55 protein-coding genes and 1 other annotated feature (1 of these 56 running past the window's edge) are annotated in these 57,671 nt (G+C 47.8%); of the genes, 41 read left to right on the forward strand and 14 right to left on the reverse strand.

Features of this window, described 5'->3' with window-relative positions:
* The first annotated feature begins 73 nt into the window (after positions 1-73).
* From G9F48_RS08175 to G9F48_RS08185, 3 genes are all read left to right on the forward strand, one after another.
* Positions 74-358: a DUF1433 domain-containing protein gene (locus G9F48_RS08175; protein WP_165409432.1), complete on the forward strand. Its 285-nt coding sequence runs from the start codon at positions 74-76 to the stop codon at positions 356-358.
* Between the two features lie 247 nt (positions 359-605).
* Positions 606-764, forward strand: coding sequence for a DUF3237 family protein (locus G9F48_RS08180; protein ID WP_079898226.1), 159 nt, complete (start codon positions 606-608; stop codon positions 762-764).
* A 21-nt stretch (positions 765-785) separates the two neighbouring features.
* Complete coding sequence (locus tag G9F48_RS08185) at positions 786-1,274, forward strand: phenolic acid decarboxylase (RefSeq protein WP_014305882.1); 489 nt, start codon at positions 786-788, stop codon at positions 1,272-1,274.
* Between the two features lie 40 nt (positions 1,275-1,314).
* Here the strand turns inward: G9F48_RS08185 and G9F48_RS08190 are convergent, their stop codons facing one another.
* Entirely contained in the window at positions 1,315-1,833 is a 519-nt protein-coding gene (locus G9F48_RS08190; RefSeq protein ID WP_109567230.1) for a GNAT family N-acetyltransferase, read from the reverse strand.
* A 132-nt stretch (positions 1,834-1,965) separates the two neighbouring features.
* On the opposite strand from G9F48_RS08190, the gene G9F48_RS08195 reads away from it, so the two are divergent.
* Both G9F48_RS08195 and G9F48_RS08200 read left to right on the forward strand, forming a co-directional pair.
* On the forward strand, positions 1,966-2,595 hold the full coding sequence (locus G9F48_RS08195; protein WP_025853513.1) for a YczE/YyaS/YitT family protein: 630 nt from the start codon (positions 1,966-1,968) through the stop codon (positions 2,593-2,595).
* 79 nt (positions 2,596-2,674) lie between these two features.
* Positions 2,675-3,205 (forward strand): dihydrofolate reductase family protein, encoded by a 531-nt coding sequence (locus G9F48_RS08200; protein ID WP_109567228.1) that lies wholly within the window; start codon positions 2,675-2,677, stop codon positions 3,203-3,205.
* Between the two features lie 31 nt (positions 3,206-3,236).
* Here G9F48_RS08200 and G9F48_RS08205 read toward each other — a convergent pair whose 3' ends face one another.
* The 3 genes from G9F48_RS08205 to slrR form a co-directional block, all read right to left on the reverse strand.
* Positions 3,237-3,437, reverse strand: a complete 201-nt coding sequence (locus G9F48_RS08205) for a hypothetical protein (RefSeq protein WP_109567227.1) — start codon at positions 3,435-3,437, stop codon at positions 3,237-3,239.
* 151 nt (positions 3,438-3,588) lie between these two features.
* Positions 3,589-5,037 carry a carboxylesterase/lipase family protein gene (locus G9F48_RS08210; protein ID WP_165409330.1) on the reverse strand — a complete coding sequence of 483 codons (1,449 nt, stop codon included), beginning with the start codon at positions 5,035-5,037 and terminating at the stop codon, positions 3,589-3,591.
* An 80-nt stretch (positions 5,038-5,117) separates the two neighbouring features.
* Positions 5,118-5,573, reverse strand: coding sequence for an HTH-type transcriptional regulator SlrR (gene slrR / locus G9F48_RS08215; protein ID WP_017418863.1), 456 nt, complete (start codon positions 5,571-5,573; stop codon positions 5,118-5,120).
* A gap of 244 nt (positions 5,574-5,817) precedes the next feature.
* On the opposite strand from slrR, the gene G9F48_RS08220 reads away from it, so the two are divergent.
* The 15 genes from G9F48_RS08220 (at position 5,818) to G9F48_RS08290 (ending at position 21,531) form a co-directional block, all read left to right on the forward strand.
* Positions 5,818-6,525, forward strand: a complete 708-nt coding sequence (locus G9F48_RS08220) for a YveK family protein (RefSeq protein ID WP_165409331.1) — start codon at positions 5,818-5,820, stop codon at positions 6,523-6,525.
* Positions 6,526-6,530: 5 nt separating this feature from the next.
* Positions 6,531-7,211 (forward strand): CpsD/CapB family tyrosine-protein kinase, encoded by a 681-nt coding sequence (locus G9F48_RS08225; protein ID WP_003151543.1) that lies wholly within the window; start codon positions 6,531-6,533, stop codon positions 7,209-7,211.
* A gap of 220 nt (positions 7,212-7,431) precedes the next feature.
* Positions 7,432-9,249, forward strand: a complete 1,818-nt coding sequence (locus G9F48_RS08230) for a polysaccharide biosynthesis protein (RefSeq protein ID WP_172614994.1) — start codon at positions 7,432-7,434, stop codon at positions 9,247-9,249.
* Positions 9,250-9,264: 15 nt separating this feature from the next.
* Positions 9,265-10,404: a glycosyltransferase family 4 protein gene (locus tag G9F48_RS08235; RefSeq protein ID WP_014305877.1), complete on the forward strand. Its 1,140-nt coding sequence runs from the start codon at positions 9,265-9,267 to the stop codon at positions 10,402-10,404.
* Positions 10,401-11,243 carry a glycosyltransferase family 2 protein gene (locus G9F48_RS08240; protein WP_015387673.1) on the forward strand — a complete coding sequence of 281 codons (843 nt, stop codon included), beginning with the start codon at positions 10,401-10,403 and terminating at the stop codon, positions 11,241-11,243. The genes G9F48_RS08235 and G9F48_RS08240 overlap by 4 nt, the downstream gene beginning before the upstream one ends.
* Positions 11,236-12,372 carry a glycosyltransferase family 1 protein gene (locus tag G9F48_RS08245; protein ID WP_165409332.1) on the forward strand — a complete coding sequence of 379 codons (1,137 nt, stop codon included), beginning with the start codon at positions 11,236-11,238 and terminating at the stop codon, positions 12,370-12,372. The genes G9F48_RS08240 and G9F48_RS08245 overlap by 8 nt, the downstream gene beginning before the upstream one ends.
* Before the next feature lie 3 nt (positions 12,373-12,375).
* Positions 12,376-13,479 carry an EpsG family protein gene (locus G9F48_RS08250; protein ID WP_014305874.1) on the forward strand — a complete coding sequence of 368 codons (1,104 nt, stop codon included), beginning with the start codon at positions 12,376-12,378 and terminating at the stop codon, positions 13,477-13,479.
* Between the two features lie 18 nt (positions 13,480-13,497).
* Positions 13,498-14,535 (forward strand): glycosyltransferase family 2 protein, encoded by a 1,038-nt coding sequence (locus G9F48_RS08255; RefSeq protein WP_109567221.1) that lies wholly within the window; start codon positions 13,498-13,500, stop codon positions 14,533-14,535.
* Between the two features lie 4 nt (positions 14,536-14,539).
* Positions 14,540-15,616 (forward strand): polysaccharide pyruvyl transferase family protein, encoded by a 1,077-nt coding sequence (locus G9F48_RS08260; protein WP_156735822.1) that lies wholly within the window; start codon positions 14,540-14,542, stop codon positions 15,614-15,616.
* Positions 15,613-16,647: a glycosyltransferase gene (locus G9F48_RS08265; protein WP_165409333.1), complete on the forward strand. Its 1,035-nt coding sequence runs from the start codon at positions 15,613-15,615 to the stop codon at positions 16,645-16,647. Before G9F48_RS08260 ends, G9F48_RS08265 begins: the two co-directional genes overlap by 4 nt.
* Positions 16,644-18,161 (forward strand): MATE family efflux transporter, encoded by a 1,518-nt coding sequence (locus G9F48_RS08270; protein ID WP_007613919.1) that lies wholly within the window; start codon positions 16,644-16,646, stop codon positions 18,159-18,161. Before G9F48_RS08265 ends, G9F48_RS08270 begins: the two co-directional genes overlap by 4 nt.
* Positions 18,158-18,766, forward strand: coding sequence for a sugar transferase (locus G9F48_RS08275; RefSeq protein WP_109567217.1), 609 nt, complete (start codon positions 18,158-18,160; stop codon positions 18,764-18,766). Before G9F48_RS08270 ends, G9F48_RS08275 begins: the two co-directional genes overlap by 4 nt.
* The gene (locus G9F48_RS08280; RefSeq protein ID WP_165409334.1) at positions 18,763-19,410 is read left to right on the forward strand and encodes an acetyltransferase; all 648 of its coding nucleotides are present in this window, start codon (positions 18,763-18,765) and stop codon (positions 19,408-19,410) included. The genes G9F48_RS08275 and G9F48_RS08280 overlap by 4 nt, the downstream gene beginning before the upstream one ends.
* A gap of 4 nt (positions 19,411-19,414) precedes the next feature.
* Positions 19,415-20,587, forward strand: coding sequence for a DegT/DnrJ/EryC1/StrS family aminotransferase (locus G9F48_RS08285; protein WP_156735819.1), 1,173 nt, complete (start codon positions 19,415-19,417; stop codon positions 20,585-20,587).
* Positions 20,566-21,531, forward strand: coding sequence for a polysaccharide pyruvyl transferase family protein (locus tag G9F48_RS08290; RefSeq protein ID WP_156735818.1), 966 nt, complete (start codon positions 20,566-20,568; stop codon positions 21,529-21,531). The genes G9F48_RS08285 and G9F48_RS08290 overlap by 22 nt, the downstream gene beginning before the upstream one ends.
* 13 nt (positions 21,532-21,544) lie before the next feature.
* Here G9F48_RS08290 and yvfG read toward each other — a convergent pair whose 3' ends face one another.
* On the reverse strand, positions 21,545-21,763 hold the full coding sequence (gene yvfG, locus G9F48_RS08295) for a protein YvfG (protein WP_003151570.1): 219 nt from the start codon (positions 21,761-21,763) through the stop codon (positions 21,545-21,547).
* Between the two features lie 77 nt (positions 21,764-21,840).
* On the opposite strand from yvfG, the gene rpoN reads away from it, so the two are divergent.
* Positions 21,841-23,151, forward strand: a complete 1,311-nt coding sequence (gene rpoN / locus G9F48_RS08300; protein WP_225979764.1) for an RNA polymerase factor sigma-54 — start codon at positions 21,841-21,843, stop codon at positions 23,149-23,151.
* A gap of 37 nt (positions 23,152-23,188) precedes the next feature.
* Here rpoN and lutP read toward each other — a convergent pair whose 3' ends face one another.
* Entirely contained in the window at positions 23,189-24,865 is a 1,677-nt protein-coding gene (gene lutP / locus G9F48_RS08305; RefSeq protein WP_014305865.1) for an L-lactate permease LutP, read from the reverse strand.
* A 205-nt stretch (positions 24,866-25,070) separates the two neighbouring features.
* Between lutP and G9F48_RS08310 the strand changes: the two genes are divergently transcribed.
* The 5 genes from G9F48_RS08310 (at position 25,071) to G9F48_RS08330 (ending at position 30,088) form a co-directional block, all read left to right on the forward strand.
* Positions 25,071-25,790, forward strand: coding sequence for a FadR/GntR family transcriptional regulator (locus G9F48_RS08310; RefSeq protein ID WP_017418877.1), 720 nt, complete (start codon positions 25,071-25,073; stop codon positions 25,788-25,790).
* 30 nt (positions 25,791-25,820) lie between these two features.
* Positions 25,821-27,011, forward strand: coding sequence for an aminotransferase-like domain-containing protein (locus G9F48_RS08315; protein WP_165409335.1), 1,191 nt, complete (start codon positions 25,821-25,823; stop codon positions 27,009-27,011).
* 180 nt (positions 27,012-27,191) lie between these two features.
* Positions 27,192-27,908 carry a (Fe-S)-binding protein gene (locus G9F48_RS08320; RefSeq protein ID WP_007613889.1) on the forward strand — a complete coding sequence of 239 codons (717 nt, stop codon included), beginning with the start codon at positions 27,192-27,194 and terminating at the stop codon, positions 27,906-27,908.
* A 27-nt stretch (positions 27,909-27,935) separates the two neighbouring features.
* Positions 27,936-29,366 (forward strand): LutB/LldF family L-lactate oxidation iron-sulfur protein, encoded by a 1,431-nt coding sequence (locus tag G9F48_RS08325; RefSeq protein WP_165409336.1) that lies wholly within the window; start codon positions 27,936-27,938, stop codon positions 29,364-29,366.
* Entirely contained in the window at positions 29,366-30,088 is a 723-nt protein-coding gene (locus G9F48_RS08330; protein WP_024085823.1) for a LutC/YkgG family protein, read from the forward strand. The genes G9F48_RS08325 and G9F48_RS08330 overlap by 1 nt, the downstream gene beginning before the upstream one ends.
* Positions 30,089-30,123: 35 nt before the next feature.
* Here G9F48_RS08330 and G9F48_RS08335 read toward each other — a convergent pair whose 3' ends face one another.
* From G9F48_RS08335 to G9F48_RS08345, 3 genes are all read right to left on the reverse strand, one after another.
* Positions 30,124-31,452: a GntP family permease gene (locus G9F48_RS08335; protein WP_065180493.1), complete on the reverse strand. Its 1,329-nt coding sequence runs from the start codon at positions 31,450-31,452 to the stop codon at positions 30,124-30,126.
* A 26-nt stretch (positions 31,453-31,478) separates the two neighbouring features.
* A complete protein-coding gene (gene gntK, locus G9F48_RS08340; RefSeq protein ID WP_165409337.1) occupies positions 31,479-33,023 on the reverse strand; it encodes a gluconokinase in 1,545 nt (514 codons plus the stop codon).
* 172 nt (positions 33,024-33,195) lie between these two features.
* Positions 33,196-34,053 carry a MurR/RpiR family transcriptional regulator gene (locus tag G9F48_RS08345; RefSeq protein WP_165409338.1) on the reverse strand — a complete coding sequence of 286 codons (858 nt, stop codon included), beginning with the start codon at positions 34,051-34,053 and terminating at the stop codon, positions 33,196-33,198.
* Positions 34,054-34,541: 488 nt separating this feature from the next.
* Between G9F48_RS08345 and G9F48_RS08350 the strand changes: the two genes are divergently transcribed.
* From G9F48_RS08350 to G9F48_RS08360, 3 genes are all read left to right on the forward strand, one after another.
* Positions 34,542-35,429: a Cof-type HAD-IIB family hydrolase gene (locus G9F48_RS08350; RefSeq protein WP_165409339.1), complete on the forward strand. Its 888-nt coding sequence runs from the start codon at positions 34,542-34,544 to the stop codon at positions 35,427-35,429.
* Positions 35,426-36,094, forward strand: coding sequence for a YczE/YyaS/YitT family protein (locus G9F48_RS08355; RefSeq protein WP_156735813.1), 669 nt, complete (start codon positions 35,426-35,428; stop codon positions 36,092-36,094). Before G9F48_RS08350 ends, G9F48_RS08355 begins: the two co-directional genes overlap by 4 nt.
* Positions 36,095-36,162: 68 nt before the next feature.
* Positions 36,163-37,137: a LacI family DNA-binding transcriptional regulator gene (locus tag G9F48_RS08360; RefSeq protein WP_165409340.1), complete on the forward strand. Its 975-nt coding sequence runs from the start codon at positions 36,163-36,165 to the stop codon at positions 37,135-37,137.
* A gap of 29 nt (positions 37,138-37,166) precedes the next feature.
* Here G9F48_RS08360 and G9F48_RS08365 read toward each other — a convergent pair whose 3' ends face one another.
* Positions 37,167-38,474, reverse strand: a complete 1,308-nt coding sequence (locus G9F48_RS08365) for an N-acetylglucosamine-6-phosphate deacetylase (RefSeq protein WP_146275529.1) — start codon at positions 38,472-38,474, stop codon at positions 37,167-37,169.
* 631 nt (positions 38,475-39,105) lie between these two features.
* Positions 39,106-39,345, forward strand: a binding site (T-box leader).
* 61 nt (positions 39,346-39,406) lie between these two features.
* Here G9F48_RS08365 and G9F48_RS08370 point away from each other — a divergent pair.
* On the forward strand, positions 39,407-40,747 hold the full coding sequence (locus G9F48_RS08370; RefSeq protein WP_165409341.1) for an amino acid permease: 1,341 nt from the start codon (positions 39,407-39,409) through the stop codon (positions 40,745-40,747).
* Between the two features lie 34 nt (positions 40,748-40,781).
* Here G9F48_RS08370 and G9F48_RS08375 read toward each other — a convergent pair whose 3' ends face one another.
* Positions 40,782-41,699, reverse strand: coding sequence for a DMT family transporter (locus G9F48_RS08375; protein WP_003151595.1), 918 nt, complete (start codon positions 41,697-41,699; stop codon positions 40,782-40,784).
* Between the two features lie 97 nt (positions 41,700-41,796).
* Here G9F48_RS08375 and G9F48_RS08380 point away from each other — a divergent pair, with 97 nt between their 5' ends.
* Positions 41,797-42,675 carry a LysR family transcriptional regulator gene (locus tag G9F48_RS08380; protein WP_003151597.1) on the forward strand — a complete coding sequence of 293 codons (879 nt, stop codon included), beginning with the start codon at positions 41,797-41,799 and terminating at the stop codon, positions 42,673-42,675.
* A gap of 31 nt (positions 42,676-42,706) precedes the next feature.
* Here G9F48_RS08380 and G9F48_RS08385 read toward each other — a convergent pair whose 3' ends face one another.
* Positions 42,707-43,114, reverse strand: a complete 408-nt coding sequence (locus G9F48_RS08385) for a hypothetical protein (protein WP_003151600.1) — start codon at positions 43,112-43,114, stop codon at positions 42,707-42,709.
* 275 nt (positions 43,115-43,389) lie between these two features.
* Between G9F48_RS08385 and G9F48_RS08390 the strand changes: the two genes are divergently transcribed.
* Positions 43,390-44,397: an LLM class flavin-dependent oxidoreductase gene (locus tag G9F48_RS08390; protein ID WP_014305852.1), complete on the forward strand. Its 1,008-nt coding sequence runs from the start codon at positions 43,390-43,392 to the stop codon at positions 44,395-44,397.
* A gap of 35 nt (positions 44,398-44,432) precedes the next feature.
* Here the strand turns inward: G9F48_RS08390 and G9F48_RS08395 are convergent, their stop codons facing one another.
* Positions 44,433-45,521 (reverse strand): GntR family transcriptional regulator, encoded by a 1,089-nt coding sequence (locus G9F48_RS08395; protein ID WP_142385909.1) that lies wholly within the window; start codon positions 45,519-45,521, stop codon positions 44,433-44,435.
* Between the two features lie 256 nt (positions 45,522-45,777).
* Here G9F48_RS08395 and G9F48_RS08400 point away from each other — a divergent pair, with 256 nt between their 5' ends.
* From G9F48_RS08400 to gap, 3 genes are all read left to right on the forward strand, one after another.
* Positions 45,778-47,172 carry a sugar porter family MFS transporter gene (locus G9F48_RS08400; protein WP_003151605.1) on the forward strand — a complete coding sequence of 465 codons (1,395 nt, stop codon included), beginning with the start codon at positions 45,778-45,780 and terminating at the stop codon, positions 47,170-47,172.
* 264 nt (positions 47,173-47,436) lie between these two features.
* Entirely contained in the window at positions 47,437-48,471 is a 1,035-nt protein-coding gene (gene cggR, locus G9F48_RS08405; RefSeq protein ID WP_165409342.1) for a gapA transcriptional regulator CggR, read from the forward strand.
* Between the two features lie 33 nt (positions 48,472-48,504).
* Positions 48,505-49,512, forward strand: coding sequence for a type I glyceraldehyde-3-phosphate dehydrogenase (gene gap / locus G9F48_RS08410; protein WP_007409954.1), 1,008 nt, complete (start codon positions 48,505-48,507; stop codon positions 49,510-49,512).
* A gap of 113 nt (positions 49,513-49,625) precedes the next feature.
* On the opposite strand, the gene G9F48_RS19730 is transcribed toward gap, so the two are convergent.
* Positions 49,626-49,778: a hypothetical protein gene (locus G9F48_RS19730; protein ID WP_015387688.1), complete on the reverse strand. Its 153-nt coding sequence runs from the start codon at positions 49,776-49,778 to the stop codon at positions 49,626-49,628.
* 53 nt (positions 49,779-49,831) lie between these two features.
* On the opposite strand from G9F48_RS19730, the gene G9F48_RS08420 reads away from it, so the two are divergent.
* The 6 genes from G9F48_RS08420 to G9F48_RS08445 all read left to right on the forward strand — a co-directional run.
* Positions 49,832-51,016 carry a phosphoglycerate kinase gene (locus G9F48_RS08420; protein WP_003151616.1) on the forward strand — a complete coding sequence of 395 codons (1,185 nt, stop codon included), beginning with the start codon at positions 49,832-49,834 and terminating at the stop codon, positions 51,014-51,016.
* Positions 51,017-51,041: 25 nt separating this feature from the next.
* Positions 51,042-51,803: a triose-phosphate isomerase gene (tpiA, locus tag G9F48_RS08425; protein ID WP_003151618.1), complete on the forward strand. Its 762-nt coding sequence runs from the start codon at positions 51,042-51,044 to the stop codon at positions 51,801-51,803.
* Entirely contained in the window at positions 51,796-53,331 is a 1,536-nt protein-coding gene (gpmI, locus tag G9F48_RS08430; protein ID WP_003151620.1) for a 2,3-bisphosphoglycerate-independent phosphoglycerate mutase, read from the forward strand. Before tpiA ends, gpmI begins: the two co-directional genes overlap by 8 nt.
* A gap of 27 nt (positions 53,332-53,358) precedes the next feature.
* Positions 53,359-54,651 carry a phosphopyruvate hydratase gene (eno, locus tag G9F48_RS08435; protein ID WP_007409956.1) on the forward strand — a complete coding sequence of 431 codons (1,293 nt, stop codon included), beginning with the start codon at positions 53,359-53,361 and terminating at the stop codon, positions 54,649-54,651.
* Between the two features lie 169 nt (positions 54,652-54,820).
* Positions 54,821-56,101, forward strand: a complete 1,281-nt coding sequence (locus G9F48_RS08440) for a M28 family peptidase (RefSeq protein WP_165409343.1) — start codon at positions 54,821-54,823, stop codon at positions 56,099-56,101.
* Positions 56,102-56,366: 265 nt separating this feature from the next.
* Positions 56,367-57,671 carry the 5' portion of a nucleotide sugar dehydrogenase gene (locus G9F48_RS08445; protein ID WP_094247488.1) on the forward strand. The gene runs 33 nt beyond the window's last position, so 1,305 of the gene's 1,338 nt are visible here — the first part of the coding sequence; the start codon lies at positions 56,367-56,369; the stop codon falls past the right edge of the window.

Below are 57,671 nucleotides of genomic sequence, written 5' to 3' on the forward strand. Positions count from 1 at the left end.
GGAAAGGATGAGTTCTGTGAAAAAATACGTTTTGATCTTCGTGGTTATTTTTATAACAGCCGGAGGTTTTATAATGAAGAGTATGAATGATAAAAATGAACAGGCTGAAGAGATAAAGATTGCTCAAGAACGAATGGAGAAATTTATCAAAGCGAATTATGAAGGCATACATAACGTTACATTTAAAGATAAATACGAGATAGATCCAATGGGCGGGATAGAGATATTTGGCTATTACAACGGTGATACATCGAATAAATTTGATGGTATTTACGATAAGGCAAATGACAAGATCATGGGGCACTCAATAGACGCTGTAAGTAAGAAAGAATGCAGAGATAAAGATTGTGATTACTAAGAAGACGCTCGTCTGCGTTTTTTATAGATGAGCTTAATGAAAAAGACAAGGGTTTCGGCATGTGCCGCCCTTGTCTTTTTTTATTGAACACTGTTAAACATAACCGGAAACAGCTCATTATTTGACAGTCCGTTTTAACAGCGTTACAATTAAACGTGTAAATAGTTACATGTTTAAATAAACATAATGTCTCGGGAGGTGATACGTTCTTGAATGAACCTTCTTTAAAAAAGTCATCAATGATTCAGTGAACCGCATCATTGATCCCGAGCACGTGTATTTCCGCACTGTGCCTGTATTTGAAACAAGCAGTGAGGCATATCAGCATCTGCAGGACCGGCTGTTTATCGGGGCTGCGGTCAGATTGCCGGATGACATTCGGTTAGATATTTATGAAATTCAATAATAAGATGGAGAGTGAGTCAACATGGAAAACTTTATCGGAAGCCATATGATTTACACGTATGAAAACGGCTGGGAGTATGAAATCTATATTAAAAATGATCATACCATCGACTATCGGATTCATAGCGGAATGGTAGGCGGCCGCTGGGTGCGCGACCAGGAAGTGAATATCGTCAAGCTGACAGAAGGCGTATACAAAGTGTCATGGACTGAACCGACAGGCACAGACGTTTCCTTAAACTTTATGCCGAATGAAAAACGGATGCACGGAATTATTTTCTTCCCGAAATGGGTGCATGAGCATCCGGAAATCACGGTGTGCTACCAAAATGATTACATTGACGTGATGAAAGAGTCACGTGAGAAATATGAAACGTACCCGAAATATGTCGTTCCCGAGTTTGCGGACATTACGTATCTCAACAATGCGGGAATCAATAACGAAACATTGATTTCAGAAGCGCCGTACGAAGGAATGACCGATGATATCCGTGCGGGAAAATTAAAATAAGAGAAAAACCCGGCAGCTTGGCCGGGTTTTTTGTATCCTTTTACGACAGGGTTTTGGTCATGATAAAGTCGACTTGTTTATCATCCCCCATATAAAAAGAGTGTTCTCCGGTTTGGACAAACCCCATTTTTTGATAAAAGGCGATTGCATTTTCGTTTTTTTCCCATACGCCCAGCCAGATGTTCTTTTTGTTGTGTGCTGTTGCGATTTTCACAGCTTCATTCAGCAGATATTTGCCAAGCCCGTGTTTCTGATGGCTTTTTCTTATATAAATTCTTTCAATCTCAAGAGAATCTTCCCCCATTTTTTCTGACTGTGCTTCGTTCATGTTGACTTTTACATACCCCGCAAGGTCATCATGATAATAAACAAAATAGAATTGAGAAGACGGATTGGATAATTCCTTTTTCAGCTGTTCAGAGCGGAATGCATTTTCCAAATAAGCTTTCATATTTTCAGGTGAATTTTGATCTTTAAATGTATCATTGAATGTTTCAATGCTTATCTCCCGGAGCTCTGTTATATCGTTAAGGCTGCACTTTTTTAATTTAATACTCATGGTCATACAGCTCCTTTCTTCATTTATCATATCAGCTGAATTTAGTTGTATTTGCAATGAAAATACCGTATAGTAAACATAACGTAATTTTGTTGTATTTGCAACATAAAATAAGAAAATGAGGACGATAAAGTGAAATATGTTTTTTACGTTTTAGGAATCATGATCTTGACCTTTGGTATTTCTGTCACGATTCAATCAGATCTTGGAACGTCGCCTTTTGATGCGCTTATTGTGGGATTGTCCGTCCATGCAGGGCTTACCGTGGGAAGCTGGGAAATCATCATCGCTTTCCTGTTAATTTGCTGTAATTCAATGTTAAAAAGACAAAGACCGGAATTTTCAGGGATGATTACGGCGTTTATAACGGGAATCGGGATTGATATGTGGCTTTTTTTTCTGCATCGAGTCATAACGCCTGAACTATGGTACGGAAAGGCGGGCTGTTTTGCAATCGGTTTAGTTGTGATAGGGATAGGAACCGCAACCTACCTGCACACAAATTTCGCACCGATCCCGGTTGATCGGTTAACGTTAATTGTCCGCGAATTAACCGGGAGAAGCATCTTTTTTTCAAGAACGGTCATTTACTTCATATTTTTCATACTGGCCGTGATGCTAAAAGGTCCGGTAGGCATCGGAACGTTATTAACCGTTTGTTTAGGCGGGATCATCCTTCATTTCTTTATGCCGATTACCGGAAGATGGATAGACGGCATATTAACAGCATCTCCAAAGCAGGAAGAAACGAAAACCCGGTAACGGGGGTTTTTACCCGATTCTATCATTTTTCATTTCACCCGCATGTTTAAGGTATAATAAAAAAGGGGGAGGGATTTTTATGAGCGGTCAAAGAAAGCTCGTTTTTTACGGAGCTGTCAGCGCAGATGGCTATCTTGCGCGGGAAAATCATTCTTTAGATTGGTTAATCGGAACTGAAGGTGAAGACAGCACCGATTATGAAGCTTTCTATGAATCTGTCGATACGATCATTATGGGCAGAAAAACATACGAGGAAATATTGGTTTTATTCCCTGAGGAATTTCCGTACAAAGGTAAAGAATGCTATGTGTTTTCGCGGACATTGACCGGGCGTACTGAACATGTGCGGTTTATTCATGAAGAGCCTGCCGATTTTATAAAAGCATTGAAACGCCAAGAAGGCAAGCGGATTTGGATTGTCGGCGGGAGTGATCTGCTGCACCCGGTTTTGGAGGAAAAACTTGTCGATGAGTTTATCATTCAGATCGCCCCCGTTCTGCTCGGCCGCGGAATTTCTTTGTTTAAACCCGGAGACCGGGAGACAGGACTGAAGCTGACTGATGTCAGGCGTTACAAACAATTTGCGGAGTTGCATTATGAAGTGAGATAAAATGAAAGGTATGAAAGAAACCCAGTAAAGGTTACCGGGTTTCTTTTTCATGTTTGTTTTTATGTTTTGAAATGGTGTGGGCCGGACCGCATGAAAATCCTGCAACCATGATAACAACCCCTATCCACCTCACGGCATAGAAAACAGTGTCGCGCAGGAAGATAAAAGAAACTAAGGTAATAAGCGCCCCGATTATAACGGCAGCTGTGCCGATAATACTTGATTTCTCCATATAAAAACTCCTTTATGAATGTTTGTTTAACTTATCGGGTTAGAATATAACATATCAGGGGTAATGTGGAAATGGATATGCCGCGAAGCTGACTGATGTCTGAAGTAAGATGAAAACGAAACGCCAAGGGAGCCGGCTCCCTTGGCGTTTTTTATGCTTGAAACAGGATGCGGCGTTTTGCTGAATCGGGATCACTTTCGACAGCGGTATCCGTGTTGAGAAGCAAAGTTTCGCGTGAATCGGTTTCATATTCAGGCCAATTGAAGTGAGAGGTGTTCGGGTTTCCGGTTTTTGCAAAAGCGAGCCATGCGGATTGAATTTGTTTGGAAAGCTGTTCTGCGTCATCACCGAGCGGCTCTTGCAGCGTCTTTCTCAAAGAATCAAAGTTTCCGAACACAAACGGCAATTCCAGAGCGTGAACGGCTTTATGAAACGGCGGTGTTTCGCCATGCCAATCAAAGCGGTACATCCAGACCGGTGCGTGTTGCGATTGTCCTTGTGCGAAAGCGACAGCCGGCCGCCAGAAAATCAGATCCGTCATCATATCGATTTGTCCCGTTAATGAATGCGGATATAAATCTGCCGCTTGTTCGGTGCAGTTCTCTCCGAGGTGATAATGCAAATAATCTTGCTGCTTTTTCTCGGAATGAATGTCTGTATCAGGGGTGAAAAACAAATATGCTTCATCACGATTGGTTCCGATGATCATAGGTATCCCTTCTGCGGCCCCGTCAGCTATGGCTTTCACCGGTTCCGCAGGCAATGTGGCCGGATCGATGGCGGGCTGAAACAAAAGCTGAAAAATGTTTTGATCCAGTGAGCGCCGCACTTTATCCGCAGTCTTAAGCAGGTCATTAACGGAAAGCTCCTGCAATTGATCAGTGCCGGCTTCATGAATAAATGCCGTCGCGATGTCTTTTGCCATATCCGCCGGGATCGTATGAGAGGCGCCGCTTTCTAAAATGGCTTTATGAAACAGGCCTTTTGCGTCAGGCATTGCCATAAGCGCAGCGATGCTCATACCGCCTGCCGATTCACCAAATATCGTAACGTTATCCGGGTCTCCTCCGAATTCGGAGATATTGTCCCTCACCCAGCGCAGCGCGGCGATCTGATCGAGCAGCCCGATATTGGCGGAATACGCGTCATGAATAGAAGACAAATGTAAAAAGCCTAACGGTCCGAGCCTGTAATTGAGTGTCACGACAATGACATCTCCGTCAGCGGCAAGGGCAGATCCGTCGTAAAGCGGTTCGCTTCCGGCACCTAAATAAAATGCCCCGCCGTGTATCCATACCATGACAGGCTTTTTTTCGCCCTCTGAATCGGGGGCGAAAACGTTGAGGTAAAGGCAATCTTCAGATTGAGGCGGTATATCCCCGGAAAACGATATGGACAGCATATCATCCGGCTGCGGACAAACCGGTCCGAACGAATCGGCATGTTTTACGCCGTCCCAAGGTGCGGGCGGCTCCGGCGCTTTAAATCTCAGCTCTCCGACGGGCGGCTTCGCGTACGGTATGCCCTTCCATGTGCGGGCACCGCGGCCGGCAGTTCCTTTCAGTGCGCCGCAGCGGGTTTGAACGGTAAGTTTTGTCATGATTTCATCCCCTTTTTTCTTTTCATTATAAACAGAGATGAAGACATGAAGCGAATAAAAGCCCTTTCATCAGCATATCCTCAGTAACGCTTCCGTTCTAAAAATGATCTGACTTCCTGAACGGACAAGCCGAGTTCTTTTGCTTCCTGCATCAGCGCTTTCCATTCTTCAATGTTGGATTCAGTCAGTTTTCTGTTGCGGTAGGGTGCGGGCTCCGGCCGTTTTTCAGTCAGTTTGTTCGTAAAGGTGAACAGTTCTTCTTTCGGCATGCCCGACTGCACGGCCTGCACAAGGTGGATGCGCCACTCATCTTCTGTGTCTCCCATCTGATGCAGCATCGTTTCGGCATCAAAAAGCTCCGTCAGATCGACCTGAAGGGTGGCGGATACTTTTTTCAGAAATTGGATGGACGGATTTGAGTGAACCCCCCGTTCTATCTTGCTTAAATAAGATTTAGAGACACCTGCTTCAACTGCTAGCTGATTAATAGAGTAGCCTTTTCTTCTGCGGTATAAACGAATTATTCTTCCAATCATTGTGCTGAATTCTCCCCTGTATACTGGCATTTTTTTGTTCATTATAAGAAATTTTTCGTTCTTTATAAAATTTAAAATTATAAGGGAAGTGCAGTAAATAAGAGGAAAATCATGATAACGTTCTCTAAAAAGAACCAAATGGCTTAATTTGAAATTTTCAAATTTCGACCTTTTCTTTTATAATCCAATCATCAACAGAAGGGGGCGTTTAAGCCTGATGCAATAAGGATGAGGCTGTAATTACATGAATGAGAATATGAGTTTTAAAGAATTATTTGACATTATTAAACACAGACTTTTACTGATTTTTATCATGACAGCAGTTGTAACGCTGGTGACGGGATACATCCAATTCCGGGTGGTTTCGCCCGTTTATCAGGCATCGACCCAAGTGCTCATTCATGAAACAAGCGGTGAAAAAAATTCGAATCTCAGCGACGTTCAGCTGAATCTTCATTACAACAATACGTTTCAAACGATAATGAAAAGCCCGGTTGTGCTTGAGAAAGTGAAACAGAAGCTGCATCTTTCTGAGACGGCATCCGCTTTAAAAGCAAAGATCACGACAAGCAGCGAAACCGATTCAGAGATCATTACCGCAGCGGTGCAGGACGAGAACCCGAAACAGGCCGCCGCTATAGCGAACACGCTGATGAAGACATTTAAAAAAGAAGTCCGTGACAGGATGAATATAAAAGGCGTCATTGTTTTGTCCGAGGCAAAAGCATCGGAAAGTCCGATGGTCAAGCCTTCGCGCATCAGGAATATCATGATGGCGTTCGGTGCGGCTCTCATGGCGGGTGTGACGCTTGCGTTTTTTCTCCACTTTCTTGATGAAACCGTTAAAAGCGAGCGGCAGCTCAGCGAAAAAACAGACTTGCCTGTTTTAGGGGTTGTGTATGACATCAAAAATCAGCAGACACGGTCTGATGAAAAACATTTCGGGGAGTGAGGCGTTTGGGATTCAGAAAAAAGAAATCAAGAAGGGGACTGGCTCAAATATCCGTTTTACATCACAAATCATTGGTGGCTGAACAATACCGCACCATTCGGACAAATATTGAGTTCTCCTCTGTTCAGACCCATTTGCGCTCCATTCTCGTCACTTCCTCCGTTCCGGGAGAAGGAAAGTCATTCAGCGCCGCCAACCTTGCCGCGGTATTTGCGCAGCAGGAAAAAAAGGTGCTGCTCGTCGATGCGGATTTACGAAAACCGACGATACACGAGACCTATCAGCTTGAAAATGTACAAGGCCTTACGAATGTGTTAGTCGGAAACGCTTCCCTCGGCGAAACGGTGCAAAAAACGCTGATTGATAACCTTTACGTCTTAACGAGCGGGCCGACGCCGCCGAATCCGGCTGAGCTTTTATCTTCAAAGGCGATGGGAGAGCTGATTCAGGAGATGTACAGCCGGTACAGTCTGGTTATTTTCGATTCACCTCCGCTTTTGGCGGTGGCGGACGGACAGATTTTAGCGAACCAGACAGATGGAAGCGTTCTCGTCGTCTTGAGCGGAAAAACGAAAATGGATACCGTCCAAAAGGCGAAAGACGCGCTCCAGCAGTCAAAGGCAAAGCTTTTGGGGGCGCTGCTGAATAAAAAGAAAATCAAAAAAACAGAGCACTACTCGTATTGAGCGGTGCAGGTGATGTCTCCTTACCTTTATCAACGGAGGCACTCGGCTCTGCTGTGGGCGGCGTTTTCCGCCGCCTTAGATGCTGGTCGTCGGTGGCGGGGTGTGAGGACGGGTTAAATGCCCAATTTATCTTAAGATGATACATTGTTATCGGCTTAGCTGTTATGTCTGTTTTTACGAAAACCGTATCAGCTAAACCGATAAATGAGGAGGGGAAAGATTGACTTACCGGAGAAGACTTTCAATGATTTTTGCATTGGATACGTATCTCGTTTTACTTTCCGTTGTTATAGGATATCAATTTTTTGAGGATTCTTATCACTTTTATGACTCCGGAGCGTTGCTGCTGACCGCCGTGAGCATGCTGATCAGCCATCATGTATGCGCTTTTATGTTTCACCAGTATAAGCAGGTATGGACGTATACGGGAATAGGCGAGCTGCTTGATCTGCTGAAGGGGATCACGCTGTCCGCAGCTGTGACAGCCGCCGTCCAATACGGGGTGTTCCACACGATTTTATTCCGGCTTTTAGCCGTCAGCTGGATGATTCAGCTATTATTCATCGGAGGAAGCCGGATGATTTCGCGCGTGCTGAAAGAAACGATCGGCAGGAAGCAAAATGACTCTTCCCGGGCGCTGATTATCGGCGCGGGCGCAGGAGGAACGCTGCTCGTCCGTCAGCTTACCCAGAAAAACGATCTTGGAATCATGCCTGTGGCTTTTATTGATGATGATCAGACGAAGCATAAGCTCAAAATTATGGGCCTGCCCGTCATCGGCGGAAAAGAAAGCATTATGCCGGCGGTGCAGAGGCTGAGAATTCACCACATTATCATCGCCATACCGTCTCTTTGCACCCATGAGCTCCAGACGCTGTACAAAGAATGTGTGCAGACGGGCGCCCATATTAAAATCATGCCGCAATTTGATGAGATCCTGCTCGGAACGCAGGCTGCCGGACACATCAGGGATGTGAAAGCCGAAGATCTCCTCGGCAGAAAGCCGGTCACCCTTGATACGAGCAAAATTTCTGACAGCATCAAAGGGAAAACGATTCTGGTCACGGGCGCCGGCGGCTCTATCGGTTCTGAAATCTGCCGCCAGATCAGCTCGTTTCTTCCGCATGAAATCGTCCTTCTCGGCCACGGGGAGAACAGCATTTATTCGGTGCATAACGAACTGTCCGCACGCTTCGGCAAAGAGGTGCTTTTTCACGCGGAGATCGCCGATATTCAGGACAGAGATAAAATCTTTACGTTGATGAAAAAATACGAGCCGCACGTCGTCTATCATGCGGCCGCTCATAAACATGTGCCGTTAATGGAACATAATCCGGAAGAAGCCGTCAAAAACAATATTATCGGCACGAAAAATGTCGCCGAAGCCGCCGATATGTGCGGAACGGAAACATTCGTGCTGATTTCTTCTGACAAAGCGGTCAATCCGGCCAATGTCATGGGCGCGACGAAGCGGTTTGCGGAAATGGTCATCATGAACCTCGGAAAGGTCAGCAACACCAAATTCGCCGCCGTCCGTTTCGGGAATGTGCTCGGAAGCCGCGGCAGCGTCATTCCGATTTTCAAAAAGCAGATTGAAAAAGGCGGACCCGTCACCGTCACGCATCCGGCGATGACAAGATATTTTATGACGATCCCCGAAGCGTCAAGACTCGTCATTCAGGCGGGGGCGCTTGCAAAGGGGCGGCAGATTTTCGTTCTGGATATGGGAGAACCCGTCAAAATCGTCGACTTGGCAAAAAACCTGATTCATTTATCAGGCTATACGACAGAACAGATTCCCATTGAATTCTCCGGCATCCGCCCGGGAGAAAAGATGTATGAAGAACTGCTGAATCATAATGAAGTACATACGGAACAGATTTTTCCGAAAATCCATATCGGGAAAGCGATCGACGGGGATTGGGCCGTGCTCATCCGTTTTATGGAGGAATTCAGCCGTCTGCCTGAAGATGAGCTGAGAAAACGGCTGTTTGAGGCGATCGAATCAGTACATGAAGAAGCGGCCGCAGGTGTGTGATGGGAGGACAGAAAGATGACGAAAAAAGTATTATTCTGCGCCACTGTCGATTATCATTTTAAAGCCTTTCATCTTCCGTATTTTCAATGGTTTCAGGATATGGGGTGGGAAGTGCACGTCGCGGCAGGCGGCAATATGAATCTTCCGTTCGTTGATGAAAAGTTTTCCATTCCGATCCGGCGCTCGCCGTTTCATCCCGAAAATCTTTCTGTTTACAGGCGGCTGAAACGGCTCATTCAGGACAACGGCTACGACATGATTCACTGTCATACGCCGGTTGGCGGCGTGCTTGCACGCCTTGCGGCGAGACAAGCGCGCCAAAAAGGGACAAAGGTGCTGTACACCGCGCACGGCTTTCACTTCTGCGATGGAGCGCCCCTGAAAAACTGGCTTCTTTATTACCCGATCGAAAAATTTCTCTCTTCTTACACGGATTGTTTGATTACGATTAATGAAGAGGATTACGAACGGGCCAAGCAAATGAAAAAAACAGCTTGCGGCGCGAAGAAAATACACGGCATCGGCGTGAATACAGACAGGTTTCGCCCTGTGAGCCGGGCAGAGAGTGAACGTCTGAGAGAAAAACACGGCTTCGGCGCCGGGGAATTTATCCTCATATACCCCGCTGAATTAAACGGCAATAAAAACCAGGGACTTCTCATTGAGGCTGCGGCATTGCTGAAGAACCGCATTCCGGAGCTGAAACTCGTATTTGCCGGAGAAGGCGCGATGGAAGAACCGTACAGAAAAAAGGCTGAATCACTCGGGGTATCTGACATTGTGCGGTTTTACGGATTTTGCCGTGACATTCATGAACTGATTCAGCTTGCCGATCTGTCCGTCGCCTCAAGCATCCGCGAAGGGCTCGGCATGAATCTGCTTGAAGGAATGGCTGCCGAAAAGCCCGCCGTTGCCGCAGACAACAGGGGGCACCGTGAGATCATCGAAGACGGTGTGAACGGTTTTCTCGTGCCGGCAGGGGACAGCGCGGCATTTGCCGACCGGATTGAAAAGCTGTACCGATCCCCGGGTCTGCGAAAAGCAATGGGACAAGAAGGGCGCAGGACGGCGGAATGTTTTTCAGAAACACGTACGGTAAAGGAAATGGCGCACATTTACGCCGGTTATATGGATAAAAAGGAGAAAAGCGTATGAATGCAGGAGCACAACCGAAAATTTCCGTCATCATGGGAATTTATAATTGCGAAGAGACTTTAGCGGAGAGTATTGAATCCATCCTGAGCCAATCGTATAAGAATTGGGAACTGATTATGTGTGATGACGCGTCAACTGACGGAACGTATCAGATTGCGCGCCGTTACGCGGATCATTACAGCGACCGGATCACGCTGATTCAAAATAAGACGAATCAACGGCTTGCCGCTTCGCTGAACCGCTGTCTGACATACGCAACGGGGGATTATATCGCCAGGCAGGACGGTGATGACATCTCCAACCCGAGGAGACTGGAAAAACAGGCCGCTTTCTTAAACAAGCACGCCCACTATCAAGTCGTAGGCACGGGCATGCTCGTATTTGACGAATTCGGCGTCAGGGGCGCCCGGCTTTTGCCGCCCGTGCCGAAACCGGGAATTATGGCGAAAGGCACACCGTTCTGCCACGGCACCATTATGATGCGGGCTGAAGCGTACAAAGCGCTTGGCGGCTACCGGTCAGTCAGGCGGACGCGGCGGATGGAGGATATCGATTTGTGGCTGCGCTTTTTTGAAGCGGGTTTCCGTGGGTACAATCTCCAAGAAACGCTGTATAAAGTCAGAGAGGACAGTGATGCGTTCAAAAGGAGATCGTTTACGTATTCCATTGATAATGCGGTGCTCGTTTTTCAGGCATGCAGACGGCTGAAGCTGCCGATTTCCCATTACGCGTATATCGCAAAACCGCTCATCCGCGCCATTACGCCGCCCGCGGTCATGAACCGTTATCATAAAAACAGGGACATCCGCCAAAAAGAAGGGCTTGCCGAACATGACTGACAAACCGATGCGGGTGCTGCACATCTTCAGCGGGATGAACAGGGGCGGCGCAGAAACGATGATGATGAATTTATACCGGAAGATGGACAGAACGAAGGTGCAGTTTGATTTTTTAACCCATAGGAACGATCCGTGCGCTTATGATGAGGAAATTCTTGCTCTCGGCGGACGGCTTTTTTATGTGCCGAGCATCGGCAGCACAAACCCGATTACATTTGTAAAACAGGTCAAGCGGATGATTCAGGAAAAAGGCCCGTTTGCCGCCGTGCACGCCCATACCGATTTTCAGTCGGGATTTATCGCGCTTGCCGCTCGTTTAGCCGGTGTCCCGGTGCGGATCTGCCATTCGCACAGTACGTCGTGGCGGGGGCGGGCGTCGCAGCTTGCCGGGATGCAGCTGTTTGTGTTCAGACGGCTGATCACGGCAAACGCCACGGCACTGTGCGCCTGCGGAAAAGAGGCGGGCCGTTTCTTATTCGGGAAAGAAAAAGGCGTGTATCTTTTGCCGAACGGCATTGATCTCGACTTATTTGCCGGCGGGTGCGCGGACACAGAAGCTGAAAAAAGGAAGCGGGGCATTGCAGACGGCCGTTTGGTGATCGGCCATATCGGCCGCTTTACAGAAGAAAAAAACCACGAATTTCTGCTCCGGCTGGCCGCTGATATGAAAGAGCGGGGCATCGGCTTACAGCTGATTCTCGCCGGAGACGGTCCGCTTCGCACCGATATGGAAAATCTGGCGGCGAAGCTGGGGCTTGATGATGATGTGCGTTTTATCGGCATAGAAGACCGCGTTCATGATCTGCTGAAAACGCTGGATGTATTTGTCATGCCGTCTCTTTATGAAGGGCTGCCCGTCACGCTCGTTGAAGCGCAGGCCTCCGGGGTGCCGTGCGTGATATCAGACGGCATAACGGAAGAAGCCGATGCCGGGCTCGGGCTGGTCAAAAGGCTCAGCCTCAAAGAACCGCCGGGACAATGGGCATCCGCGGTTTTACGGGCAGCAGAGGCGGCAAAGCCTGACGGGGCGCGCATTAAAGAAACCCTCAGGCGGCTGGGATATGACGCGGGAGAAAATGCGGGGGCTGTTATGAAGCTTTACAATATGAATTGGAAAAAGGAACAGTAACGAATGATTGTATACGTAGTCAATATGGGAATTGTTTATATTTGGTCATGGTTCGCGAAAATGTGCGGCGGGCGTGATCAATCGCTTTCGACCGGATACCGGCCGAATCAGCTCGTCATGCTCGTTCCGCTGCTATCGCTGGTATTGGTCTCCGGTTTGCGCTACAGAGTCGGGACGGATTTTCAGACGTACGCGCTAATGTACAAGCTGGCGGGAAATTACGGAAGCATTTGGGAGATCTTCGGGTTCGGAGCGAAAAAAGCAGCCGTTGATCCGGGGTTTACGGCTCTCATCTGGCTCATGAATTTTATCACGAAAGATCCGCAAATCATGTATTTCACCGTGGCGGTCGTGACGTGCAGCTTTATTTTAAAGGGGCTCGTTGAGTTCGGCCGTCCGTTTGAGCTGAGTGTATTTTTGTTTTTGGGCACGTATCACTATTACGCTTCCTTTAACGGGATCAGGCAGTATATGGTGGCGGCCGTTTTGTTTTGGGCCGTCCGTTACGTGATCAGCGGAAGCTGGAAGCGTTATATGTCAATCGTGCTGCTGTGTTCGCTTTTTCATTCCTCAGCGCTGATTATGATTCCGGTTTATTTTCTCGTCAGAAAAAGAGCATGGTCGCCCGCGATTTTCGGACTGTCGGCATTGTTTCTTCTTATGACGTTTCTGTATCAGAAGTTCATTTCGCTGTTTGTCGTCGTGCTGGAAAACAGCTCGTACGGCCATTATGAGAAATGGCTGATGACCAATACGAACGGGATGAACGTCGTAAAAATCGCGGTGCTGCTGCTGCCGCTGTTTTTGGCTTTCTGCTATCGGGAGCGGCTGCGGAAGCTCTGGCCTGACATTGATGTCATCGTGAATTTCTGTCTGCTCGGCCTGCTCTTCGGTCTTTTGGCGACAAAGGATGTTATTTTTGCCCGGTTTAATATATATTTCGGCCTGTATCAAATGATCCTGATCCCTTATTTTGTGAGAATTTTTGATGAAAAATCAAATGCGCTGATTTATATCGCCATTATTGTCTGTTATTTTCTTTACAGTTACTTGCTTATGCCGGTCGATTCGTCTGTGCTTCCGTACAGAACGATTTTTTCCCGGTAATGGACACTGGAGGTTTATATGGAAACACCCGCGGTCAGTTTATTAATTGCTGTGTATAATACGGAAACTTATTTAGAAAGATGCTTAGATTCATTGCTCAATCAGTCGCTCGCCAATATCGAAATCGTGGCCGTTAATGACGGGTCAACGGATCAAAGCCCGGCGATTCTTGAAACCTATCAGAAGCGGGATGAGAGAATCAGGGTCGTTCATCAGCAAAACCGGGGGCTCGGCGCGGTCCGCAACAGGGGAATCGAGGCGGCGCGCGGCGAATTTATCGCTTTTATTGATGCGGACGACTGGGTTGAACCTGATTATTGCCTGCGCATGTATGAAAAAGCGAAGGCTGATCAGGCTGATCTCGTGATTTGCGAATATGCGGCTGAATTTGCGGATACGGGGAAAACCGCCGTTTCAACGATCGCTTCAGCGTACGAGGGCCGCCCGAAACAACGATACCTGAAAGATTTATTTGAAGGAAGAGTCAGCGGCTTTTCATGGAACAAGCTGTACAAAAGATCCATGATCGAGCATCATCAACTGCGCTTTCCGCTTCGTGATGAGCTGGAGCACGTGGAGGATCAGTACTTCAGCCTCCGGGCGCATGTTTTCGCAGGTGCCGTCTCATACGTGGATCAGCCGCTCTATCATTATCGGATTCACTTGACTTCCATTGTGCAAAGCTATCAGAAAAAGCTGTTTGACTCAGGTCTCGTTCTCTATCGGCTGAACGAGGCTTTTTTGCGTGAAAACGGCTGCTTACAGGAATACCGGCAGGAGCTGGATTTTTTCATCGTTCAGCACGGAACGGTCTGCCTGCTGAATGAATGGAAGCGGAATAACGGAGGCCGGTTTTCTGAGAAGTGGAAGAATATCAGCCGGATATGCGCTGATCCCGTATTCCGCCTGAGCCTTTCCAAAACGGGAACGGCGCCGTTTGACGCCAAACGCTCATGCCTTCTGCTTTTGGCGAAGCTGAAGCTGATTCCGTTCGTGTCGCTAGCATCAGCCGCGTATCAGCGGGCAATCGAGTACAAAATGAAAATCAGAGGGTGAAGACATGTCGATACAATCTTTAAAAATCAATCTCGCGGAATGGCTTTTGCTTAAGGTCAAATACCCGTCCCAATTTCATTTCGGAACGGCAGCGGATGGGGCGGGGCTTACAGCGGCAAGAAAAAAGATCATTCTGACGCTGCTCCCGTCCCATGATAATCTCGGCGATCACGCCATCGCCTACGCAAGCAAAACGTTTCTTGAACGGGAGTATCCCGATTTTGACATTGTCGAGGTGGATATGAAGGATATATACAGATCCGCAAAAGCGCTGATCAAAAAGCGCCACCCCGATGATATGGTATTCATCATCGGCGGCGGGAACATGGGGGATTTGTACCGGTATGAGGAATGGACTCGCCGCTTTATCATAAAAACATTCCGGCAATATCGGATCGTTCAGCTTCCGGCGACGGCTCACTTTTCTGAATCAAAAAAGGGGCGGAAGGAACTGAAGCGCGCCCGAAAAGTGTACAATGCGCATCCCGACCTTTTGTTAATGGCGAGAGATGAGACGACGTATCAATGGATGAAGCGTCATTTTCCCGGAAAAACAGTACTCAAACAGCCTGACATGGTCTTATATTTGGATAAAAGCGAGCGGCGCATCCCGCGGGAAGGGATCTACCTCTGTTTACGGGAGGATAAGGAGAGTGCGCTGACGGCTGAGGACAGAACGATGGTAAAAGAAGCTTTGGCCAAAGAGTACGGCGAGCTGTATTCCTTTACCACGACGGTCGGCCGGAGGGTCAGCCGCCATACACGTGAAAAGGAGCTGGAAGCGCTTTGGAATACGCTGAAAGGCGCGGAAGCCGTCGTCACTGACAGGCTTCACGGGATGATTTTTTGTGCGCTGACGAAAACGCCTTGTGTCGTCATTCGTTCGTTTGATCATAAGGTGATGGAAGGCTATCAATGGCTGAAAAACATACCGAACATGATATTGCTTGAACGTCCCGACCCTGAAGCCGTAACGTCCGCCGTAAACCGGCTGCTCAGCGGCAAGCATGAGGAAGGCGGTTCTTTGCGAAGTGTTTATTTTGCCGGGCTGCGCTCGAAAATCAGCGGTGATGCCCAATGACCGCGCCGCTTGTGAGCGTGATCGTGCCGATGTATAAGACAGAGCCTTTTATTAAAGAATGCGCGGTTTCTTTAACAAAACAGACGCTGAGAGACATCGAAATCATTTTCGTCGATGACGGTTCACCGGATCAGTCAGGCCGGATGGCTGAACAATTCGCCGCAGAAGATGCGAGAATCCGGGTGATTCATAAAGAAAACGGCGGCCTCAGCTCGGCCCGCAATGTCGGAATAAAAGCCGCCCGCGGCCGTTATATCGGTTTTGCGGACGGCGATGACTATGTGACGGAAACGATGTTCGAGCGGCTTTATGAAGAAGCGGAGAAGAACCGGCTGGATATCGCCGGCTGCGGTTATTATAAGGAAACGCCGTCTAAAGAAAGAACGTATATGCCGCCGTCCCTTCCGCCGGGCCGCGTCTTCACAGCGGATGAAATGACTGCATTGCTGACCCGCGCGCACGAACATCGGTTTATTTGGTATGTATGGCGCTATATATACCGGCGAGAAGCATTGCAAGGACTGTTGTTCCATGAAGATATCCGGTTTGCCGAGGACTCTCCGTTTAACTTGGCAGCGTTCCGCCAAGCCGCGCGTGTCAAAGTGATAGACGAAGGGCTGTATATCTACCGGGAAAATCCGCAAAGTCTTACAGAAACACCGTTTAAGCCCCGCTTAGATCAAGAACTGCAAAAGCAATATGCAGCGAAAATGGCTTTTTATGAGGCGAACGGGCTGACGGACGCCTGCCGGAGCGATATTGATACGTATTTGTGCAAGCATCAGATTCCGATGCTGATCGCCAACGCATGCGCCGCCCCGCAGCCGTCACATCAGATTACGGCGCATATCGGCCGAATCTTAACGTATGACATGGTAAAAACGGCGGTGCGCAGGACGCCGTGCCGCCATAAACAGCTGCTGGCCGGGGAGCGCGTGGTGCTCGGCCTGTGCAAAATGCGCCTTCCTCTTCTTCTGCATGCGTTTTTCGAACGGAAATCGAAAGAGAAAGGCAGTGCGGAAGGAGCATGAAATTTGCCATTAATTTCGGCGCCAATGTGACGGCGTTTTTACTATCGGTGTTTTTATCAGTGTGGATGACGCCCTTTATTGTGAAAACATTAGGCGTGGAGGCTTTTGGGTTTGTACATCTGACACAGAATATCATTAACTATTTCTCTATTATTACCGTTGCGCTGAGCTCTGTCGTTGTAAGGTTTTTCTCCGTCGCCGCCCACAGGGGGAACAGGGACGAGGCCAATGCGTATGTAAGCAATTATTTAGCCGCTTCTGTCGTGATATCTCTATTACTCGCTGTGCCGCTCGCCGGGACTGCTTTTTTTATTGACAAGATTATGAATGTACCGGCCGGGCTCTTAACGGATGTGAGGCTGTCTATCGTAATCGGCAGCGTGCTGTTTATGCTGACGTTTTTTATGGCGGGGTTCGCGACGGGGCCGTTTTTTGCAAACAAGCTTTATATCACAAGTTCCATTCAGGCCGTGCAAATGCTGGTCAGGGTGCTGTGTGTGCTCGCTCTGTTTACGTGCCTGCCGCCGAAGATCTGGCAGATCCAGCTTTCGGCATTAGCGGGAGCCGTCTGTGCAGCTGTGCTGACTTTTTTCTTCTTTAAGAAATTGATTCCGTGGTTTTCTTTCAGCCGTAAAACCTTGTCATTACAGACGAGCAAAGTGCTGTTTTCGGCCGGTGCCTGGAGTTCTGTCAACCAGATCGGCGTGCTGCTGTTTCTGCAGATTGACCTCATGACGGCCAACCTCGTGCTGGGGCCGTCTGAAGCGGGTGTCTATGCGGCGATTATTCAATTCCCGCTTCTGCTCAGAAGTCTTGCCGGGACGCTTGCTTCACTGTTTGCGCCGGTTTTGACTTCCTACTATTCAAAAGGCGATATGGAAGGTCTCCTGTCTTACGCCAATAAGGCCGTGCGGATGAACGGGCTTCTCCTCGCGCTTCCCGCCGCGTTATTAGGAGGGCTTGCCGAACCGTTTCTGGCGATTTGGCTGGGCCCGTCGTTTGTGCAGACGGCGCCGCTTTTATATATTCACGCCGCGTATTTGGCGGTCAGTCTCTCTGTCATGCCGCTTTTTTACGTATGGACGGCTTTTAATAAACAAAAAACGCCCGCCGTCGTTACTTTATGTTTAGGCGGACTGAATGTCATATTGGCCGTGGTTCTCAGCGGACCGGCACATCTCGGGCTGTACGGCATCACCATTGCCGGGGCTGTCTCCCTCATTTTGAAAAATGCCGTCTTCACGCCGCTGTATGTTTCGCATATTACCGGCTTTCAGAAAACCGCGTTTTACAAAGGCATGTTCGGACCGTTGGCGGCGGCCGTATTTGCCTGGGCCGTCTGCCGGGGTATCCGGCTGTTTTCACCGCTTGACAGCTGGGCCGGTCTGATCGCCGCGGGGCTTGCCGTATGCATAAGCTATGCCGCATTCGCTTTTTTCTTCATTTGTACGAAAGAAGAAAGGCGGCTTGCTTTACAGAAATGCCGAAAAGTGAAAGGAGCTGTTCAGATTTGAAGGTGAAACGTGTATTTGATATAGCGGCCGCGACGCTGTTATTGTGCGGCGCGAGTGTCATTCTTCTCTTCGCCATGGCAGCCGTCAGATGCGCCATCGGGTCTCCGGTATTGTTCAAACAGACGAGACCGGGGCATAATGGGCGTCCGTTTACGTTGTATAAACTCAGAACGATGACGGATGCGCGTGATGAAAACGGTGGGCTGCTTCCGGATCATCTGCGCCTGACCAAAACGGGAAGGCTGATCAGAAAACTGAGCATCGATGAGCTTCCCCAGCTTTTTAATGTGCTCAAAGGCGATATCAGTCTGGTCGGCCCCCGCCCTTTGCTGATGGATTATCTGCCGCTTTACACGGCGGAGCAGGCGCGGCGGCACGAGGTGAAGCCGGGAATTACGGGCTGGGCGCAGATTAACGGGAGAAACGCGATTTCATGGGAGGAGAAATTCAAGCTCGACGTGTGGTACGTCGACAACCGCACCTTTCTTCTCGACTTAAAGATTCTGCTTTTAACAGTGAAAAAAGTTCTCGTGTCAGAAGGCATACACGAAGCCGGCCATGTGACGGCAAAGCGCTTCACAGGCAGCGGAGATATGTCATCGTGAAAAAGGTCGTGCTGATCGGAAACGGCGGACACGGAAAAGTCGTGAAGGAAATCGTGCAGGCCCGTTCCGATATGGAGCTTGCGGGCATATTGGACGACGGATTCAGCGGTTTTACCGTTCGGAACGGTTTGTATACGGGCCGGACGGAAGACGTGCACATCCTTCGGAAACTCGTCCCCGAGGCCGTGTTCACGATATGCATCGGCCGCAACGGCGTCAGAAAACAGTTCGCTGAAACGCTTGGGATTGAAGATATAGATTATGCCGCACTCATTCACCCCGGGGCGATCGTCAGTGAAACGGCTTCCGTCGGACACGGAACGGTTGTGATGGCGGGCGCCGTCATTCAGGCGGGCGCTGACATCGGCGCCCATTGCATCATCAATACGGGGGCGGTTGCCGATCATGACAATGCAATCGGAGATTACGTCCATCTTTCACCGCGCGCGGCGCTTGCCGGCGGAGTGAAAGTCGGGGAAGGAACGCACATCGGAATCGGCGCGTCCGTCATACCGCAGATGGACATCGGCCCTTGGTCCGTTATCGGCGCGGGGGCTGCGGTCATCAGCAGAATTCCCGGCCATGTGACGGCGGTCGGCGTTCCGGCCCGCGTCATCCCCCCTATCCATAATGAAAAAGGATGATTTCATGCAAACAAACAAACGGATTTATTTGTCTCCGCCTCATATGAGCGGAAAAGAACAGGAATACATCGCAGAAGCCTTCCGCTCCAATTGGATTGCCCCGCTCGGTCCGCTCGTCAATTCGTTTGAAGCGCGGCTCGCGGAATATGCGGGAGTGAAAAGCGCGGCGGCCGTAAGCTCGGGAACGGCCGCCATCCATCTTGCCCTGCGGCTTGCGGGTGTGAAAAAAGGAGACGTTGTATTTTGTCCTTCCTTTACGTTTGTCGCTACGGCGAATCCGATTGTGTATGAGCAGGCTGAGCCCGTTTTTATTGATTCGGAATGGGAGACGTGGAATATGTCGCCCGATGCGCTTGAGCGGGCGCTCCGGGATGCAAAGCGGCGCGGCAGACTCCCGAAAGCGGTAATCGCCGTCAATCTTTACGGGCAAAGCGCGAAAATGGATGAATTAATGAGCCTTTGTGACGCATACGGCGTCTGTCTGATTGAAGACGCTGCCGAGTCCTTAGGATCAACATATAAAGGCAGGCAGAGCGGCACGTTCGGCCGTTTCGGCATTTATTCCTTTAACGGCAACAAAATCATTACAACATCGGGAGGCGGCATGCTCGTGTCTGACGATGAAGCCGCGATTGAAAAAGCGAGGTTTCTTGCGTCACAGGCGAGAGATGCCGCCGTTCATTACCAGCACAGCGAGCTCGGTTACAACTACAGGCTCAGCAACATTCTCGCGGGCGTGGGTATATCGCAGCTGGAAGTGCTCGAAGATCGCGTCCGGGCGAGGAGAGAAATCTTTCACCGGTACCGGGAAGCGCTGGAAACATATCCGGGCATCCGCATGATGCCGGAGCTTGAAGGAACGGTTTCAAACCGCTGGCTGACGGCTCTGACGCTTGATAACGGCGTGACGCCGGAAGAAGCCGTCGCCTGTCTTGCGGAACAGAACATTGAGGCCCGGCCGCTGTGGAAACCGCTGCATACGCAGCCGCTTTTCACATCTTCGGTCTTTTATCCTCACAGCGAACATGAGCGTGTCTCTGAGAACCTTTTCAGCCGGGGCATCTGTCTTCCGTCCGGGTCTGACTTGTCTTCTGAGGAGCAGCAGCGTGTCATTGCCGCACTTGCGCAACTGTTTGAAACGAAAGGGGAGAAAACATGGACAGCCGCCATGTTATGAGCCGATTAAAAGAGACGCTGACGGGTCTGCTCAGCGTTATACCGCCGCAATCCGACATCATATATGCCGACTATCCCCTCTACGGAAATGTAGGGGATTTATTGATTATGAAAGGGACGGAGGCGTTTTTTAAAGCGCACGGCATCCGCGTAAGACAGCGCTGGAATCCCGACAATTTTCCATTCGGGCGCCGGGCGGACAAAAAGACGATCATCGTCTGTCAGGGTGGCGGAAATTTCGGGGATCTCTATCCGTACTATCAGACGTTCAGGGAAAAAATCGTCAAATCCTTTCCGGAAAACAGGATCGTCATCCTGCCGCAATCGATTTATTATCAGGATGAGACACGGCTGCAAAAGACATCGGCGCTTTTTGCGGAGCACAAGGATCTCCACCTGTTTACGAGAGATCATGTGTCATACGAGACTGCGAAACACTTTTTTTCGGCGAATCATATCGGGCTTATGCCTGATATGGCCCATCAGCTGTATCCGATCGCGGCGTCAGCGGCTCCGTCACGCGGCAGGCTTCATTTTATCCGCACAGATGGGGAAATCAACCCGAAGCTGCAAAACAATTCTTCCGTTAAAAACTGTGACTGGCAGAATGTTCTGTCAGCAAGCGACCGCAGGGGAATCGCTTTTTTCCAAACGCTGAATGTTTTGAATAAAAAAGCGGGAAACCCGCTGCCGATTGCGCGGTTTTGGAAACGCTATTCCGATGTCTTAACGAAAAAAGCGGTCCTGTTTTTCAGCAGGTACGAATCGGTGGAAACGTCAAGGCTCCACGGCCACATCCTGTCCTCGCTTCTCGGGAAACCGAATACCGTCATTGATAATTCATACGGGAAAAATGCCAACTATTATTACACCTGGACGTACGAAGCGCCGGACGTCCGGCTGATCGGTGAAACCGCCGGAACGAAGGAAAACCTTCCGCTTTGAATGAGCGGAAGGTTTATTTTGTTTCTCCGCGTTTTACTTTGTTGTACGCCTCATCCAAATGCTGAATTCTTTTGAGCACAACCGAGTTTTTCGTCAGCTGATCCTGTACAAGGGTTGAGACGACGGAGCGGTAATAGCTGTTCATCGCATGAATTCGGTCTTCATTCGGATTCATTTCAATGTGCTGTGTAAAGTTTTCAATAAAATAGGGAACAGAAAAAAGTTCTGACATCTATAAAGCAACTCCTTTTAATAAGTATATACGGTATGAAACCAATCATGTACAATGAAAAAAGGGGAGTGAGCATGATGGATATCAAACTTCAGCAAACACAAATGTTAAAGCCTCAATTAACGCAAGAGCTTAAACAGGCCATCACATTACTCGGATACAATTCCGCGGAACTGGCCGGATATATTGATGAGCTCTCACTGGAAAACCCTCTGATTGAACGAAAGGAAACAGACACGCCGCCACTATCTTACCATAAAACAAATAAAAACAGGATGAAAGAACGGGACGGAAGCCAGCAGATCAGACTTACCCGTAAAACGCTGCAGGATTCGCTCAAACAGCAAGCCTTAGACATGAAGCTGTCCGATGATGAGAAAAAAATTTTCAATTATCTGATACATTCATTGGATTCAAACGGATATTTAAAAGAGGACATATCAGCCGCCGCCGACCATGTATCCGCTTCACAAGAGGAGACGGAAGCGGTTTTGAAAAAGCTTCAATCCCTTGAGCCCGCGGGAATCGGCGCCCGGTCTTTGCAGGAATGCATCCTTCTTCAGCTCCGCCGTCTGCCCGAGCGTAACGAACAGGCGGAATGGATTGCCGAAGCCTATTTTGAGCTATTTGCCAGAAAAAACTGGAAAGCGCTTACACTGAAAACGGGCATTCCGCTTAAAGACATTCAGGACATCGCTGACATGATCAGCGCGCTTGATCCGAGGCCGGGGCTCCGTTATGCGCATGAGGAGCCGGGTTTTTACGTAGAACCGGATATTTTCATCACGGTGAAAAACGGCATCATTCAAGCGCGGCTCAACAGCCGTTCGTTTCCTGACATCCAGCTTCATGCCCATTATCAGCCGCTCCTGTCAGCCGCCGGGTGCCGTGACACGAAAAATTATCTGTCGGCAAAATATCAGGAATGGCGCTGGCTGAACCGGGCTTTGTCGCAAAGAAAACAAACGATCACGAGAATTATCGGCGTCCTGACTGAACGGCAGGAATCCTTTTTTCTCACAGGAAAAAGCGGAATGCAGCCGCTGACCTTAAGAGAGGTGGCGGAAACGCTGGAGCTCCACGAATCAACGATCAGCCGGGCCATCAAAGGGAAGTACGTTCAGACGCCGTACGGACTGTATGAAATGAAAACATTTTTCTCGGCGAAAGCTGAATCATCGGGGGACGGCGGCGCCTCCAATTATGCCGTAAAAGCGCATCTGGAAGCATTGGTCCGTAAAGAAGATAAAAAGAAACCTTTTTCAGACCAAAAGCTTGCCGATCTGCTTCATGAACAATATGACATCCGAATCTCAAGGCGCACCGTCGCCAAATACCGTGACCAATTAAATATTCCGCCGTCATCGGCGAGAAAACGGTACAGCTGAAACCTCCCCGAGCCAAACCCCGGGGAGGTTCTCCGTGTTACGGGATCATCCATGAAAACAGATGATGCTGTAAAAATGTAATGAGACAGACGAGCAGAAGCAAAAACAGACTGTGCTTAATCGTAAAGCGGAAAAGGTCGGCTTCCTTGCCCGCCAGACCGACAGCGGCACAGGCAACCGCAATGGATTGCGGAGAAATCATTTTTCCGGTGACACCGCCTGATGAATTGGCGGCAACGGAGAGAACCGGGTCCATCCCGACAGATAGCGCCGTCACCTTTTGCAATCCGCCGAACAATAGGTTGGCCGATGTATCAGAGCCGGTAATAAATACGCCGAGCCAGCCGAGCACCGGCGAAAAAAAGGTAAACATCGCGCCCGTCATGGCAAGCGCAAGACCGAGTGTCGTGCTCATGCCGGAAGCATTCGTCACATATGCAAAGCCGACAACAGAAACAATGGTCACGACCGGAAGCGTTAACTCTTTCACCGTTTCTATAAACGCTTCGCCCCACGTCTTCCACGACATGCCGAGGGCGAACTTGGAGATGACGGCGGCAATCAGAATCGCCGTGCCCGCTGAACCGAAAAGCTCAAGTTTGTACACGGCTTCAATCGGCGTGCCGTCCGCCTGAAGAATCTGCTGATTTACAAATGGGACGGGAGGCGTGAAGGTCAATGCTTTCCCGGCTGCATTCAGCCAGGAAAGCCACATTGACGTTCCTTCATAATGACCGGTTAAGGCAGCCTTCACGCCGGGAATCCCCCAAACGGATATCATGGCCGTCAGAAGAAGGAAAGGAGACCACGCTTTAAACACCGCGGCGCCCCCGTACTTGATCGGCGCCCGGTCAGCGGCCGCTGCTGATTCCCGTTCTGCCGCGAAACGAAAGGCCGTTTTCGGTTTCCAAAATTTCAAAAATACAGCGAGCGCGGCCATGGAAACAAGCGCCGACAGCACATCCGGAAGCTCGGGCCCTAAAAAATTCGAGCTTGCGTACTGCACGGCCGCAAAAGAGACGCCGGAAACAAGAATGGCCGGCCATACTTCAAAAGCCTTTTTAAACCCGCTCATCAAAATGATTAAGTAAAGCGGAATAAACACGGATAAAAACGGAAGCTGCCGGCCGACCATTTGGGAAATTTCCATTGCCGGTATCCCGGTCGGACCTTCGACGGCGGTAATCGGAATGCCGATCGCACCGAAGGCAACGGGCGCCGTATTGGCAATCAGGCAAATTCCCGCCGCATACAGCGGCTGAAAACCAAGTCCGACGAGCAAAGCGGCCGAGATCGCGACGGGAGCGCCGAAACCGGCGGCGCCTTCTAAAAATGCCCCGAATGAAAAGGCGATGAGCAGCGCCTGCAAACGCCGGTCATCTGTAATTGAGAGCACCGAACTCCGGATAATCTCAAACTGTCCCGTTTTCACGGTGATTTTATACAGAAAGACCGATGTGACGATAATCCAGCCGATCGGAAGCAGCCCGTACACCGCTCCCTGAGAAGCGGACATCACCGCTTTTTCCGCCGGCATGCCGTAAACAAATACAGCGATTAAAAGTGAAACGGCTAACGTTAAAAGCCCCGCTATGTACCCCTTCATCCGTTTCACCGCAAGCGCCCAAAAAAAGAAGATAATCGGCACGAGCGCGCAAGCTGCCGATAAAAGCAAATTTCCCCCTAAAGGAGCGTACCCCTGTGTCCATTGCATCCCTAAAAAACCCCTCCTTATGTCATGTAAACGATTACTTTTTATGATAAGGTCATCTGATGACCGGGTTAATTAGCATTATATTTTGAAAGTTTTGAAAGTACAATACTTTTCTTGAACAAATTGTCTGAACCTGTCGGCAACACAAAAAAAGAAGTATAATAGACGATAAACATCAAGATTCACAAGTGACGGGGTGATCGCGTTGAAATATAAACAAATTAAAACGAAAAAAATCTACGAAGAAGTCGCTGACGCATTGCTGGAGAAGATAAAAGCGGGCGAGCTTAAGCCGGGTGAAAAGCTTGATTCCGTTCAGGCGCTTTCCGAGAGTTTTCAGGTCAGCCGCTCGGCGGTCAGAGAAGCGCTGTCGGCTTTGAAAGCGATGGGGCTCGTCGACATGAAGCAGGGAGAAGGCACATACATAAGAGAATTTGAGCCGTCTCATGTTTCCCAGCCGCTTTCTTCCGCCCTCTTGATGAAAAAAGAGGACGTCAAACAGCTGCTCGAAGTCAGAAAGCTGCTTGAACTCGGCGTCGCCGCCATGGCCGCTGAAAAACGCACCGAAGACGATTTGCAAAAAATCCGCCAAGCTCTCCTGGAGATGAAAGACATTGACGGAGACGAAGAATTGGGCGAAAAAGCAGATTTCTCCTTTCACATGGCGCTGGCGGAAGCATCACAAAACGGGCTGCTTAAGCATCTCATGAATCATGTCTCCGCGCTCCTTTTGGAAACAATGAGAGAAACGAGAAAAATTTGGCTGTTTTCTAAACGAACGAGCGTGCAGCGATTGTACGAAGAGCATGAACGCATTTACAGCGCCGTCGCCGCCGGAGACGCGGATGAAGCGGAAGCCGCGATGACGGCGCACCTGACGAATGTGGAAGAAGTGCTGGGGGCTTATTTTGAAGAAAATGTATAGAAGCTGACTTGTGAAAGGGGATAACATCACATGCAGGCCGAATCTTTTTTTTCTGACCATGTAAAGAAAGCTCTGACAAACGATCCTCCCGGGGAATGGATGCCGGCAGTTCCGAAAGCGTGCATCCCTCTGCATTCCGGCTATCCCGATCCCGCACTCGTTCCTGATAAGGAGCTGAAAGAAGCCGCCTCCCGCCTTCTGGATGAGGAGCGTGATCTGCCGCTGCATTATATAGGAAGCCCGAGGACGGCCGTTTTAAAAAAGCAGATTCAAGAACGGTTAGCCATCCGCGGCATTCACTGCCGGGACGATGAGCTGATCGTGACATCAGGCGCCTGTCAGGCGATAGATCTGGCTGCGCGGGTTTTCCTCGATGAACAAACCGCCGCTGCCGTTGAAGCTCCGGTCTATATGGAAGCGCTCGAGATTTTAAAAAATTATACACCGCATATCATGAGCATTCCGACAGATCAAGAGGGCCTGCAAACAGAAACATTAGCCTTCATGCTTGAGGAAAGAAAACGAAAAGGGCTTGTGCTTCCCCGTCTTCTCTACACGATACCCGCTTTTCAGAATCCTGCGGGAACCGTAATGTCAGCGAAGCGGAGAACCCGCCTGCTTCAGCTTGCCGAAACGTATGATTTTCTCATCTTGGAAGATGATGCATACGGCGAGCTCGGATTCACCGATATTCCGCCGCCCTTGAAAGCCATGGATCAAAACGGCCGGGTGCTGTACGCCGGTTCATTATCAAAAGTCATCGCCCCGGGTATGAGGATCGGCTGGATTGCAGGGGACGCCGCATTCATCACGGCATTGTCATGGTTAAAAAAAGACTTAGGCCACCCGTTTTCCCAAGCGGTGACCGCCGTCTATCTGGAACAAACGAATATTGAAGAACGGCTCGCCGCCTTGCGGGAAGCATATCGAAGCAAACGTGATGTTTTGCTCGCCGCATCAGCGCGATATCTTCCGGAATCCGCATCTTGGCACGTGCCTGAAGGCGGTTACTTTGTATGGGTGAAAGCGCCGGGGGCTGATACGTCCGCAATGCTGGCGCGGGCTCTGTCTCACGGCGTTTCCTATGTACCCGGAAAATATTTTTTTCCGCATCAGGAAGACGGTGCCGAATATCTCCGCCTGTCGTTCAGTTTTGCCGGTAAAGCCGCGATAAAAGAGGGTGTGCAAAAACTGGGACGCCTGCTGAAAAACGGGATGTAGAGCAGCATGGGAAGCTTTCAGGCTTCTCTTTTTTTGCACCCTTCAGCGCATCGGGCGAAAGGATTTTTCAGAAAAACCTTCCAATCCATATTCAGAATAGTGTAGGATATTCATAGAGCTTTCCAAAAACAGGTCATCAGATGACCAGATCACATACTGAGGATGAAAGAGGGGTTCATCATGAAAGTCTCATTATTTGTCACGTGCCTTGTGGATATGTTTCAGACCAATGTCGGAAAGGCGACGGTTGAGGTGCTGGAACGGCTCGGGTGCGAGGTGGATTTTCCCGAGGGGCAGATTTGCTGCGGGCAGCCCGCATACAACAGCGGGTATGTGACGGATGCGAAAAAAGCGATGAAGCGGATGATTGCCGCGTTTGAAGAAGCGGAGTACGTCGTCAGCCCGTCAGGTTCCTGTACCACGATGTTCCGTGAATATCCGCATCTGTTTCAGGACGATCCGAAGTGGGCCGCAAAAGCGCAGCAGCTTGCGGACAAAACATATGAGTTAACAGATTTTATCGTCAACGTTCTCGGGGTGGAGGATGTCGGGGCGGTGCTGCATAAAAAAGCGACAGTCCATACATCATGCCACATGACGAGGCTGCTCGGCGTGTCGGAGGAGCCGATGAAGCTTTTGCGCCATGTCAAGGGGCTCGAGCTGACCGCGCTTCCCGGAAAGCACCAATGCTGCGGATTCGGAGGAACATTTTCTGTGAAAATGGCGCAAATCTCTGAACAAATGGTGGATGAGAAGGTCGCCTGCGTGGAAGACACGGAGGCCGAGGTGCTGATCGGGGCGGATTGCGGATGTCTGATGAATATCGGCGGGCGTCTTGACCGTAAGGATAAAAACGTCAGAGTCATGCACATCGCAGAAGTGCTGAACAGCAGATAAGACGAGAAACAACAAGGGGGTAAAATCATGGCGATGAAAATCGGTACCGCCGCTTTTAAAGAGCGGGTATCAAAAGGAATAGATAATGAGTTTATGAGAGGAGCCGTCTCCGGAGCGCAGGAACGGCTCAGGACAAGAAGGCTTCAGGCGGCCGAGGAATTGGGAAACTGGGAGGATTGGCGTTCCCATGCGGAAGAAATCAGACAGCATGTGCTGGACAATCTTGATTTCTATTTGGAACAGCTCGCCGAAAACGTCGCCAACAGAGGCGGGCATGTCTTTTTCGCCGAAACGGCGGAAGAAGCGTCCTCCTATATCCGCGATGTCATCCGGCAGAAAAACGCCAAAAAAATCGTAAAATCCAAATCCATGGTGACAGAAGAAATCAATATGAACGAAGTGCTTGAGGAAGAGGGCTGTGAAGTCACAGAAACGGATCTCGGCGAATACATTCTCCAGATTGACGATCACGATCCGCCGTCACATATCGTTGCTCCCGCTCTTCACAAAAACAAAGAGCAGATCCGTGACGTGTTTAAAGAGAGACTCGAATACAAACAGACGGAAAAACCGGAAGAGCTCGTCATGCACGCGCGCAGCGTCCTCCGGAAAAAATTTCTCGAAGCGGATGTCGGCATCACGGGCTGCAACTTTGCAATCGCGGATACCGGATCGGTCAGTCTCGTGACAAACGAAGGAAACGGCCGCCTTGTGTCCGCGCTGCCGAAGACGCAGATCACCGTGATGGGAATGGAGCGGATCGTTCCGTCATTTTCTGAGTTTGAAGTGCTTGTCAGCATGCTGACGAGAAGCGCGGTCGGCCAGCGGCTTACAAGTTACATTACGGCGCTGACGGGCCCCCGGCAGCAAGGAGAGGCTGACGGGCCTGAGGAATTTCATCTCGTGGTTGTGGATAACGGGCGTTCCCGCATACTCGGCACGGAATTCCAATCGGTGCTGCAATGTATCCGCTGCGCCGCCTGTATCAACGTCTGTCCCGTGTACCGGCATGTCGGCGGACACTCGTACGGGTCCATCTATTCGGGTCCGATCGGCGCCGTCTTATCGCCTCTTCTCGGCGGATATGACGAATACAAGGAGCTCCCGTACGCATCTTCCTTATGCGCGGCCTGTACGGAAGCGTGTCCCGTTAAAATTCCGCTGCACGAGCTGCTGCTCAAGCATCGGCAGAACATTGTGGAAAAAGAGGGCAAAGCGCCGATCAGCGAAAAACTGGCGATGAAAGCCTTCGGGCTCGGCTCGTCATCCCCGTCCCTTTATAAACTGGGATCGAAATGGGCGCCTGCCGCCATGACGCCGTTTACGGATGATGACAAAATATCAAAAGGGCCGGGGCCGTTAAAAGAATGGACGGCAATACGGGACTTCCCGGCGCCGCATAAATCGAGATTCAGAGATTGGTTTAAAGACCGGGAAAAACAAAAGGGGGAAGAATGATGATGAAAGGGACGGTTACACATCAGGAATCCTTTCTAAACCGGATCGCCGGAAGTCTGGGCAGAGAGCGCAGGAAATCAGGCGTGTCCCTGCCTGAATGGAAGTATCAGCCTCAATATCAAACGCATGCGGACTGTACGGAAGACGATCTTGTCACAATGCTGAAAGACCACTGCGTCAACATTCATACCGAACTGATCGAAACGGATGCAGCCGGGCTTTACGACGCTTTGCGCACGCAGGTGAACCGCTTTGAAGGAGGGCCTGTCATCATTCCGAAGGACAGCCGGTTTGAAATGTACGGCTTGCAGACCCTTATGACAGAAGAGTGGCCGGACGAAGGGATTCCCGTTTGGGAATGGGATGCGGAACAAGGAGCGAAAAATATTGAAAAAGCGGAACAAGCGAATGTGGGCATCACATTCAGCGAGATCACGCTTGCGGAATCAGCCACCGTCGTTTTGTATGCGTCAGAGCATGCCGGCCGTTCCGTCAGCCTGCTTCCGACCACCTATATCGCAATCATCCCGAAATCTTCCATTGTGCCGAGAATGACACAGGCCAGTGATATACTGAAACAGCAGATCAGAGACGGCGTCACCGTTCCTTCCTGTATCAACTATATTACCGGACCGAGCAACTCGGCCGATATCGAAATGGATTTGGTTGTCGGCGTCCACGGACCCGTTAAAGCCGCTTATATCCTCGTGAATGACCGATAAAAAAACAAACCCCGGTTTACGGCCGGGGTTTGTTTTTATATAAACGCGTTAATGATCATGATAAAACAGATCGCACTGACAGAAATAATCGTTTCCATCGCCGTCCATGTCAGGAACGTTTCTTTTACCGTCATTCCGAAATACTCTTTGATGAGCCAGAAACCGGAGTCATTGACATGTGACAGAATCAAAGAGCCCGCTCCCGTTGCCAAAACGAGAAGCTCGCTGCTGACGCCCGGCATGACAGATGCAATCGGAGCAACAATGCCGGCCGCCGTCATCATGGCGACAGTCGCTGAACCTGTGGCGACACGGATGACCGCCGCGATCGTCCAGCTTAAAAGAACGGGAGAGAAGCTTGAGTGTTTCGCCATGTCAGCGATATACGTGCCGACGCCTGAATCAATCAGGACGTTGTTAAAAGCGCCGCCGGCTCCGATCACAAGCAGAATGGAAGCGATCGGTCCGAGACAGTCATTGCTGAATTTTAAAATGCTTTCTCTGTCAAAGCCCTGATAAAACCCAAGGCTGAAAAAGGAGTAAACCGTGGCGATCAAAAGCGCCGTGACAGGGTCGCCGATAAATTTAAAAGTTTCATAGAGCGCGCTTTTTTCCGGAAGCGCAATTTCGGCAAGCGTTGCCATAAGCATCAGGATCACCGGTACCAATATCGTAAACAATGTATTTGCGAATCCCGGAAGCTTGCGTTTTTCATTCCGTTCAATAAATTGTTTTTTCAACAGTTCGGGAACGGGTTTATGAATGCGCTTACCAATCCATTTTCCGTAAAGCGGCCCCGCGATGATGGCAGTCGGAATGCCGACGATTAAAGAAAACAAAATCGTTTTTCCGACATTGGCGTGATAAATGCCGACAGCCGCCATCGCCGCCGGGTGGGGCGGAACCAATCCGTGCACGACGGAAAGTCCCGCAAGGAGCGGAATCCCGATCGTCACTAATGAAACCCCGGTTTCAATCGCAATCGTAAACAAAAGCGGCACGAGCAGGACGAAGCCGACCTGGAAAAAGACCGGGATGCCGACAATAAAAGCGACGGCCATCATCGCCCAATGCACTTTCTTTTTGCCGAAGCGGCCGATCAGGGTATGGGCGATCCGCTCCGCACCGCCTGATTCAGCCATCATTTTTCCGAGCATCGTACCGAGGGCCAGCACGATCGCAAGCAGAGACAGCGTATTGCCGAGCCCGGTTTTCATTGAAGTGATAATGTCCGGCAGATTCATGCCCGTTGCGAAACCGACAAGGATGGATGTAATCAAAAGACTGATAAACGGATTTAACTTAGCGACCGTAATCAATAAGAGTAAAACGATAATAGCGGCAATGACAATAAACAGTAACATGACCTTTTCACCCTTTCAAAGAAGAATTAACGGCTTTGTTTGAGCTGAAATTCACTGATGACGTCAAATTCATCTTTGAGCTTGTCATACAGCCGCTCGTATAAGTAAAACAGCTCAATATATGTTTCGCTGTTTTTGATGTTCGGTTCATGGCGGTGCGAAATTCTGATCCAGTCCTGAACATCCTCGATCCGTTCCATTTCGCCAAGACTGTGCAAAGCGAGAACGGCCGCTCCGAGCGCCGAGGCTTCGTAACTTTCCGGAACGAGGACTTCCCGTCCCATCGTATCGGACAAAATCTGCCTCCACAGCGGCGATCTCGCAAATCCTCCCGAAGCCCGCACGTCTTTTGCGGGGCCCGCCAAATCTCTCAGTGCGACACCGATTGAAAAGACGCTCATGATGACGCCTTCCAGCACCGCTCTGATAAAATGCTCCCGTTTATGGCGGAGGCTGATGCCGAAAAACGTTCCGCGGGCATTCGGGTTCCAAAACGGCGCGCGCTCCCCTGATAAAAACGGCAGAAACAGCAATCCCTCAGAGCCTGCGGGCACTTTATCAGCAATATCAATCATTAAATCGTACGGATCAATGCCGAGCCGCTTCGCCGTTTCAACTTCCGGAGAAGCGAATTCGTCTCGAAGCCAGCGCAGCATAATGCCTCCGTTATTCGTCGGGCCTCCGATGACCCAATGCTTGTCAGTCAGCGCGTAACAGAATGTCCGCGCTTTTTCATCCGTAATCGGCGCATCCGTCACCGAACGCACGGCTCCGCTTGTTCCGATCGTAACGGCCACTTCGCCTTTGCCGATCGCGCCGACTCCCAGGTTGGCGAGCACGCCGTCATTTGCGCCGATAATAAACGGTGTATCCGCATGAATGCCCATCCGTGCAGCGATTTCCGGCGCAAGGCCGCGCAGCTGATGAGTGGTCGGCACGATGTCCGACAGCTGATCTTCCCGGATTCCGGCAATCCGGAGCGCTTCTTCATCCCAGGAAAGCGTATCTAATCGGAACAGTCCCGTTGCCGAAGCGATCGAATAATCGACGACATAAGTTCCGAAAAACTCGTGCAGAATATATTCTTTAATACTGATGAATTTGGCGGTTTTCGCGAATGTCTCCTGATCCTGTTCTTTCATCCACACAATTTTGGAAAGCGGAGACATCGGGTGAATCGGCGTACCCGTTCTTTTATAAATATCAAAACCGTTCATCTCTTTTAAAATCCGTTTTGATTGCTCGGCGCTGCGGTTGTCCGCCCAAATGATGCTTTTGGTCAGCAGGCCGCCGTTTTGATCGACAGCTATCAATGAGTGCATGGCGGTGCTGATGCCGATTGCAAGCAGATTGTCTGGGCTCAGTCCGGCCTTTGTGATGGCGCCCCTGATGCTTCCGATAACCGCTTCCAAAATGTGCTCAGGATCCTGCTCGGCCCATGCCGGCTTTGGCTGTATTAAATCATAGTGAACCGAATGCTTGGCTAACACTTTGCCTCTTGGTCCGAACAGAACGGCTTTCGTACTGGTCGTGCCGATATCCAGACCGATAACAGCTTGGGTTTCCTTCATAATATATCCCGCCTAATCTGATTGAATAATAAGATAGATTGATAATGTATGCCCTTACAAAGTCAATTATAGGAATAATTTTTTTATAAATCAACGATGAAGAAGAAAAATTTTTTCATAAAATTGCCTCAATTCCCGCTGTATCGGCATTTTCTCTTTTGAAAAATAAATATTACAAACGTTTGTGCGCGATCATTTTTCTGATTTGCTGCAAGTTGGCGAGCGTTTTCTCCTGCCGCAGCCGGGCCGTGGCGAAATACAATGTATCAATGACCGACAGCTGGGCAAGCCTTGCGGACATCGCTTCCGTTCTGAAAGCCGTCTCCCTTGTTGACGTATACAGCACAACGTCGGAAATCTGGGTGAGCGGCGACTTTTGGTAGCTTGTAATGCCGATCGTGCCGGCGCCGAGCGATTTGGCCGTTTTCACCGCGTCGAGCACGTCCTTGTTGCTTCCCGAATGAGAAATGCCGATGACTGCGCTATCGGGACCGAGAAGACCCGCTGACATCGCCTGAAAGTGAGAATCCGTGTGCGCGATGCAATTTATACCCGTACGCATAAATTTATGATACGCGTCTGTGGCGATCAGCCCGGAACCGCCGTTTCCGTAAAATTCGATTCTGTCTGCGCGGTGGATCATTTCTGCCGCTTTTTCAACGTCGGCCGGATCTAATAAATGAAAGGTATCAGTCAGACCGGAAATGTTTGTGCGGAAAACTTTCCGGATGATGACTTCGATATCGTCGTCGGGGCTCATTTCTTCATGAATGTGCTGCACCGGCTCCTGAACGATCTCCTGAGCAAGCGCGATTTTTAAATCCTGATAGCCGGAAAAACCGAGCCGTTTGCACAGCCTGAAAATCGTCGCTTCAGAGCTTTTCGTTTTTTCCGCCAGCTGAATGATGGAAAGGTGAATCACGTCTTTCGGTTCCTTCACGATATGGTCTGCAATCGCTCTCAATTTTGGCGACAAACCTTTGCTGGCCGCCTGAATCTTCCCGATGCTGCTTGAATTCACAGGGGTCATGCTATAACCTCCCTACTCGAATGTAAACGCATACTTTTATGATAAAGCAAGTTCTGTCATAAGGGAATCAGGTTTTGTTTTCTTTACCGCAAATGAAAGAAAAGAGAAAAGTATATCGGGGACATCGCCTCAATGACACTTCATACATCCGATTTTTACAAAAAGTGATCGTTCTCTGAAAAGTGCCGGTGCCCAAGTCGCCGGCCATAAGTGTAAGCTGTCCTGCTACAGTCCAGTTTCTAGTGAGTTGCCGGCGCTTGAAATTCCAGATGAATTTCTTCAAATTAGTGTTCCGTCATTAGCAGTCAGTTCTTTATTAACTGGATTGATCAAAAGAGAACGATCACTAAGCAGGAGAACACTTGAGAAGCACAGGCTGATCAGCTTCTGGAGAAAAACTTCAAATTAATATAATAATCTAATTGCTCTGAAACGCGTACCATACATTATACTTTCAATGATTTTTAAACTCTGAGGAGGAAATTCACATGAAAGTAATTGCAATTGACTTAGATGGCACGCTGTTATCAGAGAACTTAACTATCCAAGAACAAGATGTAAGAGCTTTAAAGCTCGGACAAAAACAAGGTCATCTTGTAACAATCGCTACAGGGAGAGCTTTATTTGATGCAAAACACATCATCAATAAATATGATTTGGATTTTCCGATCATTGCTTCAAACGGCGCTCAAATTGATGTGGGAAATCAGGTCATATTCGAACATTTTATGGATTCAGATGTAATCCAACCTATCATCACATGGTTAAATAAAGAGGAAATCTATTATCAGCTTTACTTATCTGACAAAATTGTCGTATCAAATCAAGGAATTCAGCAGCTTGAAAAAGAACTTTACAATACAGTAATGGAAGAACCTCATTTTAATCAAGAAGTATTTTGGAATTCTATTAAAGCTCAGATACATCAATACGGGTTAGAGGAAATACCGGGTACAATTGACCCTATCGATTATCGGTATGTCATAAAATGTATGATCGTTACGCCAAACCAAAGAAAATTAAAAAAAGCAAAAGAATATTTTGGACAACTGAAGGAGTGTGCCGTAACGAGTTCAGGAGCATTCAATCTCGAGATCACAAGTTCAGGAGTAGATAAAGGAGCGTCATTAAATAAACTTTGTGAACATTATGGAACGGATGCGCGGAATGCAATTGCAATAGGTGATAATCTAAATGATCTGCCTATGTTTCGTGCAGCAGGAATAGGGATAGCCATGGGAAATGCAGATAAGAAGCTTATTCAATTGGCTGCTTTTAAAACGTTAACGAATGATGAGTGTGGTGTATCTTATGCTTTTGATCACTACATTCTGACGAAAGAAGAAGACCCTAAACCGCGGAGTATACAGCCATGATCCATTTTGTGAAAAGATGTTTAATCTATATTGTCGGATTGTTTATTTTATCCGTAGGGGTTGTATGTATGATTAAATCTAATACCGGGATTGCCCCCTGGGATGCTCTGAACGTGGCTTTATCAGAACTCATTGGCCTTACAATCGGGTCATGGGTTTTCATTGTCGGAGGAATTCTTATCTTTATAAACAGCCTCATAAAAATGCGGTTTCCTAATCTAGCCGGTTTTATTCCGATTGTTATTATTGGAAGTTTTGTTGACCTTTTAAACTTAAAGGTTCTTTCGTTCTTAAAAACAGATGCTGTAATTCTTCAATGGAGTTTATTTTTGATAGGGTTGTGTATATTGGCTATGGGAATCGCTATTTATTTAAGAGCATCTTTTCCTTCGATACCGAATGATGAATTAATGCTGGCTATTACTGAACGTACAGGTTGGGGTATTAATATTACAAAGACGATAGGGGAAGCTTTAGCTTTTGTGCTTGCAATCATTCTTCAGGGGCCGATTGGGATAGGAACCATCATTGTGCTGCTGTGTCTGGGGATATTAGTAGGTTTATTTGACAAACTATTACACAAGATGGGGAAGCCCCGTTCTATCTATAGTGTGGGACAGGAAGGCGCACATATTCATGCAGGCCATGATAAAACAATGAATTAAATGCTTTTTTCCCCTTGTGTTGTTCAGTGTGAAATGCTGATAACGCTGTCTAAAAAGGAGTAGCAGTAATGACAAACATTACAGAGATAGCAAAGAAAGCGAACGTTTCTCGGACAACAGTTTCTAGAGTTCTCAATAATCATCCTTATGTAAAACCTGAGAAGCGGGACGCTGTGTTAAAAGCTATGAAGGAATTAAATTATGTACCGAATTTCAACGCGATTAACCTATCCAGGGGGAAGACAAATGTTTTCGGAGTCATTGTTCCTAAAATCAACCATCCGTTTTTCAGTAAACTGATTGCCGGAATAGGCGAAGAGTGTAATAAACATAATTACAGTTTACTTGTGCACCAATCAAATAACGATCCTGAACAAGAAATGGAGTTTTTTAACAGATTGAAATACAAACTTATTGACGGTCTTATTTTGGGATCCTGTGTAAGCCCCCATCACGTACTCGACGAGATATCTGGGTTTGGTAATATTGTTTCCTGTGAAGCTTCTGCGAGCAAACAGGTTGCACATATATTTATTAATCATGAGTCAGGAATCAAAATGGCAATAGATCATCTGCGAAATCAAGGACATCAATCCATTGGTCTGTGTATAGGAAATCCTAAGAGCGGTGTTGGCATAAGCAGAAAAAAATCATTTTTTCACTTTCAAAATGAATACGGTTTGAAATGGAGTGATAATTGGTACTTTGAGGAACAGTACACTATTGAGAATGGTATAGAAATAGCAAAATTATTACTAAATAAGTCACCTCGTCCTGCGGCAATGGTTGTAGGAAGTGATTATGTTGCGGCGGGGATCATTTATGAAGCGAAAAGACAGGGAATACGAATACCTGAAGAACTGGCGGTTATAGGATTTGATAATCAGCCGATATCTAAGGTAATAGAACTTTCAACGATACATCAACCTATTAAAGAGTTGGGACAAACAGCAGCAAATTTATTATATAACTTAATGAATAACAAAGATGTCCCCAATATAAATAAGTTGGAACTAAAACTTATTAAAAGAAAGTCAACTTAAAAAGACCACTTTATGGTGGTCTTTTTTGCTTAGCGCAGAATCAGCTCTGGGGCAGGCGCTTTGAAATGAGCTCTTTTTTTCGTTTCATCTATAAAACTGAAGGGCTTCATGGATAGGTTTTCAAGTTCATTTAGGAAATGACAAGCTTTTAATGGCACAAATGATGTCATATTCCATACAACTTTCTCATTAAAACCTATAGCACGAATATTATGCATAAGCCGATCAATTGTGTAAGACCCTGCCGCTACATACCCTTTTCCTTGATACCACAGATTATTCCCTTCAATTTTCTCCAGTGATTGGCCGCACATGGAATCTGTGTCAATGCGATCTGTCATTGCTATAATACCCTCAGAGCCAACAAGTTCTACAACCCGCCGTGCAACTTCTAAGTCTACATGTTCACTATCAAAGTTCATACAAATGGTTAATAAACCTTCTTTCGCGGCTCTCATCAAAGTACCGGGAACTTCTCCGACAAGTGTGTTGATATTATCTATGTTCCATTTATCTAACCGAGCATCTTTTAACCCCTCTAATCTATGTACTCTTTCTTGGGGTGTTCTCCAGGTGTGTTTAAAATTGTTTGGCATATCATTAAACAAATGATCTGTTAAAACGGCATCTGATCCAGTGTAATTGCTGCGTTTTTGCGCTGTATCTATAACTTTCATTATAAGTTCAGAGGTTTCCTCCGGGTATGCTTTTTGGAAGTGACCCAGCGCCGGTTTTACTCCAGCCTCCACAAGTGTATCTACAATCCATTCTAAACTTGGATGTTTTTCGGTGATATATTTCTTTAGATAGGAGTTTTCAGTCATAGCATCTGGAGACAGTACAGTATAAATAAGACCATATTCTCCACATGAAGCGATCTTTTCCCATTCTTCTTTTAAGGGTGCCCAATTCCCTTTTTCCGGTGTGCCTGCAAAGCTGGCCAATAATGGTCCTTCTAGTGAAATACCTAAAATATTACGGTAACGTCCCTTTCTCTTTTGTGTATGGAACTCTTTCATAAAGGATGCAAATTGATCTAATTGATTATGAGGAAGAAAGATAGAGGGTACACAGAAAATCCCTTCTATTTCAGCTAGTGTATTGATCTTTTCAATATCTAATTGGTCTAAATTGCTAAAATCATAGTCACCGATTCCATGACAATGAAATTCTACTGGAAGAGATGGAACTAAATAAGAACCTGATTTCTTAAAAATCCCTTCTCCTCCAATGTCAAAGTTCAGCCATTCATTATTACTATAGGTTATATCAGCGATTTTCATTACTCCGTTTGTTTCAAGGTAAGCCGGGCTGTTAAATGATGTGCTGGACTGCATAGGAAACGCCTCCTGGAAATGTTTATTTAGTATTCAGTGAAGACACATCATCATCTTAAAGTATGAAACCCGTACCATATCAACCTTTTATTATCATTTTTTGTAAAAAAGTAGGTGTTTTATTCAACTTTCTACACCCGATTTTCTCATTATTGTCATTTATATCCTGTAAATTTCTTTTAAAAACTCAAAAACACTAGCTGTAACGCCACTAAAGCATCTATACTGTTTCGTGTTACGCCAACTAGTGTTCTCCACGAGTTTAATTTGTGGAATTGGTTTCATGTCAATAGCTTTAATAAATGGAATATGACTTCCGGGTATAGAACCTTGTGGGGTCATTGGAGTTGAACGATTAGAAAGAAATGTGTACAGTTACTAAGCTGAGGTACCGGAATAAGAGTAACCTTTCATATTTCTGCCAACTTTTTGCCGCTCAGTCCATATATGCCGATTACGCCATATTAGGAGCCGTCTCAATCCTCATATGAAGATAAACATGTTCAGTCAAAATGTCTTATATAGGTGATAAGAAAACCAGCGGCAAAAATTAGTATTGACTTTGAAAATAGAAGACTGTATATTATGTTACTATATTCAGAAAATAAAAACTCAAGAGATTCATTTAACATAAAACACTGTGAACGGGAGCAGTAAAAGAATCCAGTCAGAAAAAGAGAGCTGCGGGTTGGTGAAACGCGGACTGATTGTTCTTTGAACTCGCCCGGAAGTGGCAGGGCGGAACGGAATTGTCGGAATATTCCCTATGTCCTAACGGCTGACCTTCGTTAAAAGGTTTTTAAGCTGGATTCCGGATATTCGGGATCAACAAGAGTGGTACCGCGGCTGCCTGAGGCACGCCGTCTCTTTTCCTAAAGAGGCGGCGTGCTTTTTTATGTGATGAACACTTTTTGCGAGAGGGCGTGTGATAAATGGAAAAGGACAAGCAAACGTTAAAACGGACGATGTCGTCCAGACACATTATGATGATGGCGCTTGGAGGCGCAATCGGGGCCGGGCTCTTTAAAGGCAGCAGCACGGCGATTGATGAAGCGGGGCCGTCCGTGTTACTGGCCTACCTCCTCGGCGGAATCATTCTGCTGTTTATTATGCAGGGGCTGGCCGAAATGGCCGTCAGAAACAAACATGCAAGGACGTTCCGTGATTTGGTTCAGCAGTCTCTAGGATCGTACGCTGCATACTTTTTAGACTGGATCTATTGGAAAATGTGGGTGCTTAATATTGCCGCGGAGGCGGTCGTAGCCGCCATTTTCATTCAATATTGGCTGCCGGAATGTCCGATATGGATACTGGCTTTGATCATTTCCATCGTGGTGACGGTCGTAAACATGCTTTCTGTGAAACTGTTTGCCGAGACGGAGTACTGGCTCGCGCTCATTAAAATTACGGTGATTGTCATCTTTATATTATGCGGAATTCTGCTATTATTTTTCTCATTCGGCAATCACACGGCGCCGGGGCTGTCTCATTTAACGGATCACGGAGGGTTTTTCCCGCATGGAGCGGGGGGCGTCATTACGGCGATGCTCGTCGTGATCTACTCATACGGCGGAACGGAAATCATCGGCGTCACGCTGGCGGAGACAAAAAACCCCGAAAAGGTGATTCCGAAAGCTGTCCGAAGCACGTTAACGCGGATTGTCGCTTTTTACTTGCTGCCGTTTTTCATCATCGTCAGCCTGATTCCTTGGAATCAAGTCAACAGCGTTCCCGAAAGCCCGTTTGTCATAGTATTTAAGATGATCGGAATTCCGGGTGCCGACCATATTATGAATGCCGTCATTCTTCTTGCGATTATCTCGTCTATGAACTCGGGACTGTACGGATCATCCCGCGTCTTATTTACGCAGGCTTCTGACGGCCGGGTGCCGAAAATCTTTTCAAAACTATCGAAGAAAAAGGTTCCTGTCTATGCGATTCTGACTTGTACGTCATTTTTATATGTAGGCGTCCTGATTTCATTATTTGCGGGAAGCCGGACGTTTAATTATTTGATGGGTTCCCTCGGCTATACCGTGCTGTTCATCTGGCTGATTATCGGATTCGCCCATTTGAAATCAAGAAAACATTCAACAGAACAGCCGGCTTATTACGTCAAATGGTTCCCGTACACGACATGGTTCGCGGTGCTTGCGCTTTTGGCCATCCTGATCGGCGTAATTGCGACGACATCCATCGTCATCACATGCATCACTGCGGTCATCTATCTCCTCATTACGGCTGCGTATCTCGTAAAAGGGAGACGTCAATAAATAAAAAAACTCTTGCCGCGCGGCAAGAGTTTTTTTAATGAACGGCCTTTTTTTCTGCGGCCAGAGCAGGTGTTTTCAGTTTCTTCGGTGTTATATTCACAAAACAAATGCTTGTGACGATCAGAAGCAGTCCGGCTAAAAGGCTGACGGTCAGCGGCTCATGCAGAAATATCGAGCTGACGACAATGGATATGAGCGGGATCAGGAAGGTGTAAGAGGCAACCTTGCTTGCTTCCCCTGAACCGACAAGCGTAAAAAAGGCGAGCCAGCCGAGCGCGATGACAAATACCGAAATGAACAGAAGGCTGAGAATGAACGGAGCTTTCCATTGAATCGCTGAAAAGCTTTCTGAAAAATGGCCGGAGCTGACAAGCAGCACGCCGCCGATCAGAAGCTGAAGAGCGACCATCCAGATAGAGTCCGCGCGTCCGCCCGTTCTTTTCACATATACCGTGCCGAGCGCCCAGCTGACCGCGGAGCCTAGAGCCAAAAGAATGCCGGCGATGGAAATATGGCCTCCGAAACCGGCTGCGCTGATGACGGCGACACCGGCAAAGCCAAGAATAAGACCGGCTATTTTTAAAGGATACATCGATTCCCCGAGCCACAGCCAAGAAAAAACGCCCATTAACACCGGCTGGAAAAACACGATGGCTGAAAATAAGCCGGCAGGCAGGTAATTCAAGCCGACCGTTTGCAGGCCGTAAAATAAAGTAATATTTAAAATGGCAGAAATAAGATAGATCGGCCACGTTTCTTTAAAACGCAGCTTTTTAAAACGGGGCAGCGCCACCATTAATAATAGAAGTCCGCCGATCAGCGTGCGGATTCCGGCAAACAGAAGAGGCGGCGAATAGGCGAGCGCGGCTTTTGTCAGCGGCCAGTTAATTCCCCATACCGTGACTAGAAACGCCAGCATAAGAGCCGTCTGTATTTTCGAAAGCTGTTTCACGTCGTTCACTCCTTGTAGAACATTTCCATCATATGATACGGTAATCAGTAAGATAAATAAAATGAATCTTTTTTATAAGGAGCATAAGTAAAACGTTATGACGATTACACAACTGCGGGTTTTTGTTCAAATCGCTGAAACGGGAAGCTTTACAAAAGCGGGGCAGGCGCTGAATATGACGCAGCCCGCCGTCAGCCATGCCATCTCGGCGCTTGAGTCAGAGCTCGGCATCAAGCTGATCATCCGCGAGCGCCGCAACGGCGTAAGGCTCACGGACACGGGCGGAAAAATTCTCGTTCATATCAGAGAGGTGCTCAAAGGCATAGAAAAAGCCGAGCAGCTGGCGGCCGCGGAAAGAGGGCTTGAACAGGGAACGATTCACATCGGCACATTTCCGGCCGCTTCCGCTTATTTCATTCCAAAACTGATCAGCGTGTTTAAAAAACGGTATCCGAAACTTGAGTTGGTACTTCATGAAGGAACGGTTAACGAAGTAAAGGAATGGCTCCGCTCCCGGGTAATAGATGTGGGGATCACTCTTTTTCCTACGGAAGACATGGAATATCTGCCGCTGAAAAAAGATAAAATGGCCGTCGTGCTTAGAAATGATCATCCGCTTTGCAGCTGTGAGTCAATTACTCTGAAAGATCTTGACCGCCAGCCGATGATCATCTGTGACGGAGGATACGAATCACCGTTTATTGATATGTTTAAGGAGGCAGGATCTGTGCTGACTGCCGCATTCACTGTTTACAACGTCAATACGTCCATCAGCATGATCAAAGAGGGGCTGGGAATTGCGATATTATCACAAATGTCTATGTCCGGAATATCGCTGCCGGAAAATGTCGTGACAAGGGAACTCAATCAGGCGGTGTACCGTGATGTTCTGCTTGCCGTTCCGTCCGTAAAAGAGGCTTCATTGGCGGCAAAACTTTTTATTCAAATCGCGCAGGAGCTCACAAAGAATGAATAAAAAGACCCTAATGATCTTAGGGCCCTGAATCTTATCGGTTAATTTTAAAAGAGTTTGTCGTATTGACAAGTTTTGAACCGCTGAACGTAGCTTTGACACGATAATAACCTGTCTTGCATCCTTTTAAAGAGAATGACTTAGTCACCCTTACTGAGAAAGAAAAGGTTGTTTTTTTGCAAGTCGTCCATTTCTTTCCGGACTTTCGCTGTAAGTATAGGTTTCCTTTAAAAGTTCGATCTGACGGATACGCTGTACTGAGAGTAAAATCGACACTTTTCGCTTTTTTCGTGTAGTAGGACGCATCGGTAAATCCGCTTACATTTAAATGCTGCTGAGTGCCGGAATAAAAGTCTGCGGCATATGCCTTATCGGTGTTTCCGGTAAAGAAGATTGCTGCCAGTAAAGCTGTTGTGAGTGCCATTAAGATTTTTTTACGCATATAGACTATGACTTCCTTCCTATTCAATATATGACATATGTTAACATTATTGGTTCTGTTCTTTCAATGATATCTTTTCATTTTTATATCATTCTAGGCTCTTCATATCTGAATGTAATAGATTCATTCATACAGAGTTCACTAGTGACGACCGCTGACTGATTGTTCGAAGATCATCGAATCAAATTGTTTAACTCACGGGAAAAGCTGTGGTAAGGTGTGTGGTAGAGACCTTGTTTAAGATCTGCTTACACTAAACCATAAAGGAGAAAACGATGGCTGAACATACATTGAAAGATACTGCGTTTTCCGTATTGAATTTATCGCCGGTCGTACAGGGGGGAACGGTTGCTGAATCGTTCCGCAACAGCATGGATTTAGCGCGCCGCGCCGAGGAGTGGGGCTATAACCGCTATTGGCTTGCGGAGCATCATAATATAGAAGGAGTCGCCAGCTCGGCAACGGCGGTGCTGATCGGCCACATCGCCGGCGGCACGAAAAAAATCCGCGTCGGTTCAGGGGGCATTATGCTGCCGAATCATTCGTCACTTATAATCGCGGAGCAATTCGGAACCCTTGAAACGTTATATCCGGGGCGGATTGACCTCGGACTCGGGCGTGCGCCGGGTACCGACCAATTAACGGCGAGGGCCTTAAGAAGAAACATAAACAGCGGGGAGGATTTCCCGGAGCAGCTTGAAGAATTGAGAAATTACTTCAAACCGTCAGGCAATGTGCGCAATCAAGTCCGCGCCATTCCGGGCGAAGGGCTGGACGTGCCGATTTGGCTTTTGGGATCGAGCGGCTTCAGCGCGCGTCTTGCGGGAGAGCTCGGGCTTCCGTTCGCCTTTGCGGCTCACTTCTCACCGAAAAACACCGTGCCCGCCCTTGAGCTGTACCGAAGCTCCTTCCGTCCGTCAGACGTACTGGATCAACCGTACGCGATGGTCGGCGTCACCGTCATTGCCGCCGATACGGATGAAAAGGCGGAGCATCTGGCGACATCGCATTATCAAAGATTTTTAGACCTCGTCCGCGGCACGCCGAACCAGCTGAAGCCTCCTGTTGAAGACATGGATCAAATCTGGTCGCCGTATGAAAAAGCGATGGTCAATGAACAGCTCAGTTCAACGATCGTCGGCGGACCGGAGCGTGTGAAGGAAAAGCTGGAAAGCTTCATCCGGACAACACAGGCGGATGAAATCATGGTCAATTCAGAAAGCTTTGAGCATGCCGACAGAATGAGATCATTTGAGATCATCGCCGAATTAAAAAACAGCTGAGCAAAAAAAGCAATGTGCCGCGCACATTGCTTTTTTTATTCGCCGATCCGCCTGACGGAATTCCGGATGACGAGTTCCGGTTCATACACGACGTCATCCTTCTTCGGTTTTTTATGCTCTAAGCAGTCGATGACGTATTTTGCCGCCGCTTTCCCCATAATGGATTTCGGATGCTTGACAGAGGTGAGCTTCACCTCGGAAATCTGGGCGAAATGTGAATCATCATAGCCCATGACTGACACGTCATCAGGCACCTTTAAGCCGAATTCTCTGAGAAGATTAATCGTCTTCAGCGCAATTTCATCATTATAACAAAGAATGGCCGTCGGGTATGATCCGCTGTTTTGCTCAAGGGTATGCTTAATTTTTTGAAGAAGCACGGTTTCTTTTTCCTCAGTCGTATAAGTCACGATCATGTCCGGAGACGGGAAAATCCCGCGCTCCCGGTGCGCCTGGAGATAGCCGTTCATCCGTTTGACGCCCTGCGTGTCATCCGCTTTAAAGATACCCATAATGTGCGTGTGGCCGAGGGACATGACGTATTCGCAAGCCATCATGCCGCCTTTGACATCATTGACGGAAAAGCTCGGTGCGGCCAGCTCCGCATAAGAGGCGTTAATCATGGCAAACGGAATGCCGTTTTTCTCCAGGTTGAGATAGTAGCCGATGTTGGGCGTCTGCAGCGCGCTTTTCGTAGGCTCGACAATCAGCCCGTCTATATTTTTGGACAGCAGGTTTTCAAGGCCGCGCCGCTCACTTTCTGTATTGTTGTTGGTGCTCGTCAGCAGCATGGAATAGCCCTGTTCGCTTAAATAAGATTCAATTCCCCTGATGATGCTCGGGAAAATATAGTCTGATATGTACGTTGTAATGACACCGATCGTTTTGTTTGAATGCATGGCTGATTTCGCCGTGCGTGAAGCGACAAAGGTGCCTCCGCCCTGAACGCTGTACAGCAGCCCCTGCGAGACCAAATCTCCGATCGCCTTTCTGATGGTATGGCGGCTGACCCCGAACTGCTGCATCAGCTCATTTTCCGTAGGCAGCTTTTCGTCCGGCTGTATTTTTCCTTGATTCAGCCATGAACAAATTTCTTCTTTTACTTGAGCATATTTCGGTAGCATATCAATTCCTCCAAAATGTATACGGACAAATTCCAGTATAACATAGTAAGCCCTTTCATCAAGCTGTAAAAATAATTGACAGATTATGAAAAACTGCTTATTCTTTATTTGTACGTACTAATTTTCCTTATTTTTAGATAAAATTCTTTATAAGTACGTACAAATGTGGCGATTCTGAAGAAAACAAAGCAACATCAAGCGCCGCACTCTGTTTTGTAAGCGTTTTTATTCTATTTTTCGCGGGAGGGTAAAATTCATGAAGAATCACCCGGCACCAATTGGCTCAAATGTACCTGTCACTCGGCAGCATTCGAAGTGGTTTGTCATTCTCATCTCATGCGCGGCCGGACTGGGAGGGCTTTTGTACGGTTATGACACGGCGGTGATTTCCGGCGCCATCGGTTTCCTGAAAGATTTGTACCGCTTAAGTCCTTTTATGGAAGGGCTCGTGATTTCAAGCATTATGATCGGCGGTGTTTTCGGCGTCGGAATTTCCGGATTTTTAAGTGACCGGTTCGGACGGAGAAAGATTTTGATGGCAGCGGCGCTGTTGTTTGCGGTGTCAGCGGTTGTCTCTGCGCTTTCTCAAAGTGTGTCTTCCTTAGTGATCGCCAGAGTCATCGGCGGTCTCGGAATCGGCATGGGCTCCTCGCTTTCTGTCACGTATATTACCGAAGCGGCTCCGCCGGCCATACGCGGCAGTCTGTCTTCACTGTATCAGCTGTTTACGATATTAGGGATCTCCGGCACTTATTTTATTAACCTCGCCGTCCAGCAGTCCGGCTCGTATGAATGGGGGGTGCACACCGGCTGGCGGTGGATGCTCGCTTACGGCATGATTCCGTCCGTCATCTTTTTTATCGTGCTGCTTATCGTGCCGGAAAGTCCGCGCTGGCTTGCGAAAGCGGGGCGCCGGAATGAAGCCCTCGCCGTGCTGACGCGCATTAACGGCGAACAGACCGCGAAAGAAGAAATCAAACAAATCGAAACGTCTTTACAATTAGAAAAAATGGGTTCATTGTCTCAGCTGTTTAAACCGGGGCTGAGAAAAGCGCTTGTGATCGGGATTCTGCTGGCTTTATTCAATCAGGTCATCGGCATGAACGCAATTACGTATTACGGGCCGGAAATTTTCAAAATGATGGGCTTCGGACAGAATGCGGGGTTTATCACGACATGCATCGTCGGTGTCGTTGAAGTGATTTTCACCATTATCGCGGTTCTTTTAGTCGATAAGGTAGGCCGGAAAAAGCTGATGGGGGTCGGATCTGCCTTTATGGCGCTGTTCATGATCTTAATCGGGGCATCCTTTTATTTTCAGCTGGCGAGCGGTCCGGCTTTAGTCGTCATCATATTGGGATTCGTCGCAGCTTTCTGCGTATCAGTCGGGCCGATTACGTGGATCATGATTTCGGAAATCTTTCCGAACCACCTCCGCGCACGCGCCGCCGGTATTGCGACGATATTCTTATGGGGGGCCAACTGGGCGATCGGCCAGTTCGTGCCGATGATGATCAGCGGGTTAGGGCTCGCGTACACCTTCTGGATATTCGCCGTCATTAATATTCTCTGTTTCTTGTTTGTCGTGACGATCTGCCCTGAGACGAAAAATAAATCATTAGAAGAAATAGAAAAACTCTGGATAAAATGAAAGCGTTTTACGACAAAAGTCCGCTCCGGCGGGCTTTTGTCTGTCACCTTCATTCCGTTTCTGTATATAATGACTGTATCAAGGAGATACTGGTAAATCCTGCGAAGAATGTCGAGGAATTGACCTTTAACAGTTGAATTAACAATGTCATCCTGTTAAAATAATTAAAGAAAGCAGACATAATTTTTTTTGGCTATGATGGGACGTTTTTTGTCATAGCGGGACATTTTCTGTCCAGTATGAATAGGAAGGAACGTTTGAGTCATGAACCAGTTAATACAAGCTCAAAAAAAATTATTGCCTGATCTTTTGCTTGTGATGCAGAAAAGATTTGAAATCTTGCAGTATATCAGGCTTACAGAACCGATCGGCCGCAGAAGTCTTGCAGCCAGTCTCGGATTGACCGAGCGCGTTCTCAGAAGCGAGGTTCAGTTCTTGAAAGAACAGAATCTCATCGATATTAAAACAAACGGCATGACAATGACGGAAGAGGGCTATTCACTGCTTTCGATTCTGGAAGATACGATGAAGGATGTTTTAGGATTGACGCTTTTGGAAAAGACATTAAAAGAGCGGCTCAATCTGAAAGACGCCATTATCGTTTCCGGAGACAGCGACCAATCTCCTTGGGTCAAAAAAGAATTAGGGAGAGCGGCCGTTGCATGTATGAAAAAGAGATTTTCAGGCAAAAATATCGTCGCTGTAACCGGCGGTACGACAATTGAAGCCGTCGCCGATATGATGACGCCGGATTCAAAAAACCGCGAGCTCCTGTTTGTGCCCGCAAGAGGCGGTTTAGGCGAAGATGTGAAAAACCAGGCGAACACCATATGCGCGCATATGGCGGAAAAGGCTTCAGGCACTTACCGGCTTTTGTTCGTTCCCGGCCAGCTGTCACAAGGCGCCTACTCATCTATTATTGAAGAACCTTCCGTAAAAGAGGTGCTTCACACGATTAAATCAGCGAGTATGCTCGTTCACGGAATCGGCGAAGCTAGAACAATGGCGGAGCGAAGAAACACGCCTTTGGAAGATTTGAAGAAAATAGATGACAATCATGCGGTGACAGAGGCATTCGGCTACTACTTTAATGCGGACGGAGAAGTCGTTCACAAGGTGCATTCAGTCGGAATGCAGCTCGATGACCTCGATGCCATTCCCGACATTATCGCGGTAGCGGGCGGATCATCAAAAGCGGAAGCAATCGAAGCTTATTTTAAAAAGCAGCGAAACACGGTTCTCGTCACGGACGAAGGAGCCGCAAAGAAGTTATTAAGGGATAACATTCCCTCAATATAAATATCTCTCACTTATTTAAAGGAGGAAATAATCATGGCAGTAAAAGTCGGTATTAACGGTTTTGGTCGTATTGGACGTAACGTATTCCGCGCAGCATTAAACAATCCTGAAGTTGAGGTAGTAGCAGTTAACGATTTAACAGACGCTAACATGCTTGCTCATCTTTTACAATATGATTCCGTACACGGAAAATTAGATGCAGAAGTTAAAGTTGACGGCAGCAACCTTGTTGTTAACGGCAAAACAATCGAAGTTTCTGCTGAGCGCGATCCTGCGAAACTCAGCTGGGGCAAACAAGGCGTTGAAATCGTAGTTGAATCTACTGGTTTCTTCACAAAACGCGCAGACGCTGCGAAACACTTAGAAGCAGGCGCGAAAAAAGTTATCATCTCTGCACCTGCTAACGAAGAAGATATCACAATCGTTATGGGTGTTAACGAAGACAAATACGATGCGGCTAACCACGATGTTATCTCTAACGCATCTTGCACAACAAACTGCCTTGCGCCGTTTGCAAAAGTACTTAACGACAAATTCGGCATCAAACGCGGTATGATGACAACTGTTCACTCTTACACAAATGATCAGCAAATTCTTGATCTTCCGCACAAAGACTACCGTCGTGCGCGTGCAGCAGCTGAAAACATCATTCCTACATCAACTGGTGCTGCTAAAGCAGTTTCCCTTGTTCTTCCTGAACTGAAAGGCAAACTGAACGGCGGAGCTATGCGTGTGCCGACTCCAAACGTTTCTCTTGTTGACCTAGTTGCTGAACTTAACAAAGACGTAACGGCTGAAGACGTAAACGCAGCTCTTAAAGAAGCGGCTGAAGGCGATCTTAAAGGAATCCTCGGCTACAGCGAAGAGCCATTAGTATCCGGAGACTACAACGGCAATGCTAACTCTTCTACAATCGATGCTCTTTCTACAATGGTTATGGAAGGCAGCATGGTAAAAGTAATCTCTTGGTACGATAACGAAAGCGGCTACTCTAACCGCGTTGTTGACCTTGCAGCTTACATCGCAAAACAAGGTCTTTAATTCATAGCTCCCGGAAAGGGCCGGACTTGGTTCTTTCGGACAGAAACGCTATAATGAAAGCGGACAAGGGAAGGGGACGGACTCCCTTTCCCTTTTTCCATGAGAACCGGCTTTCAGAAAGCGCCGGATTGCTGCAGAACGTCCGCGTTTTGAAGTTTCCGCGGCACTTTCGTTTTCGGCCGCCTGCCCTGGCTCAGAAGACGATCTGCCCCGTGCCCGGAAGCTGCAATCTGCCCCGCGGCGGAAGCATCATGAGGCGGTTTCACGTTTCACGTTTTTCGTGCTATGCAAACCATTTTGAAGGAGGATCTCCTAAGGCATGAATAAAAAAACAGTAAAAGACATCGACGTAAAAGGCAAAGTCGTATTCTGCCGCGTTGACTTTAACGTTCCAATGAAAGACGGGGAAGTAACAGACGATACTCGTATCCGCGCTGCGCTTCCAACAATCAAACACCTTGCAGACCAAGGCGCGAAAGTCCTTCTTGCGAGCCACTTAGGCCGCCCGAAAGGCGAAGTGGTTGAGGAGCTTCGTTTAACTCCTGTCGCTGCACGCTTAGGCGAACTGCTCGGTAAAGAAGTGAAAAAAGCGGATGAAGCTTACGGCGATGCTGTAAAAGCACAAATTTCTGATATGAAGGACGGAGACGTTCTTGTATTGGAAAACGTACGTTTCTACCCTGGTGAAGAGAAAAACGATCCTGAGCTTGCTAAAGCATTTGCTGAGCTTGCGGATGTATATGTCAATGACGCATTCGGTGCTGCCCACCGTGCTCACGCATCTACAGCCGGAATTGCCGAGCATCTGCCGGCGGTTGCAGGATTCCTGATGGAAAAAGAGCTTGACGTTCTCGGCAAAGCCGTGACAAATCCTGAGCGCCCGTTTACGGCAATCATCGGCGGCGCGAAAGTAAAAGACAAAATCGGCGTAATCGAAAGTCTGCTTGATAAAGTGGACAACCTGATCATCGGCGGAGGTCTTGCTTACACATTCGTAAAAGCGCTTGGCTATGAAGTCGGTAAATCTCTTCTTGAAGAAGATAAAATCGAACTTGCAAAATCATTCATGGACCGCGCGAAAGAAAAAGGCGTTAAATTCTATATGCCGGAAGACGTTCTCGTTGCTGATGATTTCTCTAACGATGCAAACGTTCAAATCGTGCCGATCTCTGAGATCCCAAGTGATTTAGAAGCGATCGACATCGGAACGAAAACCCGCGAAACGTACGCTGAAGTTATCAAAAACAGCAAACTTGTCGTATGGAACGGACCGATGGGCGTATTCGAAATCGACTTGTTCGCTCAAGGCACAAAAGCAGTGGCTGAAGCATTGGCAGAGGCAAACGATACATACTCTGTCATCGGCGGAGGAGACTCTGCGGCAGCCGTTGAAAAATTCGGCCTTGCTGACAAAATGAGCCATATCTCAACAGGCGGCGGCGCATCCCTTGAATTCATGGAAGGCAAAGAGCTTCCGGGTGTAGCTGCGCTGAACGATAAATAAAAACTGCTATAAGGAAGTGGAACAGATGAGAAAACCAATTATAGCCGGTAACTGGAAAATGAACAAAACACTCGGCGAGGCTGTCAGCTTCGTTGAAGAAGTGAAATCTTCCATTCCAGCAGCAGACAAAGCGGAAGCCGTTGTTTGCGCACCAGCTCTTTTCTTAGAAAAGCTGACTTCTGCTGTTAAAGGAACTGACCTGAAAGTCGGCGCCCAAAACATGCATTTTGAAGAAAACGGTGCGTTCACAGGTGAAATCAGCCCGGTCGCTCTGAAAGACCTTGGCGTGGATTACTGCGTCATCGGACACTCTGAGCGCCGTGAAATGTTCGCTGAAACTGATGAAACAGTTAACAAAAAAGCGCATGCCGCTTTCAAACACGGCATTGTGCCGATCATTTGCGTAGGTGAAACGCTTGAAGAGCGCGAAGCCGGAAAAACAAATGATCTTGTTGCCGATCAAGTGAAAAAAGGTCTTGCGGGTCTTTCTGAAGAGCAAGTTGCTGCTTCCGTTATTGCGTACGAGCCAATCTGGGCAATCGGAACAGGCAAATCTTCTACAGCGAAAGATGCAAATGACGTCTGCGCGCATATCCGTAAAGTCGTTGCTGAAAGCTTCAGCCAGGAAACTGCTGATAAGCTCCGCATTCAATACGGCGGCAGCGTAAAACCTGCAAATATTAAAGAATATATGGCAGAGTCCGATATTGACGGTGCTTTGGTCGGCGGCGCAAGCCTTGAACCGCAGTCATTCGTTCAATTATTGGAGGAAGGTCAATATGAGTAAAAAACCAGCTGCACTCATCATTCTTGATGGGTTCGGATTACGCAATGAAACAGTCGGAAACGCAGTCGCACAAGCGAAAAAACCGAATTTCGACCGTTATTGGAACCAATACCCTCATCAGACGCTGACGGCATCAGGCGAGGCAGTCGGACTGCCTGAAGGACAGATGGGGAACTCTGAAGTCGGACATTTGAATATCGGTGCAGGACGTATTGTGTACCAAAGCTTAACACGCGTGAACGTTGCCATCCGCGAAGGCGAATTCGAACGCAATCAAACGTTCCTTGACGCCATCAAAAACGCGAAAGACAACGACAAAGCGCTGCACCTGTTCGGCCTTCTTTCTGACGGAGGTGTACACAGTCATATCAATCATTTATTCGCGCTGCTGAAACTTGCGAAAAGTGAAGGACTGACGAAGGTGTATATTCACGGTTTCCTCGACGGCCGCGATGTAGGTCCGCAAACGGCAAAAACTTACATTCAGCAGCTGAATGAGCAGATCGAAGAAATCGGTGTCGGCGAAATCGCCAGCATTTCCGGACGCTACTACTCCATGGACCGCGACAAACGCTGGGACCGTGTGGAAAAAGCGTACCGCGCAATGGCTTACGGCGAAGGCCCGTCTTACCGCAGCGCGATGGATGTAGTCGACGATTCTTATGCGAACGGCATTCATGATGAATTCGTCATTCCGTCCGTCATCACAAAAGAAAACGGTGAACCCGTTGCGAAAATTCATGACGGCGATTCTGTGATTTTCTATAATTTCAGACCAGACCGCGCCATCCAGATTTCAAACACGTTTACCAACAAAGATTTCCGCGATTTCGACCGCGGTGAAAATCATCCGAAAAACCTGTATTTCGTCTGCCTGACTCACTTCAGTGAATCTGTTGACGGATATGTGGCTTTTAAACCGGTAAACCTTGACAATACGGTCGGTGAAGTATTAGCACAGCACGGGTTAAAACAGCTTCGCATTGCAGAAACTGAAAAGTATCCGCACGTTACGTTCTTTATGAGCGGCGGCCGCGAAGAAGAATTCCCGGGCGAAGAGCGCATCCTCATTAACTCGCCGAAGGTCGCGACATATGACCTGAAGCCTGAAATGAGCGCGTATGAAGTGAAGGATGCTCTTGTAAAAGAAATCGCGGCTGACAAGCACGACGCGATCATCCTGAACTTTGCAAACCCTGACATGGTCGGCCACTCCGGAATGGTCGAACCGACGATTAAAGCAATTGAAGCAGTGGACGAATGCTTAGGCGAAGTGGTTGACGCCATTATCGCTAAAGGCGGACATGCCATCATTACCGCTGATCACGGTAATGCGGACATTCTGATTACAGAAACAGGCGAACCGCACACTGCCCATACGACAAACCCAGTCCCTGTTATTGTGACGAAAGAAGGCGTGACGCTGCGCGAAGGCGGAATCCTAGGCGACCTCGCACCAACGTTATTAGACCTTCTCGGTGTTGAAAAACCGAAAGAAATGACCGGAACATCTTTAATTCAAAAATAAGCGTAAATCAAAAGGAGAGACAAACTCATGCCATACATTGTTGATGTTTATGCACGCGAAGTCCTTGACTCCCGCGGCAACCCGACAGTTGAAGTTGAAGTATATACAGAAACAGGAGCTTTCGGCCGCGCATTAGTGCCAAGCGGAGCTTCTACAGGTGAATACGAAGCGGTTGAGCTTCGTGACGGCGACAAAGACCGTTACCTTGGAAAAGGCGTGTTAACTGCTGTTAACAACGTAAACGAAATCATTTCTCCAGAGCTTCTCGGCTTTGACGTAACTGAACAAAACGCAATCGATCAGCTTTTAATCGAGCTTGACGGTACTGAAAACAAAGGCAAACTCGGTGCGAACGCAATCCTTGGCGTATCTATGGCTTGTGCGCGCGCAGCAGCTGATTTCTTACAGATTCCTCTTTACCAATACCTTGGAGGATTCAACTCAAAAACGCTTCCTGTACCGATGATGAACATCGTAAACGGCGGAGAGCATGCTGACAACAACGTAGACATTCAAGAATTCATGATTATGCCTGTAGGCGCGCCTAACTTCCGTGAAGCGCTTCGCATGGGCGCTCAAATCTTCCACAGCCTGAAATCAGTTCTTTCTGCTAAAGGAATGAACACAGCTGTAGGTGACGAAGGCGGATTCGCTCCGAACCTTGGTTCTAACGAAGAAGCGCTTCAAACAATCGTTGAAGCAATCGAAAAAGCCGGCTTCAAACCTGGTGAAGAAGTGAAGCTTGCTATGGATGCTGCATCTTCTGAGTTCTACAACAAAGAAGACGGCAAATACCATCTGTCTGGCGAAGGCGTTGTGAAAACATCTGCTGAAATGGTTGACTGGTACGAAGAAATGGTTTCTAAATACCCAATCATCTCTATCGAAGACGGACTTGACGAGAACGACTGGGAAGGCCACAAACTTCTTACAGAGCGTCTTGGCAAAAAAGTTCAGCTTGTCGGTGACGACCTTTTCGTTACAAACACGAAAAAGCTTGCTGAAGGTATCAAAAACGGCGTAGGCAACTCTATCCTGATCAAAGTAAACCAAATCGGTACATTGACTGAAACATTCGATGCGATCGAAATGGCGAAACGCGCAGGCTACACTGCCGTTATCTCTCACCGTTCCGGTGAAACTGAAGACAGCACAATCGCTGACATCGCTGTGGCAACTAATGCAGGACAAATCAAAACAGGTGCTCCGTCCCGTACGGACCGTGTTGCGAAATACAACCAGCTTCTTCGCATCGAAGATCAGTTGGCTGAAACTGCTCAATACCACGGTATCAACTCTTTCTATAACTTAAATAAGTAATGGAATGGACGCCGGGAGAATATCTCCCGGCGTTTTTTTATGCTCCCGGGCTTTTCCCTCCTTTTTCATCATCTTCATTTGGTCAATAATATTCATTTTCCCCCCTTTTTAAAGGAATCAGTGTACTTCAATCGAAAGGGAAGAGGTGTTAATAAGAGGAGGGATTATGATGAAATTTTCATTTATGTCAGCCGCGGTGGCAGCAAGCGTCATATGGGGCGCATCTGCCGGGCCGCTGTCCGAAACTCATGCTTATTCAACTGTGACCGCGCCGGTTTTTGATGCTGATGAGGCATTGGACACTATGCATGATCTGAGTGAAACCATCGGTCCGCGGGAAACCGGAACTGCGAAAGAAAAGGAAGCGGCTGAATACATATCGAATCGTCTGCGGGCTCAGGGCACCAGTGTCAAAGTACAGTCATTTCCATTGAAAAAGTACTTTTCAGGTTCAGTCACAGCGGGAGATCATGAATTCCCGCTCCGCTCCGCTGATCAATCCGCTGTTGAAAAAGAGCTCAAAATAGAAGGCGGGATTTTTGACGGCGGCTGCGGATCACGCAATGACGTAACAGGAGCCAAAGGAAAGATTGCGGTGATACGCGAAGGAAAGATCCCCGTTTCTCAAAAGATCAAACATGCCGAACAAGCGGGAGCCAAAGCAGTCATTATTTATAATCAGACAACAAAACCGCTCGCCGTCCGTCCGCATACCGATAAAGGAATCACGATACCGGCGGCGGGTATGAAAAAAGAAGACGGTGAAGCATTGCTGCAGGAAAAGCAGGCAGTCATTCAATTTAAAAACTATAAAAACCGCACCTCACAAAATATCATAGGAACGCGCAAAGCGGCACAGGCCAACCCTTCTGATGCTGATATTATTTATGTCACAGCGCATTATGACAGCGTAAAAGGCGCGCCCGGAGCGGATGATAACGCCTCAGGCACATCTGCCGTTCTGGAAATCAGCAAGCAATTGACACACATACCGAAAGACAAAGAGATCCGCTTTATCCTGTTCGGTGCAGAAGAATTATGGTCTGCGGGTTCATCTTATTACGTCAGTACACTCACGAACAATGAAAGAAAGCACAGCCAGGCCAATTTTAATGCCGATATGATTGCGACTGACTGGGAAGAAGCGAGTCAAATGTGTGTCACGACTCCTGACGGCAGGGAAAACCCGAGTGTCCGGTATGCTGAAAAAGCCGCTGAAAAATCCCGGTTGGTTAAGCCAAACCTGATTCAGCTCGGTTACTCAGACCATGTCTCTTTTTATGAAGCGGGGATTCCGTCGGCTAACTGGATTTGGCTCAGCCCCGATACACAGGAGCCGGGGCCCTGGTACCACACCGAAAATGATAATATGAAACACATCAGCAAAGAACGGCTAGAGAAAGCCGGGGCACTCGTTTCCGCGGCAGTAAATGAGGCAATGAAAGAATAAAAAACAGGCTTCGGCCTGTTTTTTTATATTATTTTCTGTATATTCTATCAATTAAGGGAGATTTTCTCACTCGTTACCAGATATATACCATTTAACAGGATTTTACTTTACAAATAAAAGAAAAATAAATAGATAATACCTAATTCACAAAAGGATGTAAAACTCATTTATCAAATTTTAACTTTTGTTATAATTGCGATATCGATCGATATTTGTTTTAAATTGTAAAAAACAATACTCTTTTTTATCTATTAGGGGGCGAAAAATGAATACTGTCACAAAAGAAGCCAGCAACCTTGGTCAAAAACGGCTGTTACATCTGATTGAAACGAAGCAGGCGATAGTAGGCGTGTTAGGCATGGGATATGTGGGATTTCCTCTTGCGCTGGAATGTGTCGATAAAGGATACAATGTGATCGGATTCGACAAAAACAGTGAAAAGGTTTCCTTGTTAGCCGCCGGAAGCAGCCATATTCAAGATATAGAGGACGGCAGACTGAACTCGGCTTTACAAACAAAACGCTTTCAAATCAGCGCCGACATGTCGCTCATCCAAAAATGCGACATCATTGTGATATGTGTACCGACACCCCTGAACAAAAAAGACAAGATCCCCGATTTAACCTACATCGACAGTGCAGTTGACAGCATGATCGCTTATGGAAGGCAGCATCAGCTTTTAATTTTAGAAAGCACCACCTATCCCGGAACAACGAAAAAAAAGATTGCCGACAGAATGGCATCAAGCCGCGGCATGAAAATAGGAACAGACTTTTTTACGGCTTATTCTCCGGAAAGAATCGATCCGGGCAACAGGCAATATGAAGTTTCAGATATTCCTAAAGTAGTCGGCGGAACCACACAGACTTGCACAGAACTTGCCTCAGCGTTTTACAACACCATTGTTACAAGCATTCACCCGGTCACCTCACCCGAAGTAGCTGAAACAGCTAAACTCCTAGAGAATACTTATCGTTATGTCAATATAGCTCTTATCAATGAAATGGCGCTTAATTGCCGTGAACTCGATATTGATATATGGGAAGTCATCTGCGCGGCGGACACGAAGCCGTTCGGCTTTCAAAAATTTATCCCTGGCCCCGGAGTCGGAGGCCATTGTATCCCGATTGATCCTTTTTACTTCAAATGGATCGCGAATGAAAAAGGGCTGCAGACAAAATTAATTGATCTGGCGGACGAAATCAATTCTAACATGCCGATTTCTGTCTCTGACTATGCTTTGAAACTGGCGGGCAAAGACAAATGCAGCATCTTAATAATAGGGGCCGCTTATAAAAAAAATACAAATGACCCGCGTGAATCCTCAGTGTTTACGATAATGGAAGAATTGATGGACAAGGGATGCGCAAAAATTGATTATCATGATCCGTTTATCAGCGAGATCCGCTTGAATGACGGAAGCCGCAAACAATCTGTCCCTTTCACAAGAGAACAAATCAATCAGTACGACGTCATCATCATTCATACAGATCACGATGTAATCGACTACAGTATTTTGAAGGATGCCTCACCGATTATCTTTGACACAAGAAATGTATGCAGGGAAAAA

The sequence above is a fragment of the Bacillus sp. EKM420B genome (assembly GCF_011065565.1).
Classification (GTDB): Bacteria; Bacillota; Bacilli; order Bacillales; family Bacillaceae; genus Bacillus; species Bacillus velezensis.

Coding starts and splice junctions, on each gene's coding strand:
- G9F48_RS08355 (WP_156735813.1), top strand. CDS start 35,426: ATGATCCATTTTGTGAAAAGATGTTTAATCTATATTGTCGGATTGTTT.
- G9F48_RS08210 (WP_165409330.1), bottom strand. CDS start 5,037: ATGACAAAACTTACCGTTCAAACCCGCTGCGGCGCACTGAAAGGAACT.
- G9F48_RS08315 (WP_165409335.1), top strand. CDS start 25,821: ATGCAGGCCGAATCTTTTTTTTCTGACCATGTAAAGAAAGCTCTGACA.
- gpmI (WP_003151620.1), top strand. CDS start 51,796: ATGAGTAAAAAACCAGCTGCACTCATCATTCTTGATGGGTTCGGATTA.
- G9F48_RS08260 (WP_156735822.1), top strand. CDS start 14,540: ATGTCGATACAATCTTTAAAAATCAATCTCGCGGAATGGCTTTTGCTT.
- G9F48_RS08370 (WP_165409341.1), top strand. CDS start 39,407: ATGGAAAAGGACAAGCAAACGTTAAAACGGACGATGTCGTCCAGACAC.
- G9F48_RS08330 (WP_024085823.1), top strand. CDS start 29,366: ATGATGAAAGGGACGGTTACACATCAGGAATCCTTTCTAAACCGGATC.
- G9F48_RS08345 (WP_165409338.1), bottom strand. CDS start 34,053: ATGACCCCTGTGAATTCAAGCAGCATCGGGAAGATTCAGGCGGCCAGC.
- G9F48_RS08335 (WP_065180493.1), bottom strand. CDS start 31,452: ATGTTACTGTTTATTGTCATTGCCGCTATTATCGTTTTACTCTTATTG.
- G9F48_RS08245 (WP_165409332.1), top strand. CDS start 11,236: ATGACTGACAAACCGATGCGGGTGCTGCACATCTTCAGCGGGATGAAC.
- rpoN (WP_225979764.1), top strand. CDS start 21,841: ATGGATATCAAACTTCAGCAAACACAAATGTTAAAGCCTCAATTAACG.
- G9F48_RS08220 (WP_165409331.1), top strand. CDS start 5,818: ATGAATGAGAATATGAGTTTTAAAGAATTATTTGACATTATTAAACAC.
- G9F48_RS08395 (WP_142385909.1), bottom strand. CDS start 45,521: ATGCTACCGAAATATGCTCAAGTAAAAGAAGAAATTTGTTCATGGCTG.
- G9F48_RS08240 (WP_015387673.1), top strand. CDS start 10,401: ATGAATGCAGGAGCACAACCGAAAATTTCCGTCATCATGGGAATTTAT.
- G9F48_RS08235 (WP_014305877.1), top strand. CDS start 9,265: ATGACGAAAAAAGTATTATTCTGCGCCACTGTCGATTATCATTTTAAA.
- G9F48_RS08285 (WP_156735819.1), top strand. CDS start 19,415: ATGCAAACAAACAAACGGATTTATTTGTCTCCGCCTCATATGAGCGGA.
- G9F48_RS08325 (WP_165409336.1), top strand. CDS start 27,936: ATGGCGATGAAAATCGGTACCGCCGCTTTTAAAGAGCGGGTATCAAAA.
- G9F48_RS08255 (WP_109567221.1), top strand. CDS start 13,498: ATGGAAACACCCGCGGTCAGTTTATTAATTGCTGTGTATAATACGGAA.
- cggR (WP_165409342.1), top strand. CDS start 47,437: ATGAACCAGTTAATACAAGCTCAAAAAAAATTATTGCCTGATCTTTTG.
- G9F48_RS08265 (WP_165409333.1), top strand. CDS start 15,613: ATGACCGCGCCGCTTGTGAGCGTGATCGTGCCGATGTATAAGACAGAG.
- G9F48_RS08190 (WP_109567230.1), bottom strand. CDS start 1,833: ATGAGTATTAAATTAAAAAAGTGCAGCCTTAACGATATAACAGAGCTC.
- G9F48_RS08185 (WP_014305882.1), top strand. CDS start 786: ATGGAAAACTTTATCGGAAGCCATATGATTTACACGTATGAAAACGGC.
- G9F48_RS08205 (WP_109567227.1), bottom strand. CDS start 3,437: ATGGAGAAATCAAGTATTATCGGCACAGCTGCCGTTATAATCGGGGCG.
- G9F48_RS08400 (WP_003151605.1), top strand. CDS start 45,778: ATGAAGAATCACCCGGCACCAATTGGCTCAAATGTACCTGTCACTCGG.
- lutP (WP_014305865.1), bottom strand. CDS start 24,865: ATGCAATGGACACAGGGGTACGCTCCTTTAGGGGGAAATTTGCTTTTA.
- G9F48_RS08380 (WP_003151597.1), top strand. CDS start 41,797: ATGACGATTACACAACTGCGGGTTTTTGTTCAAATCGCTGAAACGGGA.
- G9F48_RS08365 (WP_146275529.1), bottom strand. CDS start 38,474: ATGCAGTCCAGCACATCATTTAACAGCCCGGCTTACCTTGAAACAAAC.
- G9F48_RS08385 (WP_003151600.1), bottom strand. CDS start 43,114: ATGCGTAAAAAAATCTTAATGGCACTCACAACAGCTTTACTGGCAGCA.
- G9F48_RS08350 (WP_165409339.1), top strand. CDS start 34,542: ATGAAAGTAATTGCAATTGACTTAGATGGCACGCTGTTATCAGAGAAC.
- slrR (WP_017418863.1), bottom strand. CDS start 5,573: ATGATTGGAAGAATAATTCGTTTATACCGCAGAAGAAAAGGCTACTCT.
- yvfG (WP_003151570.1), bottom strand. CDS start 21,763: ATGTCAGAACTTTTTTCTGTTCCCTATTTTATTGAAAACTTTACACAG.
- gap (WP_007409954.1), top strand. CDS start 48,505: ATGGCAGTAAAAGTCGGTATTAACGGTTTTGGTCGTATTGGACGTAAC.
- G9F48_RS08270 (WP_007613919.1), top strand. CDS start 16,644: ATGAAATTTGCCATTAATTTCGGCGCCAATGTGACGGCGTTTTTACTA.
- G9F48_RS08290 (WP_156735818.1), top strand. CDS start 20,566: ATGGACAGCCGCCATGTTATGAGCCGATTAAAAGAGACGCTGACGGGT.
- G9F48_RS08175 (WP_165409432.1), top strand. CDS start 74: ATGAAGAGTATGAATGATAAAAATGAACAGGCTGAAGAGATAAAGATT.
- tpiA (WP_003151618.1), top strand. CDS start 51,042: ATGAGAAAACCAATTATAGCCGGTAACTGGAAAATGAACAAAACACTC.
- G9F48_RS08320 (WP_007613889.1), top strand. CDS start 27,192: ATGAAAGTCTCATTATTTGTCACGTGCCTTGTGGATATGTTTCAGACC.
- gntK (WP_165409337.1), bottom strand. CDS start 33,023: ATGAAGGAAACCCAAGCTGTTATCGGTCTGGATATCGGCACGACCAGT.
- eno (WP_007409956.1), top strand. CDS start 53,359: ATGCCATACATTGTTGATGTTTATGCACGCGAAGTCCTTGACTCCCGC.
- G9F48_RS08200 (WP_109567228.1), top strand. CDS start 2,675: ATGAGCGGTCAAAGAAAGCTCGTTTTTTACGGAGCTGTCAGCGCAGAT.
- G9F48_RS08390 (WP_014305852.1), top strand. CDS start 43,390: ATGGCTGAACATACATTGAAAGATACTGCGTTTTCCGTATTGAATTTA.
- G9F48_RS08420 (WP_003151616.1), top strand. CDS start 49,832: ATGAATAAAAAAACAGTAAAAGACATCGACGTAAAAGGCAAAGTCGTA.
- G9F48_RS08360 (WP_165409340.1), top strand. CDS start 36,163: ATGACAAACATTACAGAGATAGCAAAGAAAGCGAACGTTTCTCGGACA.
- G9F48_RS08250 (WP_014305874.1), top strand. CDS start 12,376: ATGATTGTATACGTAGTCAATATGGGAATTGTTTATATTTGGTCATGG.
- G9F48_RS08440 (WP_165409343.1), top strand. CDS start 54,821: ATGAAATTTTCATTTATGTCAGCCGCGGTGGCAGCAAGCGTCATATGG.